Annotated in this window: 44 protein-coding genes and 1 pseudogene (1 of these 45 running past the window's edge); 32 read left to right on the forward strand and 13 right to left on the reverse strand. The window is 59.2% G+C overall.

What is annotated here, in order from left to right:
- A pseudogene (locus HMPREF2765_RS04635) lies at positions 1–849 on the forward strand (IS256 family transposase); the annotation flags it as partial.
- Positions 850–947: 98 nt separating this feature from the next.
- Positions 948–1,541, forward strand: coding sequence for a protoglobin domain-containing protein (locus tag HMPREF2765_RS04640; protein ID WP_005505324.1), 594 nt, complete (start codon positions 948–950; stop codon positions 1,539–1,541).
- A 1,925-nt stretch (positions 1,542–3,466) separates the two neighbouring features.
- Here the strand turns inward: HMPREF2765_RS04640 and HMPREF2765_RS04650 are convergent.
- Together HMPREF2765_RS04650 and HMPREF2765_RS09455 are read right to left on the reverse strand one after the other, a co-directional pair.
- Positions 3,467–4,069, reverse strand: coding sequence for an ABC transporter ATP-binding protein (locus tag HMPREF2765_RS04650; RefSeq protein WP_246824920.1), 603 nt, complete (start codon positions 4,067–4,069; stop codon positions 3,467–3,469).
- Between the two features lie 64 nt (positions 4,070–4,133).
- Positions 4,134–4,373 carry a gallidermin/nisin family lantibiotic gene (locus HMPREF2765_RS09455; protein WP_005505332.1) on the reverse strand — a complete coding sequence of 80 codons (240 nt, stop codon included), beginning with the start codon at positions 4,371–4,373 and terminating at the stop codon, positions 4,134–4,136.
- A gap of 1,435 nt (positions 4,374–5,808) precedes the next feature.
- Here HMPREF2765_RS09455 and HMPREF2765_RS04655 point away from each other — a divergent pair.
- Positions 5,809–8,292 (forward strand): S-layer homology domain-containing protein, encoded by a 2,484-nt coding sequence (locus tag HMPREF2765_RS04655; RefSeq protein WP_070604448.1) that lies wholly within the window; start codon positions 5,809–5,811, stop codon positions 8,290–8,292.
- A gap of 119 nt (positions 8,293–8,411) precedes the next feature.
- Here the strand turns inward: HMPREF2765_RS04655 and HMPREF2765_RS04660 are convergent, their stop codons facing one another.
- The 4 genes from HMPREF2765_RS04660 to HMPREF2765_RS09270 all read right to left on the reverse strand — a co-directional run bounded on the left by HMPREF2765_RS04660 (position 8,412) and on the right by HMPREF2765_RS09270 (position 14,757).
- Positions 8,412–9,176, reverse strand: a complete 765-nt coding sequence (locus tag HMPREF2765_RS04660) for a PspA/IM30 family protein (RefSeq protein ID WP_012903194.1) — start codon at positions 9,174–9,176, stop codon at positions 8,412–8,414.
- 264 nt (positions 9,177–9,440) lie between these two features.
- Positions 9,441–11,510 carry a TPM domain-containing protein gene (locus HMPREF2765_RS04665; RefSeq protein WP_070604450.1) on the reverse strand — a complete coding sequence of 690 codons (2,070 nt, stop codon included), beginning with the start codon at positions 11,508–11,510 and terminating at the stop codon, positions 9,441–9,443.
- 268 nt (positions 11,511–11,778) lie between these two features.
- Entirely contained in the window at positions 11,779–14,286 is a 2,508-nt protein-coding gene (locus HMPREF2765_RS04670; RefSeq protein ID WP_070604452.1) for an atrophin-1 family protein, read from the reverse strand.
- Positions 14,287–14,589: 303 nt separating this feature from the next.
- A complete protein-coding gene (locus HMPREF2765_RS09270) occupies positions 14,590–14,757 on the reverse strand; it encodes a hypothetical protein (RefSeq protein WP_168163560.1) in 168 nt (55 codons plus the stop codon).
- 381 nt (positions 14,758–15,138) lie between these two features.
- Here HMPREF2765_RS09270 and HMPREF2765_RS04675 point away from each other — a divergent pair, with 381 nt between their 5' ends.
- Positions 15,139–16,467: a S1C family serine protease gene (locus tag HMPREF2765_RS04675; RefSeq protein WP_070604454.1), complete on the forward strand. Its 1,329-nt coding sequence runs from the start codon at positions 15,139–15,141 to the stop codon at positions 16,465–16,467.
- A gap of 195 nt (positions 16,468–16,662) precedes the next feature.
- Here HMPREF2765_RS04675 and HMPREF2765_RS04680 read toward each other — a convergent pair whose 3' ends face one another.
- Positions 16,663–17,310 (reverse strand): uracil-DNA glycosylase family protein, encoded by a 648-nt coding sequence (locus tag HMPREF2765_RS04680; RefSeq protein ID WP_070604456.1) that lies wholly within the window; start codon positions 17,308–17,310, stop codon positions 16,663–16,665.
- 1 nt (position 17,311) lies between these two features.
- Positions 17,312–17,779 carry a tRNA (cytidine(34)-2'-O)-methyltransferase gene (locus tag HMPREF2765_RS04685; RefSeq protein WP_070507585.1) on the reverse strand — a complete coding sequence of 156 codons (468 nt, stop codon included), beginning with the start codon at positions 17,777–17,779 and terminating at the stop codon, positions 17,312–17,314.
- 179 nt (positions 17,780–17,958) lie between these two features.
- On the opposite strand from HMPREF2765_RS04685, the gene HMPREF2765_RS04690 reads away from it, so the two are divergent.
- From HMPREF2765_RS04690 to secA, 10 genes are all read left to right on the forward strand, one after another.
- Positions 17,959–19,206 (forward strand): cysteine desulfurase family protein, encoded by a 1,248-nt coding sequence (locus HMPREF2765_RS04690; protein ID WP_070604458.1) that lies wholly within the window; start codon positions 17,959–17,961, stop codon positions 19,204–19,206.
- A 190-nt stretch (positions 19,207–19,396) separates the two neighbouring features.
- Positions 19,397–20,620 carry a tRNA 2-thiouridine(34) synthase MnmA gene (gene mnmA, locus HMPREF2765_RS04695; protein WP_070507583.1) on the forward strand — a complete coding sequence of 408 codons (1,224 nt, stop codon included), beginning with the start codon at positions 19,397–19,399 and terminating at the stop codon, positions 20,618–20,620.
- Between the two features lie 101 nt (positions 20,621–20,721).
- The gene (locus tag HMPREF2765_RS04700) at positions 20,722–21,111 is read left to right on the forward strand and encodes a chorismate mutase (protein ID WP_049342203.1); all 390 of its coding nucleotides are present in this window, start codon (positions 20,722–20,724) and stop codon (positions 21,109–21,111) included.
- A gap of 150 nt (positions 21,112–21,261) precedes the next feature.
- Positions 21,262–22,569 carry a uroporphyrinogen decarboxylase/cobalamine-independent methonine synthase family protein gene (locus HMPREF2765_RS04705; protein ID WP_070604460.1) on the forward strand — a complete coding sequence of 436 codons (1,308 nt, stop codon included), beginning with the start codon at positions 21,262–21,264 and terminating at the stop codon, positions 22,567–22,569.
- Positions 22,570–22,624: 55 nt separating this feature from the next.
- Positions 22,625–23,326, forward strand: coding sequence for an MtrAB system response regulator MtrA (gene mtrA, locus HMPREF2765_RS04710; protein WP_005505360.1), 702 nt, complete (start codon positions 22,625–22,627; stop codon positions 23,324–23,326).
- Positions 23,327–23,360: 34 nt separating this feature from the next.
- The gene (gene mtrB, locus HMPREF2765_RS04715) at positions 23,361–25,112 is read left to right on the forward strand and encodes an MtrAB system histidine kinase MtrB (RefSeq protein ID WP_070604462.1); all 1,752 of its coding nucleotides are present in this window, start codon (positions 23,361–23,363) and stop codon (positions 25,110–25,112) included.
- 228 nt (positions 25,113–25,340) lie between these two features.
- The gene (locus HMPREF2765_RS04720) at positions 25,341–27,047 is read left to right on the forward strand and encodes an LpqB family beta-propeller domain-containing protein (protein WP_070604464.1); all 1,707 of its coding nucleotides are present in this window, start codon (positions 25,341–25,343) and stop codon (positions 27,045–27,047) included.
- Between the two features lie 222 nt (positions 27,048–27,269).
- A complete protein-coding gene (locus HMPREF2765_RS04725; RefSeq protein WP_246823926.1) occupies positions 27,270–28,010 on the forward strand; it encodes a ComF family protein in 741 nt (246 codons plus the stop codon).
- A gap of 209 nt (positions 28,011–28,219) precedes the next feature.
- Entirely contained in the window at positions 28,220–28,861 is a 642-nt protein-coding gene (gene hpf, locus HMPREF2765_RS04730; protein ID WP_239665130.1) for a ribosome hibernation-promoting factor, HPF/YfiA family, read from the forward strand.
- Positions 28,862–29,212: 351 nt separating this feature from the next.
- Positions 29,213–31,828, forward strand: a complete 2,616-nt coding sequence (gene secA, locus HMPREF2765_RS04735; protein ID WP_005508570.1) for a preprotein translocase subunit SecA — start codon at positions 29,213–29,215, stop codon at positions 31,826–31,828.
- Positions 31,829–31,941: 113 nt separating this feature from the next.
- Here the strand turns inward: secA and HMPREF2765_RS04740 are convergent, their stop codons facing one another.
- Both HMPREF2765_RS04740 and HMPREF2765_RS04745 read right to left on the reverse strand, forming a co-directional pair.
- Positions 31,942–32,619, reverse strand: coding sequence for an Rv3235 family protein (locus HMPREF2765_RS04740; RefSeq protein WP_049342198.1), 678 nt, complete (start codon positions 32,617–32,619; stop codon positions 31,942–31,944).
- A 93-nt stretch (positions 32,620–32,712) separates the two neighbouring features.
- Positions 32,713–33,711 carry a LysM peptidoglycan-binding domain-containing protein gene (locus HMPREF2765_RS04745; protein WP_083303620.1) on the reverse strand — a complete coding sequence of 333 codons (999 nt, stop codon included), beginning with the start codon at positions 33,709–33,711 and terminating at the stop codon, positions 32,713–32,715.
- Between the two features lie 209 nt (positions 33,712–33,920).
- On the opposite strand from HMPREF2765_RS04745, the gene HMPREF2765_RS04750 reads away from it, so the two are divergent.
- On the forward strand, positions 33,921–34,604 hold the full coding sequence (locus HMPREF2765_RS04750) for a histidine kinase (protein WP_070604468.1): 684 nt from the start codon (positions 33,921–33,923) through the stop codon (positions 34,602–34,604).
- Between the two features lie 191 nt (positions 34,605–34,795).
- Here the strand turns inward: HMPREF2765_RS04750 and HMPREF2765_RS04755 are convergent, their stop codons facing one another.
- Complete coding sequence (locus tag HMPREF2765_RS04755; RefSeq protein ID WP_044150292.1) at positions 34,796–35,029, reverse strand: helix-turn-helix domain-containing protein; 234 nt, start codon at positions 35,027–35,029, stop codon at positions 34,796–34,798.
- Between the two features lie 363 nt (positions 35,030–35,392).
- Here HMPREF2765_RS04755 and HMPREF2765_RS04760 point away from each other — a divergent pair, with 363 nt between their 5' ends.
- The 3 genes from HMPREF2765_RS04760 to HMPREF2765_RS04770 all read left to right on the forward strand — a co-directional run bounded on the left by HMPREF2765_RS04760 (position 35,393) and on the right by HMPREF2765_RS04770 (position 39,654).
- Entirely contained in the window at positions 35,393–36,085 is a 693-nt protein-coding gene (locus tag HMPREF2765_RS04760; RefSeq protein ID WP_049345786.1) for an SAF domain-containing protein, read from the forward strand.
- A complete protein-coding gene (locus HMPREF2765_RS04765; RefSeq protein WP_049345785.1) occupies positions 36,082–37,773 on the forward strand; it encodes a CpaE/TadZ family protein in 1,692 nt (563 codons plus the stop codon). Before HMPREF2765_RS04760 ends, HMPREF2765_RS04765 begins: the two co-directional genes overlap by 4 nt.
- Before the next feature lie 306 nt (positions 37,774–38,079).
- On the forward strand, positions 38,080–39,654 hold the full coding sequence (locus HMPREF2765_RS04770; RefSeq protein WP_070604470.1) for a sensor histidine kinase: 1,575 nt from the start codon (positions 38,080–38,082) through the stop codon (positions 39,652–39,654).
- A gap of 155 nt (positions 39,655–39,809) precedes the next feature.
- Here HMPREF2765_RS04770 and HMPREF2765_RS04775 read toward each other — a convergent pair whose 3' ends face one another.
- Positions 39,810–40,058, reverse strand: a complete 249-nt coding sequence (locus HMPREF2765_RS04775) for a WhiB family transcriptional regulator (protein WP_005505386.1) — start codon at positions 40,056–40,058, stop codon at positions 39,810–39,812.
- A gap of 462 nt (positions 40,059–40,520) precedes the next feature.
- Here HMPREF2765_RS04775 and HMPREF2765_RS04780 point away from each other — a divergent pair, with 462 nt between their 5' ends.
- A complete protein-coding gene (locus tag HMPREF2765_RS04780) occupies positions 40,521–40,961 on the forward strand; it encodes a hypothetical protein (RefSeq protein ID WP_049349485.1) in 441 nt (146 codons plus the stop codon).
- A 65-nt stretch (positions 40,962–41,026) separates the two neighbouring features.
- On the opposite strand, the gene HMPREF2765_RS04785 is transcribed toward HMPREF2765_RS04780, so the two are convergent.
- Entirely contained in the window at positions 41,027–45,517 is a 4,491-nt protein-coding gene (locus tag HMPREF2765_RS04785) for an FtsK/SpoIIIE domain-containing protein (RefSeq protein ID WP_246824921.1), read from the reverse strand.
- Positions 45,518–45,576: 59 nt separating this feature from the next.
- Here HMPREF2765_RS04785 and HMPREF2765_RS09195 point away from each other — a divergent pair, with 59 nt between their 5' ends.
- The 13 genes from HMPREF2765_RS09195 to prfB all read left to right on the forward strand — a co-directional run.
- Positions 45,577–45,978, forward strand: a complete 402-nt coding sequence (locus tag HMPREF2765_RS09195) for a hypothetical protein (RefSeq protein WP_141749090.1) — start codon at positions 45,577–45,579, stop codon at positions 45,976–45,978.
- Between the two features lie 182 nt (positions 45,979–46,160).
- Positions 46,161–47,348, forward strand: a complete 1,188-nt coding sequence (glf, locus tag HMPREF2765_RS04790) for a UDP-galactopyranose mutase (RefSeq protein WP_005508581.1) — start codon at positions 46,161–46,163, stop codon at positions 47,346–47,348.
- 2 nt (positions 47,349–47,350) lie between these two features.
- Positions 47,351–49,357, forward strand: coding sequence for a glycosyltransferase (locus HMPREF2765_RS04795; RefSeq protein WP_070604474.1), 2,007 nt, complete (start codon positions 47,351–47,353; stop codon positions 49,355–49,357).
- On the forward strand, positions 49,354–50,235 hold the full coding sequence (locus HMPREF2765_RS04800; RefSeq protein WP_070604476.1) for an ABC transporter permease: 882 nt from the start codon (positions 49,354–49,356) through the stop codon (positions 50,233–50,235). The genes HMPREF2765_RS04795 and HMPREF2765_RS04800 overlap by 4 nt, the downstream gene beginning before the upstream one ends.
- A gap of 4 nt (positions 50,236–50,239) precedes the next feature.
- A complete protein-coding gene (locus tag HMPREF2765_RS04805) occupies positions 50,240–51,013 on the forward strand; it encodes an ABC transporter ATP-binding protein (protein ID WP_049337844.1) in 774 nt (257 codons plus the stop codon).
- Between the two features lie 506 nt (positions 51,014–51,519).
- The gene (locus tag HMPREF2765_RS04810; protein ID WP_070604478.1) at positions 51,520–52,782 is read left to right on the forward strand and encodes a TadA family conjugal transfer-associated ATPase; all 1,263 of its coding nucleotides are present in this window, start codon (positions 51,520–51,522) and stop codon (positions 52,780–52,782) included.
- On the forward strand, positions 52,782–53,636 hold the full coding sequence (locus HMPREF2765_RS04815; RefSeq protein ID WP_049345774.1) for a type II secretion system F family protein: 855 nt from the start codon (positions 52,782–52,784) through the stop codon (positions 53,634–53,636). The genes HMPREF2765_RS04810 and HMPREF2765_RS04815 overlap by 1 nt, the downstream gene beginning before the upstream one ends.
- Positions 53,633–54,565: a type II secretion system F family protein gene (locus tag HMPREF2765_RS04820; protein ID WP_049345773.1), complete on the forward strand. Its 933-nt coding sequence runs from the start codon at positions 53,633–53,635 to the stop codon at positions 54,563–54,565. The genes HMPREF2765_RS04815 and HMPREF2765_RS04820 overlap by 4 nt, the downstream gene beginning before the upstream one ends.
- 108 nt (positions 54,566–54,673) lie before the next feature.
- The gene (locus HMPREF2765_RS04825; RefSeq protein ID WP_005505403.1) at positions 54,674–54,901 is read left to right on the forward strand and encodes a hypothetical protein; all 228 of its coding nucleotides are present in this window, start codon (positions 54,674–54,676) and stop codon (positions 54,899–54,901) included.
- Complete coding sequence (locus HMPREF2765_RS04830) at positions 54,901–55,356, forward strand: TadE family protein (protein WP_049345771.1); 456 nt, start codon at positions 54,901–54,903, stop codon at positions 55,354–55,356. The genes HMPREF2765_RS04825 and HMPREF2765_RS04830 overlap by 1 nt, the downstream gene beginning before the upstream one ends.
- A 34-nt stretch (positions 55,357–55,390) precedes the next feature.
- A complete protein-coding gene (locus HMPREF2765_RS04835; RefSeq protein WP_080974867.1) occupies positions 55,391–55,858 on the forward strand; it encodes a pilus assembly protein TadE in 468 nt (155 codons plus the stop codon).
- Positions 55,845–56,372 (forward strand): pilus assembly protein TadG-related protein, encoded by a 528-nt coding sequence (locus HMPREF2765_RS04840; protein WP_080975024.1) that lies wholly within the window; start codon positions 55,845–55,847, stop codon positions 56,370–56,372. The genes HMPREF2765_RS04835 and HMPREF2765_RS04840 overlap by 14 nt, the downstream gene beginning before the upstream one ends.
- A gap of 218 nt (positions 56,373–56,590) precedes the next feature.
- Positions 56,591–57,671, forward strand: the 5' portion of a protein-coding gene (gene prfB, locus HMPREF2765_RS04845) for a peptide chain release factor 2 (RefSeq protein WP_049345769.1). Its footprint extends 47 nt past the window's final position; the window shows 1,081 of its 1,128 coding nt (coding positions 1–1,081); its start codon is at positions 56,591–56,593; its stop codon lies beyond the right edge, outside the window.

The following is a 57,671-nucleotide window of genomic DNA, read 5'->3' on the forward strand; positions in this document are numbered from 1 at the left end:
CACAGGACTGTCCAAGTCCCAGGTCTCACGTATGGCAGCCGACCTGGACGAGCACGTGGATCAGTTCCGCAACCGGCCCCTCCACGATGCCGGGCCTTTCACCTTCGTCGCCGCTGACGCGCTCACCATGAAAGTACGCGAAGGAGGACGCGTCGTCTCGTGCGCGGTTCTGGTTGCCACCGGAGTCAACAATGACGGACACCGCGAAGTGCTGGGGTGCGCGTATCTACCAGTGAGACCGCTCCAGCCTGGAAGGAGTTCTTCGCCGACCTGGTCGCCCGAGGCCTGACCGGCGTGCGCCTGGTCACCAGTGATGCCCATCTGGGCCTGGTTGAGGCCATCGCCGCCAACCTACCCGGAGCCACCTGGCAACGATGCCGTACCCACTACGCCGCTAATCTCATGTCCATCACCCCCAAAGCACTATGGCCCGCTGTCAAAGCGATGCTGCACTCGGTGTATGACCAGCCCGACGCGGCATCGGTCAACGCTCAATACGACCGGCTCTTGGACTACGTCCACGACAAGCTCCCCGCCGTGTGTGATCACCTCGATCAAGCCAGGGCAGACGTCCTCGCGTTCGCGTCCTTCCCCACCGGGGTGTGGACCCAGATCTGGTCCAACAACCCCAATGAGCGCCTCAACCGCGAAATCCGCCGACGCACCGACTCCGTGGGGATCTTCCCCAACCGCCAGGCCATCATCCGCCTGGTCGGAGCCGTCCTCGCCGAACAAAACGACGAATGGGCCGAAGGCCGACGCTACCTCAGCCTCGACATCCTCACCAAATCACGACTCACACCCCAACCCACCGGGCAGGAGGACACCCCACTCCAACTCAGCGCATAACCCACTCCGAAGGACACAAAACGATTACACCACTCCACAGGACTTGAGCTGAGCAAGAGCACGTTCTACAATTGACGCATAAGTTCAAGGAGGTTCGCATGACCGCTTACGACCACTCGTCGGGGTACACCTACGGCACCGATGCCGTCCCCACGTCTCCGCTCACACTCGAGGATCTACGCCAGATTGAGGCCGCCGCGCACGTCCAGCCCGGTGACGCAGAGCTGCTCGCGCGAGCAGAACCCATCCTGGCGCCGCATGCCATGGAAATGGTCGACACGTGGCGCGGGATTTTGGCTCAAAAGACCTACCTGGCAGCACATTCCGCGCATCCGGATGGACAGCCGAACCCCGAGTACGCGCAGGCGTCAAAGCCCCGATTCGCCCAGTGGATCATCGACATGTGCACGCGCGAGCGGGATCAGGCGTGGTTGGACTACCAGTACCTGATTGGAGCTCGACACATGACCGCGGCGAAGAACGCGGCGGATGGGGCGGACTCGACGCCATTCGTGCCTCTGCGCTACGTGCTCGCCTTCATCGCGCCGACTGTGGAGGTCGGGCACCGTCTCCTGGCGGAGGGCTTCGAGGGCGCAGAACTGGACGCTGTCCGTGACGCGTGGACTCGCGCTGTGACTGTCGCCGTGACAGTGTGGGCGTATGCCTACCGCGATCACCCCGAGCAATTCTGATCCGGCGCTCGCCACCTACGACTCCCCCATCGGCCGCCTCACGCTTGATAGCGGTGTATTCGTCTTTCGCACTCTCTGACTGCTCTCCCTGGAAGCCTCAGTGGCTTCCAGGGAGAGCTTTCTTTCTGGGTTATAGGACACTACGTGTTGCTGGTTGGGTGACTTTTCGGCTTTCTGGTGCGGGAAAGTCACTCTTTCAGTTGGTCGTGTTTGCCTCGTTCCTGTGAATACTGCATCGTGCTCTGTGTGTGGCTGCCCCATGATCCGTCACGGTAAGAAGTCAACAGGAGGTCCTTTGAAGATCGCGGTGGTAGAAGTCCGCTCATCATCAAGGACCTCGACCTCTACCCACAACCCCCGACCAATACCTGGTCACCCACACTCAACTCGGAAGAGCCGGAAATAGCCTTCGTGATAGCGGAATAAAACGAAGGTGTGGAACTTGCAAGGACCGATCTCAAACTGGGATTCGATAGAACAGTTTAGCAAACGCTGACTTCGCTTTGCCGTCACTTGGAAACCTATCCGTTGGAAGTGCAGCTATCCTCACATACGCTTTTCCAAGTGAAGTATAGCTATGCACGTTTCACCGACGTTAGTAAAAACCCCGAACTTATCGCAGCCAACAGAAACCCGGTAGAAAATATATAGGAGCCAAAGGTGGCGCCTTTTAAAATCCAAGTCGTGGGAACGACAGCAAACAAGATCGGTGAGTTCGCAAAATCACCTGTGCTAATCGGAAGACCTGCCACCACAAAAAAGATGATAACAATCCATGAAACTAATGAAGTAGTCCAAAGCCGAAGCGCAAAACAGGCCAGAGTTAGCACAACCGAAGAGAAAACAAGTACTAAAGCAGTATGACTCGACAGTCGCTCATTAACAAGCTCGCCAATGATAGAGACATAAAGCAGACTCAAACAAAGGTTAACTACTTATGCGAGAAGCAGCGATTTAGCAATGAACCGGAGCAGAACTTTATCGTGAATACTAAACGAGACGTACGAGGCAGGGACCTTAGCATGCGACAAAGCTAGACCTGCCGTGGCAATTGGGAGCATGATGAGTAACGCGGATTGCGCTACGGCAATGGTATTTCCATAACGGAGAAACAGCAGCGGAAGAACTAGTGCACCGAGATAAGCGATCGTGACCCAACGAATGATTGCAATTCGCTCGATAGAACACAAAGACTTCATTTTCTTACTGCTCCTTTACTTCGAAACCTAGCCACAAGAACATAGGTAATAATTAGGATTGGTACCGGGATAAGCGCAGAGAAACCGAAATTTGATTGCTCCTGGATATCTACGAACGAGATTGCGGTACCATTGAGATTCAGCCCTACGGAGTGGAGGGCGTTTGATATGTATGGGGTAGCATTGTCAGCTAGGTTACCGGGTAGCACTATCCAGAAGTACAGAAGAACACCTGAAATTACCGCGGCAGTCGGAGGTTTTGAGAGACTTTCTAATGTCGAGTAGATCAGAGCAATTAGTATACTTTGGAAGGTAAGAAAGCAAAGCAGGGTTGCTAGCCCAGAGTGCATTTTCGAACCAGACAAAACCATTGTTAGATCGAATAGCAGCACACTAAGTAGGTTTACAAGAACTATTGAAAGTGTTCGACAGATGGTGCGTAGGACGCTAGGCAACCAGGCAATGTATACCTGCTGAGGCAAACCCCCGTAGTGGACCTTGGAAACCCTAGCATCAAGTATAAAGAGTAATGCGAGGGAAATTAGTGGCTGCGTTCCAGTAAAGAAGAAGCTGTATCCCCCTGTTATTGGAGTTCCGCTTGCCTCACTTGAAATCCATGCACCGAGGAATAGTGACGCCATTGAGCCCAAGATAGCCGCGAGAAAATACCAGATGTTCCAATAGTAAGTAAGCAAAGCACGGATAGCTGAAGTAATTCGCATGGTCCTACCCCCGGTGATATAGGTCCGCGAGATTCACGCCGTTGAGGTCGGGGATATGCAAAGCTTTGCCGTTACGAACTACGACACACTCATCCGGGACGCCTTGAATCTCATGGAGGAGGTGCGTTGATATTACAACGCAGTTCCCTTCGTCCCGATAACGACGAAGCGTCGCAGACAAGGAGATCATGCCATCTGGATCCAAACCATTCTGTGGCTCATCAAGGAACAAAAATCTTGGTCTAGATAATAAAGCAAGACAAAGCTCCAGCCGTTCCTTCATGCCGGTCGAGTAGTCCTTGGCTTTCCGCCCGTGGGCAGCGCGGACGATGCCCACACTATCCAAGGCCGACTCAGGATCAACATCCAGACCCCAGAATGCCGCGACGACCTGTACATTTTGTTTACCGCTCAGATACGGAAAGTAGCTTGGATGGTCGATTGCAGCTGACATTTCGCTAATGTCTGTCTGATCGTATCTAATGTGGCCACTTATTGGTTTTATCCGACCAAGGAGCGTTTTCATTAAGGTGGTTTTACCTGCCCCATTTGCTCCAAGGAGGCAGATTATCCTGCCAGTATTTAGCTGCAAGTTAATGCCGCTCACTACTGGGGAATTCTTGTACCCAACCGACAAATCAGTTACCGATATAGCTGGCATGGCCTACCTTTCAAAGAAAACGGCCCTGGAGGTAAGGCCTAGGATGCCTTCCCTCCAGGGCCGACTGCTGCGACAAAGCTACTAACCACTTGCAGCCAACAGAGATGCCGCAGCCGTTAGCACACTGGGCAGTGAAGCATGCAATGCCACCCGTCGGGCACCCAGGGGCGCACAGGAACTTCGAGGTGATGTGAGGACAAACAGCTTCCTCAACCTCTTCAACACGGGTGTCAAGGTCAACGGTGACCACGACTTCTCCAAGCTCTCAGAATCTGAACATATTCAGGTAACAGAAAGTTACCCGCACTGCTATGATACAACGATGCAAGATTAGTAGGGGCAACTTTCAGAATGTTCAGGTCGCAGGTTCAAATCCTGTCCCCGCAACGGATAACTCCCGATAGCTTAGCTATCGGGAGTTTTTTTATTCCCTAAAACCCGTACTCCCGCCGACCTGTCTCCTTCTGCTGTCCTCCCGTCACCTTCCGACCGCCGGTCTGCCTTCTTTCGCCACCTTCCTGCACCTTTCCTGTCGGCGACCTGTCTTCATTTGCCGCCTACTTTTCTTCTTCTTGTGCTACCTTTCTGCCGCCTGCTGGGCGGCTTTCTTTATATCTCCTGCCTCTCCGTATCTCCTGCCTTCTGTAATCTGCGGAGGGGGTCTTCTGAACCTTGTCGGGGCGGTGCTTCGGGGAGACTGATGGGGGGGGGCAGCCTGCTGCCCCTTCCGGGGTGCTTGAGGTGGATCTTTCGGCCTCTCGAAACCCCTCTTGAAACCTCCTCACGGAATTTCATAGAACCGTCGTGAAAGTACCCTGGACTGGTTTCGGAACGTCTCCCGATGCGTCTTTCGAGGTATTCCTCAGTCCGTCTATCGGGGCTTCAAGCGGGTGTGCCCATGGGGGTGGTGGAGTCACTTCCGAGCGGTTGCTGGAGGGTGGTTACGCCTTCTTGAGACGCTGCTTTTGAGCTCCTTGAAAGGGGATCTGAAAGGGGTCCTGAAGGGGGCTCTGGGGCGGGTCTCAAGAGCGTGATGAGGGGTCCGATAGGATGCCTGGGTGGGGGAGTGGCGAGGGGGCTGTTTTTGCCTCAAAGTGCATTCTCAAAGTGGAATATGCGAAAGGTGCCTATATTCCGGGCTTGGAAATCACCCGTTTTGCCCCGGAATTCCGCGGTTTTTGGCAAAAATTGGGCTTCGAGTGCAACAATTCACTCTGAAAGTGATTGTAATCACATACGAAACATTCAAGTTAATTGTAGAGTTTTTTGAAACTCTTTCAAAAAACGCTCAAAAACCCCGGAAAATCAAGGAAAAATAGCCCATTCAACCTCTACTTGAGGGTGATTCAAGTTAAACTAGAAGCTTAGAAAAAGCTCTTGTTAAGATTGAATCTTGTTCGATACCCAAAAATAGCCCCAAAAAACCGCTGGAAAAGGCTTTTTGACCTGGTAGCTTTGAGTACGTGGTCACCGCGGTCCGCCGCGTAGCTCTCCGAAATGAATACTGCACCCCTCCATCACACGAGGAAACCCCCGCAACACACACGGGACGGTTACTGGACTTGCTCCATGCGGCATCACATTCGCAGGCCGACCGCCTATAGGCTTCTCACCTATAGACCACCTATCACTCAACCACTCTCGGGCGTCCGCGCCCCACGAAACACCAACAACGAGGACAACCCATGGCACTTCGCCCCCGCACCGTTAAGGCTGGCTCTCTCGCAGCCATCGCCGTACCCTCCGTGCTCGGTAGCACCCTGGTAGCACCCGCTTCCGCATTCGCACCCGTCGTTCAGGACATCCCCGGCGCAGCTACCCAGGCTCCGAAGTCCCTGTTCACCTCCACCGTGCAGCCCACCCTCTCGCAGGTTGCTGTGCAGATCCGCCAGCAGGCAGAACAGGCAAAGCAGACTCAGCAGGCTCCCGCAACGACCGCGGTTCAGCCCATCCAGAAGACCTACACTGCCCAGGCAACTCAGCAGACAACCCCCTCGGCTACCTTCCAGTCCGCACAGGCGGCTCAGCCTTCCGCTCAGCCCACCCTGGCACAGGTTGCACAGACCCCCGCAGCTACCCAGGCTCCCGCAGCTACCCAGGCTCCCGCAGCTACCCAGAGCGCTGCAACCCCTGCCGCGCAGCCCGCGCAGACCGCACAGGCTACTCAGGCGGCATCCGGTGTGGCAGCAACCCGCACCAACCAGACTTTCCTGTCCTACACCTCCCCGGCTGGTACCACCTCGCAGTACCACGTCTACGCTGAGGGCGTGGACTTCTCCAAGCCCGTTGGCGTGGTCTTCTACTTCGACGGCGACTACTGGCGCAACGACCAGTCCAAGGTCTACGACCCCTCCGGTGAGCTGGCTCAGATGGCTGCATCCGCAGCGGCACAGAACATGCTGTTCGTGCCCGTCATCTCCCCGGACGCCAACCGTTACGACGCTGGCGTGACCTGGTGGGAAGACATGGAGCGTAACGGCGAGTTCTTCCGCTCCTTCGCTTCCTCCTTCATCGCGGCTAACGGTGTGGACTCCTCCAACGTGTGGACCATGGGCTACTCCGGTGGCGCTGAGTTCATCACCTACGAGCTGAACACCAAGCCCCAGACCTGGCGTAACGGCGGCGGATCCATCATGGTCGCTGGTGGTGGCCTGGACGAGGGTACCCCCTCGGCTGCGCTGAAGTCCCAGCCCATGTTCTGGTACGCAAACTCGAACGACGGCTCCGGCGAGACCTACCCGCAGACCTGGAGCGCACGAGGCGCCGTTGAGGGCGGCTACAACGCCTACCGCAACGCCGGCTACACCAACGCTTCCGCGACCGTTCTGAACGGTTCGGGCCACTTCGACTACAACTTCTCGCAGATTCTGAGCAACTCGCTCTCCAAGGGCAAGGCAACCGCCGCTCCCAGGGTCGAGCAGAAGACCGAACAGAAGGCTGAGCAGAAGCAGCAGAACACTCAGCGTGCCCGCACCATGAGCTCCGCAACCTACCAGAGCTACACCTCCCCGGCGGGCACCACCTCCCAGTACCACGTGTACGCGAACAACCTGGACTACTCCAAGCCCGTTGGCGTGGTCTTCTACTTCGACGGTGACTACTGGCAGCGTGACGAGTCCAAGGTCTACACCCCCGACGAGGGCATGCTCGCGGCGATGGGCAAGATTGCTAACGCCCGCAACATGGTCTTCGTACCGATTATCTCCCCGGACACCAACGCATCCGGCAACGGCATCACCTGGTGGGAAGACATGGACGCTAATGGCGAGTTCTTCCGCTCCTTCGCGAAGTCCTTCGTTAGCCAGAACAACCTGGACGCTTCCCAGGTGTGGACCATGGGCTACTCCGGCGGCGCTGAGTTCATCACCTACGAGCTGACCGACCACAACACCGCATGGCGTAACGGTGGCGGCTCCATCATGGTTGCAGGCGGCGACTCGGACGGCTCCGTGGACGCTGATGCAACCACTAAGGGCTTGCCTATGTACTGGTGGGTTGGCGCGAACGACACCTCCGGTAACACCTACCCCGTCACCTGGAGCGCACGTGGCGCAGTCGAGTCCGGCTACAACGCATACCTGGGCGCTGGCTTCTCCGACGCCCGCGTGAAGCTGATTGACGGCTTCAGCCACCACGACTACGACCTGCCGCACATCCTGGCGTCCTCCCTGGACTTCGCGGGTAAGACTCCGGCGCTGGGCTACAGCGACCTGTCCGACTCGAACCCGAACTACAACGAGATCAGCTGGAACTCTGATCACCGCATCATGCTCGGCTTCGCGGACGGTACCTTCCGCCCGAACGCATCGGTCAACCGTGCACAGCTGGCAACCTACCTGTACCGCGTGGCTGGTCGCCCCGCAGTGAATGCACCGGCTGTTTCGCCGTTCAGCGATGTTCCGGTCAACCACCCCGCGTACAAGGAGATTTTCTGGCTGAGCCAGCAGGGCATCAGCGGTAGCGACTTCCGCCCCCTGGAGGCCGTCACCGAGTCCACCATGGCTGAATTCATGTACCGTGCGGCTGGATCCCCGGCACAGGCTCAGGGCGGCTACGCATCCCAGGCTCTGGCATGGGCTGCCTCCAACGGCATCGGTACCGGCTCCACCTCTTCGGATGCGATCACCCGCGCCGCTATGGCAGGCTACCTGTACATCTACGCGAACTAAAGCTCGCACCCCATAACGCATAAAGATCCGCCCCGTTCCTGAACTCATCAGGAACGGGGCGGATCTTTATAGGTTTAGCTCAAGAAGCTATGCGCTAGACCAGGCTTACTGGACCAGGCTTAGAGAGTCTGGGTGGGGGATTCCACAGCCAGGGGAGCCGGAGCAGCCGGAGCGTTCTTTGCCTTCAGAGCGGCCAGGCGAGCGTCCAGCTCAGTCTCGCGCTCCATCTGGTCCAGGGTGTTGAACTGAGCGTCCAGGGAGGAAGCTGCCAGCTCCTGCTGACCGATGACGCGTGCCTCTTCGCGGCGAACCTTCTCTTCGAAGCGGCTCATCTCGCTGGTCGGGTCCAGAACGTCGAACGCCTTCAGAGCGTCGTTCACCTGGGTCTGAGCTGCTGCAGTCTTCTGACGTGCGGTCAGCTCATCGCGCTTGTACTTGACCTCTTCAAGCTTGGAGCGCATCTTCTCCAGGCCGTCCTTGAGCTGGTTGACAACCTGAGTCTGGGAAGCCAGCTGAGGCTCAACAGCCTGTGCAGCCTTCTCAGCCAGCAGCTGCTTGTTCAGAGCAATCTTCGCGAGGTTATCGAACTTGTCAGCGTTGGCAACATCGCCAGCTGCGCGGAACTCATCAGCCTTGTTAGAAGCTGCCAGAGCCTTGGTGCCCCACTCCTGAGCGGCCTTGACGTCCTCAGCGTGGTCCTTTTCGAGCAGTCGCAGGTTGCCGATGGTCTGTGCTACTGCAGCCTCCGCCTCGCGGATGTTGTTGGTGTAGTCACGAACCATCTGGTCCAGCATCTTCTCCGGGTCCTCAGCTGCATCAATCAGAGCGTTGATGTTTGCCTTAGTGAGCTGTGCAATACGGCCGAAGATGGTCTGCTTAGCCATAATCTCCTACTTTCTGTTCACGGGCTGCGGGGGAGCACTACGCTCCTCGTGAGCCGTGCCCGTATAACTAATTATGTGGCAGATTTCTGGGTGCATGCTGTGAAAATGATGCACGCCTGATTTCTGCAACCTAAACTTTTGGTAAATTACCTCAGGTGTTTTCCGACTGGGGAAGAAAGCGGTGAGGTAAGCTATGCACCCCGCCGGTCAGACTGTAGAAAAACCTACAGAAACCGACCGGCAGGATTTGTAGCGTGGAGGCGGTTAGAAGCTGCCGCCGTCACCGCCGCCGCTACCCCAATCGCCGCCACCGCCGCTGAAGCCGCCGCCCCAGCTACCGCCGCTACTACCGCCACTGCTGTGGCCGCCGCTGCTACCCCAGCTACTGGTGCCGGAGTTAATAGCGGTCATCAGGGCGCCCAGCAGCAGGCCCTTCGCCAGGTCGCCGCCGAAGCCGCTACCGCCGCGGTTGTTCTGGTTGTTGTAGTAGTTGCCGACCTCGCTCTGAGCGCGGTTCTGCGCGTCGGTTGCCTTCTGGATAGCCATATTGGCTTCCTTCATGGCGTTCAGCGGATCCGAAGAAGCCAGGCGCTGTGCCTGACCCAGGTGACGCTCCGCCTCAGAAACAGCGGTCAGGGTCATCGGGCCCACCGCAGCGCGGCGGTTATTGATGTAGCTACGCGCACCGTTCACGGCAGCGTAGGCAGAACGCATCGTACGGTCCAGGTTCTGCGACGCCGCACGAGAACGCTCGCGGGTAGCACGCATATTCGTCATGGCCTTATCCAGCTCAGCGGAGAGCTGATGTAGCTGGTTCGCCAGAGTCAGCGGGTCATTCGGGCGAGCCGAAGCACTCTGGTTGACCTGGTTGAGCACCGCCTCCATACCGGCGGCGACCGCACCCAAATCATCGCGACGCTGAGAAGCAGCGAGGCTCTTCGCCTCAGCCACGTCACGCTGAATGCTCAGCAGGTCGGTGCTCAGACCCAACTGAGCCTGCTCCAGCTCCTGTGAGCGGGTATTCACAGCCGCACCCAGCGCCTGAATTTGCGAGGCGGCTTCCTCCGCGGTGCGCAGGTGAGCAACCGCCTCCGAACGTGCCGTAGCAATGGTCGCCTGAGCCTTCTCAACCTCAGCAGCGCACAGCACCATGTTCGACTCCAACAGGGCAGGAGTCTTCGAAATGGGCTCCAGTGCGCTGGGCAGGTAACGTTCCCTCATCGCGTGGTACTGGGCGGTAATCTCTTCCACCGAAGCACGCAGCTGCGGCAGACGCTGAGCCAGAGCCTCAATAGCTTGGGGTGCCTCCTGCTCCAAGTTGCGCAACTGAGCCAGCTTAGCGTCCTGTTCCTGAGCGATACGGGTAACTTCCTGAGAGTTATCAATAATCTCAGTCAACCAGGCACGCTGCTCGGCCTCAGTGTCGGGAATGCTATCGGTCAGAAGCTGCTGACGCTGGAAGGACTTACGCATCAGATCCTCAGCGCGTGCAATCTCCTGAGCAAACTCGGCGACCTGCTGATCGCTGTACTGTGCACGCGCAAAATCCAGTTCCTGCTTCGCATGGCTCATCGTCGTATCAGCCTGCAACAGGGCGCTACCGGCGCGAGTGCGCAGCTCCTCCAGCGGAACCTCCGGGATGGGGGAGTAGTTACGAGGCGCACCGTAGGAACGCTGAGGCTGCTGCTGAGCGTTCTTCTTCTTGCGGCGACGGTACATCGCGTAACCACCAGCACCAACAGCTGCCGCCGCACCCACACCGAGCACACCGGTCACCACACCAGAAGAGCTACCGCCCTTCTGAGCCTCAATACCCTCAACCGCAGCAAGAGCTGCACCCGCATAGTCGCTGTTCTGCAGCTTCGGCTTAATGTAGTTCTGGTACACCTTCGTCTGCTGATCGCTCGAAAGAGTCTTGGTGCTACCTGCCAAGAAATACGCCTGGCGGGACTCGGTCGCAATTACCAGCACCACATCGGCAGAACCCCAATTGTTCTTCGTGGCAAGCGCCTTCGTCCAGCTCGAAGAAGTAGACGGGTTCTCGAACTTATCAATGGTCACCACGTGCAAATCCACGTTGTACTTCTTCGACAGATTCGAAATCTTAGATTTCAGGGTAGCGGTATCACCCAAAGAGTTCGTGGAATCGTACACGGTGGTGCCCGTAATCTGCATCGGGTCAGCAGCCTGTGCCGACGTGCTCAAAAATGCAGAACCAGCCGGCAGAACCGCCGGGGCACAAGAAAGACCTGCCGCCAGCACTGTGGCACCCAGAATAGTGCGCAGGCGAGGGCGTGCGGGACGAATCTGACGCGCAAAGGCGTGCTCGGTCATGGTCTTTCCTCCGTTGTCGTGAAGTATGAACGGACCTGTACTTCACGGCGTGCTTGAACATCGCACGCCTTAGTGCTGGTCACATTATTAGTGTAGCGGTGGCTCAGCCACGCAAACACACAGATACGAGAATGTTGCGCCGCTGTTTGCCACCCGTTTACCGACTTCCCAGGCTTTATACAGGAAAGCCGGTATATAGGAAGCCGGTATACAGGAAAGCCGGGGTCTAGCCTCACGCCAGACCCCGGCCCACCGGCTATTCAGTTAGTTAGCGCCGACGCGCAATCTTTAGATTGCTCATCAGGTGCTCCACTACCTCCGCGGCATCAACATCGTGGATGCTCTGTGCCATGCCGTTCACCACCTGAACCCGCGAAGACGAGGCGAACATCCAACCCAAGAACTGCACAGTATTCAGCAGCCTAGAACTGCGTTCTGCCTGCTTTCGCATCTGTGACCACAAAAAGGGCGTAGTCGGCACACCACGGCCCTTATACACCTGGGAGTTAGAACGGGCGTCCAGAAGCTCAGCGAGGGCCTCAATATTTTCGGTCAGCTCCTTCAAGTCCTCATCCCCGGCAGAGGGGCCGACGTAATACCGCTCGACCAGGCTCAAAGGCATGTAGCCGCTACAGCTGCTCACCCACGCCAGCTTCAACCGCAGATTCTGCAGGCGAAGCACCTGCCGCAGAAGCCGTGAATGAGTGCGCAACACCGACAGCGGCATGGAAGATAACCTCTTCTCCTCCGAAAGCAGACCCTCGGCGCCCTCCCCGGAAAACGCCTTATACGGATCCGAGACGCCCACCAGAAGCACCGGTCCCTCGTAGTGCACGAACGCCAGAACCTCGGGAACACTCGAGAGGGAACGGATGCGCTCGCCAATGGTCGGAAGATCCTCCCCATCCGGGGCGTACTGTTCGCGGCTGAACATCAACGTCTGGATAGGCTGCTCGGCAAGGTCGGGCGAGTCATGAGCAAGCGCCCGCAAATCGGTCACAACCTCCGCCAGAACGCCGTCCTGCTCAACCTGCAGAAGCTCCTCCAGAAGCTCAATGACAGAGCGCGCCTGCAAGCTCAAGACCGCAGCGCAGAACTCCGCATCCTGAAGCTCAAGACGCACCTTCTCCAGGCGCTCTTCCAGCGTGGACTGCACGCCCTTGAGCTCAAACTCGCTCAGCTGCTCCGGGCGGAGCATACGGTGCGTACCATCCTCGCCGGGACGGTAGAAAAGCTCGCTAAACTCCAACGTAGACTGAACGCCCTTCAACGCCTGCTCTCGCAACTCGGGCAGAACGTCAAAGGCGACTTCGGTCATCTCATTCCAGACCTTGACCTCATCGAGATTTGAGTCCTTACGAACAGTCTTCTTCCAGGTCTCGGCAAGTTGCATAGCGCGATCAAAATCGCTCAGCTCCACAAAAGCCGCCAGCTTCTGCGCGCTCTCACGCAGATAACGCACCGCGTAGAGGCGGTCGCTCAAAGAGTCCGGGAGAGTATCCTCCAGCAGGCGCCAACGGAAGGTACGCTCAAAGCACTCCTCGGTCAGGCTAATGACGGCGGCGCTCAGGGAGAGCGCGTGATCACGGGCAAAAGCGAAAGAGCCCGGGGTATCCGCCAGACGAGGCAGGGACGTATAAAACTCCAACGCCCCGCTCAGCTTCAGCCGAGATACCCGGATGGTTTCTTCCAGCTCGGCGGCAAGCACCGTGCGGTCAGCCTGGGCAGTCTCCTTGAAACTGTGCAACGGAGAAACCTGCGCACGTTCGAGCGTCTGCAGGTTCATGACCGCACGCATGAGGTAGTTCTCAAGAATATTGATCTGCTGTAGGCGCGGACGCTGATTCAGCGGAACATGATTCTCCTGCGTGCCCACCAGCAGATGCTGCGGCACACCGCTAATCGACGGTAGTGCAAAGACCTCATCCTCTGATGTACTGACAGAAAGCACCATGGGGTAGCGGCTGCGCTGTGCGTTCTCTAGAGGGGGAATGAGCTTGAAGTTGGTGCTCAAAGAGAAATGGTCGGAGGGCGCCGGGTTACTCTTGGGAGCTTGCTGGGCGGTCTCCTGCTGCGGGCGCTCTTCAGGCTGCGCCGGGGTGTTCTGGGGCATGCTCTGCTGCTCCTGGCTTTCTGCTGATTGGCTTTCTGCTGAATGGTTCTGCGCCGAAGAACCGGAGATACCACCGGCCTGCATCGGCTCCAGCGGGGACGGCGCTGCCACCGGCTGAGGAGGCTGAGGTGAGGCAGGGTGAGGCGAGGGTGCCTGAGCCTGCTGTGCCTGAGCCTGTTGAGCTTCGACAGCCTGATCCTGCTGGGGGAGCGGGGACTGTGCCTGGGGCGTCGCAGATATCGGGGCCTGCGTGGGGTTCGGTACCTGGTTCTGAACAGGACCCTGCGCCGGCTGCTGATTGTTGCTGCCGGGCTGTGCCGGCTTCGGCTGGTAGTGCATCGGGTAGCTCACCGCGCCCTGTACTTGCTGATTGGGCACCTGCTGAGGAGGCACAGACTGCGAAGGCGACTGCTGAGCGGGTGCCTGCTGAGGCGGTACCTGCTGATTCATCGCCTGGTTCTGCTGTTGCTGCAATACCTGCCGCCTAATCTCACGCGCGCGACGGCGCGACGGGCTCAACGACGCAAACAATGCCACCACCGCGCAGATCAGTACAAACAAAAGTAGCGCGTACAGGCGGGTTGCGCCATCCAGCGAAGACGCCACCGCCGGTAGGGTCGGCAGCGCGCCAAGAAGAGCGAAAACAGCAGAAATAATCCTCATAACTTCACCATAACCCAGCTGTCCCCTGAACGCCCGCGGTACCGTTGCCTTACCGCATACTAAAAGGGAAGTAGGCGGGGTACCGGGCGCTCTCCGCTAGTGCCTCCCGCATCCGCATCACAGTTAAAAGACGATGCGGCGCAAGCCCTCATGCAGGGGCTCACGCCGCATCGATCATCACTCAACTCATTATCACACCCGGGCCGGTCCTCACACCGACCCTTCGGGACATACTGGGGATTCTCGCCCCTCCCGGTGCAGGGCTCTCATCTCCCGCCCCGGAAAACTATCAAACTCTATACGCTACCTACCGGCGGTCAACGCCTGGGTAGCCATCGGCTGTGCCAACTCGGCAGTTTTCTCCGCACGATGACGGCGGTACACCATTCCCGAGCAACAAGCCACAATACCCGCACCGATACCGATGGAGCTTGCCAAGACCGCACAGAAAATCAGGGTTCCGATCATCATGGGTTTCTCCTTTGCCTTTGTCCTTTGCCTTTGTTCTCGGCTCTATGTGCCTTCAACATTACGGAGCAACCCTGTGTTCAAGCTGTGTACCAAGAAGCGTCATGCTGTGTAAACCATGGAGAAAAACCTAGTGCTTTAAAAGAGAAGCCTGGGAGCGACGAAAAATAGCGAACAAAGCCCCAAAATAAACTAGCCGCCGGGTAAATCGCCGGGTGCCTCAAGACCGGCTAATCTACCCCAAATGAAAGGGCGAGAGAAAAATTCCCAGGGAACTCCCCGATAACCAACAGCAAAAAAATATAGAACGCCATAAAACACCCTCTACAGTAGAAAGATAGCGTGCGCCCAGGGTGAGGCACACGCGCGACTCTAGGAGAACTTATGACTCAGAACAACGGATGGTCCTACGGCGGCAATGACGGCGTCACGGATGCAACCCGTCCCCTGCAGAACGTGAACGGACAGGCAAGCTACCAGCCCGCAAACCAGCAGCAGGGTCAGAACGCATACCCGCAAGCATATGCTTCTCCCGGCTACACCTACCCCCAGGCAGCCGCTGCTCAGGTCGCATCGGCACAGTCTGCACCCCAGAACACCGATAACAACAAGCGTTACGGTGCCGGCGTTGTGCTCACCGCGGCTCTGCTTGCAGCCCTCGTTGGCGGTGGCGTTGGCGCGGGTGTCGGAGGCGGCATCGCAGCATCGAATAACAGCTCCACCAGCACCTCCTCCCGTGGTTCCGTCAGCTCCAATATCAGCAACTCTTCCACCGTGGCCGGCGTAGCAGAAACCGCGAAGAAGGTCCTGCCCTCTACCGTGACCATCGTTGCTTCGAACGGCTCCTCCTCCGGCGGCGGTAGTGGCGTTATCCTCGACAAGGAAGGCCACATCCTCACCAACCACCACGTGGTTACCCTCGAATCTTCCAGAGAAGCATCCACTATTGAGGTGCGCCTGAGCGACGGCACCGTACGCACCGCAACCGTGGTGGGCCTGGACTCTGCCGCTGACCTGGCGGTCCTGAAGATTAACCCCTCCGGCCTGGACCTGCAGCCCATCACCTGGGGTGACTCCTCCAAGCTGGTCTCCGGCGAGGTAGTGGTTGCCCTCGGCGCGCCGTATCGTCGTAGCGAATCGGTAACCTCCGGCGTGGTCTCGAACGCAAACCGCGTGCAGCCTGCCGATGCGAAGGGCCAGAACTACATCCCCATGGTTCAGGTTGACGCTCCCATCAACCACGGTAACTCCGGTGGCCCGCTGGTGAACCTCAAGGGCGAACTGGTCGGCATTAACGCGCAGGGCCAGGCAAGCCAGGATGGCGGCACCGCCGACGGTATGGCGTTCTCCATTACCTCCAACTACGCCAAGCGCATCTCCTCCGAGATCATCGCCAAGGGTAAGGCAACCCACGGCTACCTGGGCGCGAGCGTGAAGAACAGCCCCGCGGACACCGGCTCGGGCTCGTCCAAGCTCATCCCCGGTGGCGTTGAAATTGCCTCGGTAGAATCTAACAGCCCCGCCGCGAAAGCAGGCCTGCGATCCGGCGACGTCGTGATTGAAGCCGACGGTCACGCCGTGACCAAGAGCGACGAGCTTAACGGTACCGTGCGTGCCGCGGCAGCAGGCTCTGATCTGAAGCTGAAGATTAAGCGCGGCTCCTCCACCCAGGACATCACCGTGACCCTGGGCGACGCCGACAGCCAGAAGTAAAACACGTCTTGCCTCTGAGCGCTGAAGGGCACGGCTGAGAAACACCCGCTCAGCCGACTCTACCGTTCAGCAGGACTAACCGCTCAGCAAGAGTGCCACCTGGCGTAACGAAGAAGCTCCTACCCCAAACGCTGGGGTGGGAGCTTCTTGCGTTAGTACAGCAAAATGCATTGGTGCCGCAGAGCGGGGGGTGGGTCAGGCGCCCTCGAGAACCTCGCCCACGCGCTTCTGCAAAGCCGGGACAACCTCCTGCTCGAACCACGGGTTCTTCGCCTGCCACCTAAAATTCAGCGGCGAAGGATGCACCAGCGGCAGGAACTTCGGAAGGTAAGACTCCCACGCGCGAACCGTCTCCGTCAGGTTCTTCTGCGCCTTCGGGGCGTGCACACCATCCAGGTAATGCTTCTGAGAGTACGCGCCCACCAGCAGAATCAGCTGAACATCTGGCATGAGCTCCAGTAGCTGCGGATGCCACTTCGGCGCGAAATCCTTACGCGGCGGGTTATCGCCGTGCGCGCCCTTACCGGGGTAGTAGAAATCCATCGGCAGTAGCGAAATCAGCTCGGGGTCGTAGAACTGCTCGTCCGTTACGCCCATCCACTCGCGCAACTTCACACCGCTCGGGTCATTCCACGGGATACGGCTCTCCTGCGCGGCGCGCCCGGGCGCCTGACCAATTACCACGATGCGTGCCTTCGGGGACGCCGAATAGACCGGCTCCCAACCCTGCTCCGTGAACTCCCTATTCTGCGGATCCAGGCGAATCTGTTCAGCCAGGGGAGGGGCTGTCTCCAGAATCTGCTGAACCAGATGCTCCGGCAGATTATGGTGTGTTGCAGCCATGCTAGATGGCGCCTCCCTCAAAACCGTTCTGGCGCCACGCCTCAAAAATCGCAATGGACGCAGAATTAGCCAGGTTCAGCGAACGGCGGCCCGGCTTCATCGGAATCTTCACCCGCTCGCTCACGTGCGGGTCCTGCTGAACCTCAGCGGGCAGACCCACCGACTCCGGACCAAACATGAACACATCACCGGGACGGTACTCAATATCCGCATACGAAGTCGAAGCAGTCGTCGTGAACGCAAAAACACGCTCCGGAGCCAGAGCCTCCCACGCATCCTCAAGGGTCTCATGCACCGTCACCACCGCCAGGTCGTGATAGTCCAGACCCGCGCGGCGCAGATGCGCATCATCAAAGTTAAAGCCCAGCGGTTTCACCAGGTGCAACTCAGCGCCAGTAATCGCCGCCAAACGGATAGCGTTGCCGGTATTGCCGGGAATCTCAGGGGTATAGAAAAGAATCTTGAACACGTTCCTAAGTGTACCGCGCAGCCCCCGACCAGCCCGGAACAGCCCCCGACCAGCATTGAGCGTCCCGGGGCAGTAGCGCTCGCCGACCCAGCCGCAGATGAACACACCTAGAAGAGTGCGGATAGAGCGCGATAAAATAAGTGAGGCGAAAAACTGCCGACAACCCAGCAGGAGGAACCATGAGTGCAGAAACCAACCGTCAGAACGGCCGCGTCTACCTCGACCATGCCGCCACCACCGACGTACTGCCCGCCGCCATCGACGCTATGGTCGAACAGATGCGCAACGGTGGCAACCCCTCCTCCCTGCACGCCGTAGGCCGCGACGCCCGCGCCACCGTCGAATACGCCCGCGAACGCATCGCCCGCGCCGTCGGAGCCGACCCCGCCGAAATTATTTTCACCTCCGGCGGCACCGAAGCAGACAACCTCGCCGTCAAGGGCATCTACTGGAAACGCCGCGAAGAAAACCCGCAGCGCACCCGAATTCTCGTCTCCTCCATTGAACACCACGCCGTGGAAGAAACCTGCGAATGGCTCGAAAAGGCAGAAGGCGCGCAGCTCGAATGGATCCCCGTAGACGAGCACGGTAGCGTCAACCCGCAAACCGTCCGCGAACTCATCGAAAAGAACCCCGAAGACGTCGCGCTCGTGACCGTCATGTGGGCGAACAATGAGGTCGGTACCGTACAGCCCATCCCCGAGATCGCCGCTATCGCCGCCGAATACGGTATTCCCGTGCACTCGGACGCGGTGCAGGCATTCGGCGCAATCCCCATTGACTTCCACGCCAGCGGGGTAGCGACCCTCGCAATCTCCGGCCACAAAATCGGTGGTCCCATGGGCATCGGCGCGCTGGTTGCAACCCGTGCCGTGCAGATGACCCCCGTCCTCCACGGAGGCGGCCAGGAACGCTCCGTACGCTCCGGCACCATCGACGCACCCGCCATCGCAGGTTTCGCAGAGGCCGCCGTGCACTCGGTACAGCACCTCGACAAAGAATCCGCCCGCATCGCCGCGCTACGCAACGAACTCGTTGCGGCAATTAGCGCGCTCATCCCTCAGGCGCACCTGAGCGGCGAAAACCCGCTCACCGAAGAATACCCCGGCCAGAAGCGACTGCCCGGCAACGCCCACTTCACCTTCGAAAACGCAGAAGGTGACACCCTGCTCTTCCTGCTGGATATGCAGGGCATCAGCAGCTCCACCGGCTCCGCCTGCAACGCCGGGGTGACCCGCCCCTCCCACGTGCTCATGGCAATGGGAATGGACGAAGACACCGCCCGCAGCGCCCAGCGATTCACCCTCGGCCACTCCACCACCGGAGCCGATATTGCACGTCTCATCGCGGCACTACCCGCCGCCTACGAACAGGCTGCAAAGGCGGGACTGTCCTCGCAGCAGCCGGACGCCTCCCGCTGGCACTAGAAAGCCAGAAGAAAAGATACCGAACCGCCCTCAGCCTGCAATCTCAGCGTTCGCTGAGGGCGGGCTGAGGGTGCACTGCCCAATATCCCGCCGAGCCCCTGCGTACAATGGGTAGCTACAGTAACGAAAAGTCCGCCCACACAAATAAGGCGTACCTTTCTAAAGGCTCAACACAACAGAAGGATAGGCAGTGAAAATTCTTGCAGCTATGAGTGGCGGCGTTGACTCCGCAGTCGCCGCAGCCCGCGCCGTAGAAGCAGGACACGAAGTAGTCGGCGTTCACCTCGCCCTATCCCGCATGCCCGGCACCCTGCGCACCGGCTCCCGCGGCTGCTGCACCCTCGAAGACTCCATGGACGCCCGCCGCGTCTGCTCCCAGCTGGGCATCCCCTTCTTCGTCTGGGACTTCTCCGAACGCTTCAAGGAAGACGTCGTCGACGACTTCATCTCCGAATACGAAGCCGGACGAACCCCCAACCCCTGCATGCGCTGCAACGAAAAGATCAAGTTCGCCGCGCTCCTCGAACGCGCCCTCGCACTCGGCTTCGACGCCGTGGTGACCGGCCACTACGCCCGCGTCATCACCACCGAAGACGGCAACCGCGAACTGCACCGCGCCGCCGACTGGGCCAAGGACCAGTCCTACGTGCTCGGTGTGCTCACCCACGAACAGCTCAAGCACGCCTGGTTCCCCCTGGCGGACACCCCCTCCAAGGCACAGGTACGCGCGGAGGCGGCAGAGCGCGGCTTCTCCGTGGCGAAGAAGCCGGACTCCTACGACATCTGCTTCATCCCCGAAGGCGATACCCGCGCCTGGCTGGGCGACCACATCAGGATGCGCCCCGGCCTCATCAAGGACACCCACGGCGAGGTGCTCGGCGAGCACCCCGGCGCGCAGGCATACACCGTAGGCCAGCGCAAGGGCCTGGCACTGGGCCGCCCCGCCGCCGACGGCAAGCCCCGCTTCGTGCTGGAGGTGCGCCCCAAGGAAAACGAAGTTATCGTCGGCTCCCGCGAGCTGCTTGCCGTGCACGAAATCCGCGGTATCCGCGCCACCTGGGCGGGCGTACCCGTAGAACAGGCGGCACGCTTCCTGGAAGAGCCCGCACAGCTGGGCGCTCGTAGCGAAGAGTTCGAGGTGACCGCACAGGTGCGCGCGCACGCTGACCCGGTCCGCGCCAAGGCGTACATGACCTGGGCACCCGACCCCGAAGCTGAAGAAGAAGGCACGCTGCGCCTGGAAACCGTAGTGCGCCTACTGGACCCGCTCTCCGGCGTGGCACCGGGACAGACCATGGTGCTCTACCAAGGCACTCGCGTACTGGGCCAGTCCACCATCGCCCGCGCCTACTCGCTGGACCGCGAAGACATTCAAGAAACCCTGTCTGCTGGCGCCTCCACCAGCGCCGACTAGCCGCACAGAATAGCCGCGTACCCCGCTATTCGCAGCTGTTGCCGCAACAGCCTGCTCGAGCGCAACGCACAGAAGACCACAACCGGACTGAGGAGAGACCGATGACTGCCGAACACACTTCCTGCGAATTTGACCCCCACGCCACCTCCATGGGCGATGAAGTCGCGCCGGAGGTTTACGAGGAGCTCTTCGCCATGCGCCGCTCCATCGATAACTTCGATGCAGCGTTGGTGCACATCCTCGCGGAGCGTTTTCAGGCAACTAAGCGCGTGGGCGTCCTGAAGGCTAAGCACAACCTGCCCGCTGGCGACCCCGGTCGTGAAGAGGCGCAGATTGCTCGCCTGCGTGCCATGGCGAAGGAATCCAGCCTGGACCCGGAATTCGCGGAGAAGTTCCTGAACTTCATCATCTCTGAGGTGATTCGCCACCACGTGCGCATCGCGAACGAGCACGCTGACCAGGACGAAGAGACTGAAAAGTCTGAAAGCTAAGACTTTCTAAGATTTCACCCTCTTCGAGATCTCAGCCTCTCCGAAAAGCCCCGCTCTTATCCCTGCTGAGCATCCATCGTGCTGAGCGTCCAGCGGCAGAGCATCGACCCGCCCGCACTTTTCCCTAACCTGTCTTAACCTCACTCGTTTATGCCCCCTCAATCTTCCTCCCGCCAGAATGCCCGCACCGAGCCGGTGCCGGAGCGCCTGCTACTGCCCGGTGAGTACCGCGCCCCCGAAGGCGACGAACTGACCGAGCAGGACCTTGCTGCGCTCGCTACTGAGCGTCCGCTGGTGCGCGCTAGCGGTCGGGGTGATTTTCCCGGCGATGATTTGGGCGAAGCAATGTCTCGAGTGGAAGGGGAGCTGGGTGCCCCGCACCTGCCGTTCTTGCCGCATCTGCCGACGCTGGGTTGGCGGAGTACTCCTCTGGCACGCACCCTGGCGGTGTGCGAGGGACTTGCTTTTGACGGTGCCTCGTTTGGCTGGCGCATGGTGCATAGCGGCGGCAGGGGAGCACGCGAGTCTGCCTTGGCGCAGGACCGTCTGCTTTCGGATATCAATCTTCTCGCTGACCGTGTGGGTGCGCAGAAGAAGAGGTTCACTTCCAGTGCTGAGGGTTCCGCTGCGGTGTATAAGATTCAGCTGGTCGGTCCGCTGACTCTTGCCGCCAGTATCTATCTGCCCGGCGGCGAGCGTGCCATTAGTGATGCAGGGGCGAGCCGTGACCTGCTGGAGTCGTTCCTGGAAGGCCTGGAACGCTGGATGGGTTCTCTGCGCGAGGCTCTGCAAGCTCCGCGGGCGCTGATTGCCGTGCAGCTGGATGAATCCGAATTTCAGCGTCTGCTGGAGGGGGCCATCCCTACGGTGAGTGGCTTCCGCTCCCTGTCGGCGTTGCAACCTCACTACTATCAGCAGGTGTACCGCCGTATCTCGGAGCGTTTCGCCGAGCTGAATCTGCAGCTCATCCTGGACGTGGATGGCACCGCGCTCAAGCCTGTGCAGGAGCTGAAGCTGCTGAGCCAGTCCCGCCCCGCCCTTGACGCGTTGGCTCTTGTGAAGGCGATGCGTGTTGAGGACGGCGCTCCCTGCGCTTTGCTGTTGCATCCTGATCGCGCCCGCCTCAAAGGGCCCGGCACGCTGCAGGTTCCGCCGCTGAGCGACCCTCGTTCCTGGGAGCCCGTCGCGCAGCTTCTGGAGGCGCAGACCCAGCTGTGGCTGCCGGTGGTGACTTCTGCACGGGTTCCTGATCAGGTGCGCCGCCTGTACAGCCTGTGGCGTGAGGTTGGTCTTGAGCCGACGCAGTTGAGTGCGGTGGGTTTGATGCCTGATGAGCGTATTCAGAGCGGTTCCGTGCCTGCTGGGATGACTTCAGCCGCGGTAAGTATGCTGGATGCCACGGCTTCGCTGGCTCGGGTGACAGAGTGTGCCCGTGCATTGGCTGAGTGCGCGGTATGATTAGATAATCAGCATTTTTATGTAAGTATTTACGACAATTCTTTAGGGAGGTACTGTGAGCGCAAGCGACGCACACACCATTTTGGTGGTTGATGACGATGATGCTCTGGCGGAAATGATTGGCCTCGTGCTCGCGCAAGAGGGCTTTAACGCTGTTTTCTGCGAAAATGGCAGCCGCGCTTTTGAAACTTTTATGCGCTCCACTCCCGATTTGGTGCTTTTGGATTTGATGCTTCCTGGCATGAACGGTATTGAAGTGTGCCAGCAAATTCGCCGTTCTTCTAATGTGCCGATTATTATGTTGACCGCTAAAAGCGACACTGAAGATGTTGTTAAGGGTCTTGAAGCTGGCGCTGATGATTACATTGCTAAGCCTTTTAAGCACGCTGAATTGTTGGCGCGTATTCGTACCCGTTTGCGTCCGCGTGAGAGCCGTCAGCTGGTGGTGTCCATTGGCGATATTGTCATGGATATGGACGGTCGTACCGTCAAGTACCACAGCACTGAGGTTCCGATGACTCCTCTGGAGTTTGACCTGTTGGCCGCGCTGGTTCGTCACCCGGGTCAGGCGTTGAGCCGCCAGGAACTGCTGGACATGGTCTGGGGTTACACTGATGTGAGCGATTCGCTGGTAAACGTGCACGTCCAGCGTTTGCGCGCTAAGTTTGATGAGCTGGGTGCGGATCGTTTTATCCAGACGGTCCGTGGCGTTGGCTATAAGATTCCGACCGAGCTGGTGGGATCTTCCGGTAGCTAATCGGAACCTATTCATAGGCGAAGGGATAACCTGATTGTCTGTTGCGAAGTCGAGCCATGAGCACGGCGCTTTGACGGCGGAGGCGGTAGCCTCCGCCTCTTCGCGTACCCGCGCTTCCAAGCCGCGTAAGGCACAGAAGCAGCGTAGGAACCTGATGCAGCGCGCTCAGCGTCTGTGGAAGGAATCTCTGCAGTTCCGTGCTCTGGGAACCGCGGGCATCATGATGTTCCTGAGCTTCTTGATGGTGGGTTGGTCCTTGTCGAGCCAGATTGCATCGAGTCTTTTTGAGAATCAGAAGAGCCAGGCGTTGGCGGAATCAGAGAGTGGTTTCCGCAACGTTCAGAGCGTGCTGGACTCCTCTGAAGCCCGTAGTGACAGCGAGATTCGTCGTAATGTGAGCCGTACCCTGACCGTCTTGGACGCGGGTAGCTCGGGTAAGCGCAATTGGATTCTTGTGCCTTTGGAAGGTCAAGGTAAGCAGGGTTTTATTCCTGAGCAGAGCAGTAATAATTCTTTGAATTCTTCGAGTATTCCGAATGATTTTAAAAAAACTGTTCGTGATAAGGACGGTATTTTCTGGCAGACGTCTACGGTGACTACTGTCGAAAATAATCGTGAGCGCACCTATCCGGTGCTTATCGTTGGTACACATATTTCTATTTCTCAGAACCCTAATTACGGTTTGTTCCTTGTGTACGATATGACGGATTCTTCCGCCACGATTGCGCATATTAACTTTGTTCTTTTTGGTGGTTTCTGTGCACTGCTTACTGTGGTGCTTTCTGTGGTGTGGATTGTGACTCGTTTTGTGGTCCGCCCGATTACGCAGACCGCTATTACGGCGGAGAAGCTGGCTGCTGGCGACCTGGATCAGCGTGTGTCTGTACACGGTGAGCATCAGGCGGCGCGTCTGGGCTATTCCTTCAACCTGATGGCTGACTCGCTGCAGGAGAAAATTGTTCAGCTGGAGCGCCTGTCGACTTTGCAGCAGCGCTTCGTATCTGACGTTTCTCATGAGTTGCGCACTCCGCTGTCGACGGTGCGTTTGGGTACTGAGCTGCTGTACGATTCGCGTGAGAATATGAACCCGATGCAGGTCCGTAGCGTGGAGCTTCTGCATGAGCAGGTGGACCGTTTCCAGTCAATGCTTTCTGATCTGCTCGAGATTTCGCGCTTCGATGCCGGTAGCGCAATGCTGACCATTGACACGGAAGACTTCATCCGTGTTCTCTCGAATATTTTGCAGGAGGCTCTGCCTCATCTGGAACGTACGCATACGAAGCTGAACGTGCATACGAGCCATGAGAGCATCATGGTGGATATGGACCGTATACGTATTGAGCGTGTGCTCCGTAACCTGCTGTACAACGCGATTGAGCACGGCGAATCCCGACCGATTGACGTGTACGTGGATGCAAACGCCACGAATCTGGGTATTGCGGTGCGCGACCACGGTATCGGCTTGTCTGAGGATGAAGCCGTTCAGGTGTTCAACCGTTTCTGGCGTGCTGATACTTCGCGTAAGCGTACCCTGGGCGGTACGGGTCTGGGTCTGTCGATTGCTGCTGAGGATGTGCGTCTGCACGGTGGCACGATTGAGGCGTGGGGCGAGAAGGGCCGCGGTGCTTGCTTCACGGTGAACCTGCCCCTGGTTCATGGCGCTCCGTTGGGTGAGTCGCCGGTTTTGGTGACGGGTGAGCCTGAGTCAAGCTCGCATCGTTCGGCGCCGGCTAAGGATACGCTGCCCAATATCGCTCCTCGTACGGCTGCTGGGGGCGACCTCTAGAAGAGGCGCGGGGCCCTGGTCCCTGTCATGAAACGGGGGATTGGGGTCGGTGCGGTTGTATTTGCACTTATCCTTGCGTATTTGCACTGTTTACCCAGTACAATCAATGCAGATATATTTTCACGGTGTTGCTATTTCGCTGTGTTGATTCTTTCGCCGCGCTGCGATGGCCTGCAGTGGTAGCTGGTGATTGTTTGTCTTTGTTCGTAGAGGAAGGTTAAGACCTCCATGTCTCACAGGGGTATTGTTTCTCGACGCGCCGCGCTGTCTTGGTGCGCGGTGTCTTTGGCGACGCTGATGAGCTCTTGCGCGGGTCTTCCTTCGAACGACCGAGTGACTCAGCACAGCAGTGGTCTGGACGTGAAGAGCGTTAATACTTCTCCGGCGCGTGCGCCGGGACCGCTGGCGGGCGCTACCCCCGAGGCGATTATTGAGGGCTTCGTGCGTGCTGGCGTGGATAGTATCGAAAATTATGCTGTGGCGCGCCAGTATTTGAGCTCTTCTTTTGCGGGCCGTTGGAATCCCTACGGTACAACTCGTGTGTACCGTAATACGGTGCAGCCGCGTAGTGATGATAGCGGAAACGCTGAGGGTACGTACCATGTGCGTTTTCAGCAGACTGCGACCGTGAATAGTCAGGGTATTACGAGTACCTTCCCTGAGGCTCAGACTGAGACTCAGGATTTCACCGTGGTCATGGAAGATAACCAGTGGCGTATTAGCTCCTGCCCGGATGGCTTGTGGCTGGATGGCACTGAGTTTGAGCGTGTGTTTAGCCCGTGTCGCCTGTATTTCTACGATCGTGCGTTCCGTTATGCTGTGCCGGATATCCGTTGGTTCCCGCATACGGATCGCTATTTTGAGTTGCTGGTGCGTACTCTGATGATTGGTCCGGCGTCCTATTTGAAGGATGTCGCGTTTTCGGCGTTGAATGAGTCGATGAGCCTTGAGACCGCTAACATGAGCGATAACCAGGATGTGCTGGTTCGCCTCTCGGGTGAGCACCTGGACGATAACCGTTTGGCGCGTGTGCGTGAGCAGATTATGCACGGCTTGGAGAACTTCTCGGGTCTGGGCAAGACTGAGGTTTTCTATAACGGCACTCTGATTCCTGAGAACGCGCCGAGCGGATTTTCTGCGGTGAAGCTGAACCCGGGTGTTCCTGCCCGCACGGTTGCTATTAACTCGAACGGCCAGATGGTGGCACGTGATGACTATATGAGCAATGCGGGTGAGCAGCTGCTTCTGCGTGGCGTGACCCAGTTGAGTTCCCCGGCGATGGGCTATTCTGCAGACGTTTATGCCTGCTTGGCGAATGATGCTGCGAGCCTGTACACGGTGTATCAGGGCACTGCCCGCCGCGTGTGGCAGAGTACCGCGCTGACTGCCCCCAGTTTTGATGCGTACGGCTGGGTGTGGGCTGCCGATGGTGAGGGTACTGTTCGTGCCTTCAAGCCGGATTCTGAGGATGCAACCGAGCGTGAGCGCGGTGTGGATATTGGTTTGTCCTGGCAGCGTAATTTGAGCTTTACGAGCGTGAATGTTTCTCACGATGGTGCCCGCATGGCGATTGTGGCGTCTACTGAGGGTGCGTCGGCTGTGATTATTTCCGGTATTGTGCGTGATGATGCCGGTAAGCCTCTGCGTCTGACGGAGATGGTGCGTCTGAGCTCTTCTGTGACTCCGCGTAATGCCCGTTGGGCTGGCGACCAGAGCGTCGTGGTGGTGAACGTGAAGAATGGTGAGTCTGAGGTGATTTCCCTCAGCGGTGAAGAGACGAAGCTGGACCGTTTGGATGGTGTGATGACCATTTCGACGGCGGATAATACGTCGAATATTATTGCTCACCGTTCTGACGGTTCGTGCTACCTGATGGAGGAGCGCGGCTGGATCCGTCTGGACACGACCCTGCACGAGATTAGTTACGCCGGTTAGCCTCGGGTAGGCGCGAGCGAGGAAAGGGTGCTTTCGGTGAGTTCAGTACAGCGTGGTTTGAACGATTCCGTGAATGGGTCCTGGAGCAAGTCTCTGACCGGGCTTGCGGGCGCTCTCAAGAGTGCCGGCGGGTCTTTGGGGGAGGTGCTGATGCCGCGTACTTGCCCGTGCTGTGCGGTGCCGGTCGCCTATGGGGCAGGCTCGCCACTGTGTGAGGCTTGCTTGCCGCAGTTGCGTTCGGCGTTGGCTAAGGTGGAGCGAGTATATGCTCTGCAACCTCTTGATGGCGCGGCTGCTCCCGAGGTGCGTGCGGCATCCCGTTATGAGGGGATCATGCCGCGTGCCCTGTTGGCGTTGAAGAATGCGGGCCGTACCGACCTGCTGCCCCTGTTGGGAGAGGGTTTGGCGCGTAGCGTGTACGAGCTTCTTCGGGCGCATCGGGTTGAGCTTCAGAGCGTACCGGGGTCTTCTATCTCTTCTGTGGGCACCTCCGCCGCACCGGTTGAGGTTCTGCTGATTCCGGCGCCGTCCTCTGCCCAGAGCGTGCGCCGCCGCGGCTATGCGCCGGCGAATCTTTTGGTGCAGGAGGCGGCGCGTCAGCTTAATAAGCGTCTGCCTGCCTCGGTGCGGGTGCGCGCTGTGGACGTTATCGGGTACGTTCCTCGCGGTCGGCGGGGGAGCGGCGCCTCCCTATCTTCTCGTGTGGGTGCTTTTCTCCTTAGCGCCTCTGAGACAAAGAATGAGCAGAAGAGCCTGGGCGCTGTGGGGCGTGCCGAGCGGATGCACGGTGCCTTGCGCGTCATGGAGCCTGCCCTGTGCACGGGTCGGGTGAGCGTTATTTGTGATGATGTGGTGACCACCGGTGCGACCGCCTCTGAGATGGTGCGTGTGCTACAGGAATCCGGTTCGCGGGTGCTGGGCGTGTGTGCTGTGGCGGCGGTACCGAAAAAGGCTCAGACATAGCGTTTCTTGTAGTTAGTTGCAAGAGATACACGATTTTTGGCGAATAAAGTTCGCAGACGGACGAATAGCTATTATTTAGGCTAAATATTTGTCATATCTAGTGATATGAAACATGTTTCGTACTAGAATATAGACAAGGGAACGGCATTGGAGTCGAACCCCCGTACCGGGTCCAGCCGGACGCGGTATAAGCCCCCAACCTGGAGGGAATGATCGTGGAAGTCAACATCTACGGCCGCAATATCAAGGTCACCGAACGCCTGGAAGAGTACGTGAGCGAGAAGGTTCAGAAGTTCGCTCAGCTCGGCGATAACGTGAAGGACATCGACGTCAAGTTCAGCAAGGACGGTCACCTGGGTGGCGAGTCCATCCGCGTTGAGATTACCGTTGTTGGTACTGGTCCTGTCCTCCGTTCCGAAGCCCAGGGTCACGACAAGTTCGCGGTCTTCGATGAAACCTACGGCAAGCTCCTGGAGCGTCTGCGCCGTGCACGTGACCGCCGCAAGCTGCACAAGCGCGGTGGCAAGCACCCCGTCTCCGTGGCGGACGCTACCGGATCGATTCCCGTGGTTACCGAAGCAATTACCGAGATTCTGCTGCCGGATGTTCCGGTTGAAGAAGCAGCATTCGACAACAGCGAGGTCACCCTCGCCGACGAGGCCGCATCTCCCATCGAGATTCGCCACAAGAGCTTCAAGGGCGAGCGTCTGACTCCCGCAGAAGCTGTTGACCGTATGGAACTGGTCGGCCACGACTTCTACCTGTACATTGACAGCGAGACCGGCGCACCGGCTGCGGCATACCGCCGTAAGGGCTGGAGCTACGGCATCATTACTCTGGACAACGAGTAAAACTAACGTACCTGCTGGCTGCTGAGGCGTAAGGCTCTTTAGGGGTCGTACTCAGCGAGCAGGCTCAAGACCCGGGCGGTCTGGGAATACACACCGTGTTTCTCCAGGCCCCCGGGTTTTTCTTTGCCCTCCACACATCTGTTCCTTTAGACGGATGGATCGGCTCTGCCTCAACCGGAGGGTGAAAGATTCGAGTGTTACCAAATGTCACCTCGTGGGCGTACAGCGTAAAAAATAGCTCGGACGGGCGAATTAGGCGGCTCTGCCATACAATATGTAGGAAGGCCTCACCGCGCGCACTCTCGCGCGCCCTTGGTGAGGGTACCGAAACAAGCAAGGAGTAGAAGCTCAGTGGCATCTTTCTTGGAGAAAATCCTCCGAACCGGCGATAAGAGGGTTCTGCGACAGCTCGAAGCGTACACCAAGGCGGTGAACTCGCTCGAGGACAGCTTCGCATCTATGACCGATGAGGAACTGCGAGCAGAGACCGACAAGTTCCGCGAGCGCGTCAAGGACGGCGAATCCCTCGACATTATGCTGCCGGAGGCCTTTGCGGTGGTCCGTGAAGCATCCAAGCGCACCCTGGGCAAGCGCCACTACGACGTCCAGCTGATGGGTGGCGCTGCACTGCACCTGGGCAACATTGCCGAAATGAAGACCGGTGAGGGTAAGACCCTCGTCGCGACCCTGCCCGCGTACCTGAACGCGCTCAGCGGCAAGGGCGTGCACATTGTGACCGTGAACGACTACCTGGCTGAGTACCAGGCGAACCTCATGGGTCGCGTGTTCCGCTTCCTCGGCATGGAGTGCGGCGTGATTCTGTCATCCATGGAGCCCGACGAACGTCGTAAGCAGTACGCCGCAGACATCACTTACGGTACGAACAACGAGTTCGGCTTCGACTACCTGCGTGACAACATGGCGTGGACCGTGGAGGAGCAGGTTCAGCGCGGCCACAACTTCGCCATTATCGATGAGGTGGACTCCATCCTGATTGATGAGGCGCGTACCCCTCTGATTATTTCCGGCCCCGCAGCCGGTGAGGCAAACCGCTGGTATGCAGAGTTCGCGCGCATTGCCGCGACCCTGCTCAAGCGCGGTGAAGACTACGAAGTAGACGAGAAGAAGCGCACCGTCGGTATCCTCGAATCCGGTATTGATAAGGTTGAAGACCACCTGGGTGTGAAGAACCTCTACGAATCCAAGAACACCCCGCTCATTGGCTTCCTGAACAACTCCATCAAGGCGAAGGAGCTGTTCACCAACAACAAGGACTACGTGGTCATTGACGGCGAGGTCCTGATTGTTGACGAGCACACCGGTCGTATTCTGCCGGGCCGCCGCTACAACGACGGCATCCACCAGGCGATTGAGGCGAAGGAAGGCGTCGAAATCAAGCCTGAGAACCAGACCATGGCGACCGTGACCCTGCAGAACTACTTCCGCATGTACGACAAGCTGTCCGGTATGACCGGTACCGCGGAAACCGAAGCGGCAGAGTTCATGAACACTTATGAGCTCGGCGTGGTGCCCATCCCCACCAACAAGGGTGTGCAGCGTATCGACAACCCCGATAAGGTGTACCGCGACGAAATCGCCAAGTTCAAGGCGGTCGTCAAGGACATTAAGGAACGCCACGAGAAGGGCCAGCCGATTCTGGTTGGTACCGCAAGCGTGGAGAACTCCGAGTACCTTTCCCGCCAGCTGGCGAAGGCAGGCGTGCGCCACGAGGTGCTGAACGCAAAGAACAACGAGCGCGAGGCAGCTATCGTCGCGCAGGCGGGCCGTAAGGGCGCCGTCACCGTGGCAACCAACATGGCTGGTCGCGGTACCGACATTATGCTCGGCGGTAACCCCGAATTTGAGGCCGTCGAGAAGATGCGTGAGCTCGGCCTGGACCCGAACACCAACTCTGAGGCGTACGAGGCACGCTGGCCCGAGGTCCTGAAGGCCTGCGAAGATGCCGCAGCTGAAGAGCATGAGGAAGTCACCAAGCTCGGTGGCCTGTACGTGCTCGGCACTGAGCGTCACGAGTCCCGCCGTATCGACAACCAGCTGCGCGGTCGTTCCGGCCGTCAGGGTGACCCGGGTGAGTCCCGCTTCTACCTGTCGCTGACCGACGAACTGATGCGCCTGTTCAACACCGGCATGGCAACCCGCCTCATGGCGGCAGCCCCCGAGGACTCCGCACTGGACTCCAAGATCGTCAGCCGCGCTATTGCTACCGCCCAGTCAAACGTTGAAGGCCGTAACGCTGAACAGCGTAAGAACGTGCTCAAGTATGACGACGTGCTCAACCGCCAGCGTGAAGCGATCTACAAGGACCGCGGCCGCATCCTGCACGGTGACGACCTGAAGGAACAGATTTCCGGCTTCGTGGACGAGGTGCTGACCACCATCATCGACGCCCGCGTCTCTGAAGGCCACGCCGAGGACTGGGACTTCGACGAACTCTGGAGCGCCCTTAAGCAGGTGTACCCCATCTCCATCACCGTGGACGACCTCGCAGAAGACGCTGGCGACCGCACCAAGATCACTCGCGACCAGATCGTGAAGGAAGTCCTGGCGGACGCACACCTCATCTACGATGAGCGTGAAAAGAGCGTCGGCGAAGAGAGCATGCGCGAAATTGAACGCCGCGTCATGCTGTCCGTCATCGGCGAGCGCTGGCCCGAGCACCTGTACGAGATGGAATACCTCAAGGAAGGTATCGGTCTGCGTGCGATGGCTCAGCGTGACCCGCTGGTCGAGTACCAGCGTGAAGGCTACGACATGTACCAGTCGATGCTCGGCGCGATCCGTGAAGAGACCGTGACCTACCTGTTCAACCTGGACCTGTCCAAGCAGCGCACTCAGGCTTCTGCCGTGCGCCTGGCTGAGCCTTCGCGCCCGAAGTTCCTGCAGTACTCCGCCCCGGATGAGGACGGCCACGAGCAGGTTCACGTGGAACGCTCGAAGGACAAGTAGCCTCAGCGTAAAAGCTGAAATGCTATAGACCTAGCAGAGAGGGTGCGAATCCAATACCGGATTCGCACCCTCTCTGTTTGTCTGTGTGTTTTGTAGGGGAAGCCGGGGAAGCCTTAGTCTTCGTCCAAGCGGCTCTGCGGCTGCTCGATGGAGGTAATCAGCCACATGCCGTGAATCAGCCGCATCTGCATGGTCACCACGCGAACCTTATCCGCACAACGCAATAGCGCCACCGCCTCGTAAAGCTCCTCGTGCACCTTCTGCGCTCGCACCCGCAGCAGAACCGGCGGAAGAGTCAACAGCATCTCCTTGCGCACCTGACGCGGGTTCTTCGGGAAGAACGGCAGTAGACGGTGGAAACAATCCGCTGACACCCACTGCGCCAGCTGCTGACGCGAACGACGAGCCGACATGATCTCCAGGTAAGCAATCGCCACACCCGCGCAACGACCCTCCAACTGGCGAGCCAATGCATCCGCAGGACGCAGCGGGCGGCCCCTCTTCACTACCTTCGGGCGCTGCGCCGAATGCTGCTCATAACGCGGCAGCGGCAACAGCGAATAGACCGACGCGCTGTTCCGCCTCTGCACCAGAGCCATCGTGCCCTGCCCCTGCTCCGGTAGCGGAGCGACCTGCTCGGCACTCGCGGGCTGGGGCACCGACTGAGCCACCGGCTGGGAGGTGCGAGCCGCCTGACGCTTTGAATACGGGCTGGCAGGCTGGTTGTCGCGGGAGGCAGGCTGATGCGGCGGGGTCCACGGGGAACGGGGGAGAAGGTTGGAGAAGCTCATGACGGCTCCTTTCGGTGCAGGGTATGTGAGGTGAGTTGAGCGAACGAAAGACTGTTAGGATGAGGTGGAATGGGGTGGAAGACGCGGGTGAGGTTAGTGAACGGGCTGTTCGGGAATCTGCAGAACCTGCCCCGCGTAGAGCAGTTCGGCGTTCTGACCCAGAGCGTCCTTATTCGCCTCGTAAATATCGAGAGTGTAGTTGTAAATGGTGGAGGCGTCGGTGCCTTCACCCAGCTGCTCGGCGGCAATGGACCAGAGCGTATCGCCCGCCTGGACCGTGTAGGAGTAGGTGCCCGCCTCAGCGCGGGGTGGGGAGAAGAACGGGCTGCGATCCTGCAGCGAGCCTGCCGCCTCCGTGGGTTGAGGAGCCAGGGGGATATCGGGAACCTCGGCGGAGAGCGGCAGGAGAGCGGCGGACTGTGCCGGGTCGGTAGCGGAGAAAACCGTATCTGAGCTGGTGTCTGCCCCCACAGTACTCGTTGACTCTGCGGTCATGACCGCAGAGATAGTCGTCTGCGGCATGCCTTCCGTACTGGTCAGCCCGGCGTTGCTGGGCGTAACCACCGTAGCCTGTGCGGGAGCCAGAACCGCACCCACTCCAAGAGCCGTGCCACCGAGCGTCAGAACGATGCGGCGCATAAAGCGCGGACGGAAAATCGCCGGGACCTTCAGCACCGCGCGGTCAGCGTTGTGGCTCGAAACGCGCAAAGACCAAGCGTAGAAGAGAGCGTAGATAAAACTGATGAACCACCAGGCGGTAATGAGGGCTGCTACCGCACCAGCGCAGAGCAGCGAAGCATCTGTCAGCGGGTGTGCCGAGGGGATGCGGTGCAGGTTCACGCTCAACGCGCCCAAGACCGCCGCGGAAAGCAGAGGAGGGGCGATGAAGAGCAACGCGTCCTGGTAGCTTGCCTTAGCGCCGGGCCCGATTGCAGAGCCGGTGCCGGACGCAGAGCCGCCGCCAGCGGCTACCTCTGCACTGACAGTACGAGGCGCGGCTACGGAGTGTGAGACTGCGGAGTGTGAGGCGAAGGTGGCAGGGCGTGAAGCGAAGGCTGCGGGGGCTGATCCCGGGGTGGAAAATTGGTCCACGATGACCTCCAAATGGTATGTTTGATAGCTTTTGGTGTTGTTTCATTTATACAGGAAGACGTGCCAAAAATGAAGCAAAACGTATCAAAATGCATAAAAAACATATAATTTGGTGGAATTTGCTTCAAAAATTAAGCTCAAGAAGCATCATTCGGCCAGAAAAACGCCCCGGTTCGTATCCGCACCCGCTACTCGGGTAGGGTCATAGTATGAGCATGGAAAAGTTCCTACGAGACATTGAGGCGCGCCTCGCCTCCGAACGTGCCTGGGATATGGAACAGGATGCCCGCCAAGTCGCCCGCGTCCAGTACTCCACCATTACCCTCGACGACCGCCTCCTCGCGCAGGTTGGCGGCCCGATCCGCATCTGCGCCACCGACATGCAAACCTACGAAGGTAAGCTCGAAATGGTCGGCGAAGAATGGGTCAGCATCGAAGCGCGCGGCGAAAACATCATCATCCCCCTGCGCGGAATGCTCTGGTGGGAAGGTGGCATCGCTCCCGGGCGAGCCGATATTCGCCCCGAACGCTACCGCATGAAAATTCAGCTCGCCCTCCGCTCCCTCGCCATGGCACGTGAACCCGTTCGCCTCTCCCTCGAAGGTGGCACCGTCAGCTATGACGGCGTGATCGAGCGAGTCGGTGCCGACTTCCTTGAGCTGCGCCTGCTCAATGGCGGCCAGTACCCGCGTATCTACGAACGCGACCAGTACGCGCGTGCAGCCTACGGCGCGCAGGGAACCTACGGGCAGGGTGGTTACAGCCAGGGCGGTTATGGGCAAGCTGGTTATGGTCAGGGCGCCTCCGGCTACTCCCGTGCACCTCGCGGCGCTGGCGTGCGCACCATTCCGCTGGCTCGTATTAGCGCAGTTATCGCCCGTATCTCACGCTAAAAGCACGGGGTAAATAGTGGGCAGTTCAATTTGTGGGAACGCCCATAAAAACGCCTCGACAAGTATAAATTCCCTTATAAAAGCAACAATAAACACAAAAAGGTCCGCCCCTCTCCATTGAAATCTCAATGAGAGGAGCGGACCTTTCTAAAACCACTCGAGCGTTGCGCCCGCGAGGTGCATGTCGAATGCTACTCAGCCTTAGCCTTTGCAGTGAGCTTGCCGGAAGCAATCGCCTCCAGAGTCTGCTCGTGGCGCTCAGTAATGTACTCTTCAAAACGAGAGCGTTCAATGCGCCACTGGTTACGTCCACCAATCTGAATGGCGGGAAGTTCGCCGCTACGCACCAGAGCACGCACCTGCGAAAGCGAAACCTGCAGCTCCTCGGCAACGTCGCTCAGAGTGAGGAAACGAGGTGCAGTCATCGAATTATTCCTTTCCGTGAGTGAAATCCTGGGCCCCTTAGCCACCGTTAGCGGCCTTATACATAGAGTCCATACGGAACATCTATTGAGTACTTTCAGTATATGTCATCACCATGAAATTTGCGCACAAAAAGCCTTATATGAGCTGAAAAGTTATCTAATTACCCATTCAAAAGGGGCAAGACTCAAAAATATTTCATAAACGCGACTCTTGTTGAGAGAGAGTACTAAATGAAATATGCTGTTAGGGTTAGTGCCAGAATCCAGTCAAAGCACTATCGAAAACACACCACTCGCTCATCGGTCAGTTGAACAACACCCGGAATCACCGCCGGCTTCCGCACCGAAAGGCACAACCACATCATGCGCATACGACAGAACGCGACGAAGCGTTCCACCCTCACCGAGCCCCACGCCAGGCGCCTCAAAAGGCCCACCGTCAAGGACTGGCGATTCATCCTCGGTGTACTTCTCGTGCTCGTCTCCATCACCGGCGTGCAGCTCTACGTGCAAGCCAACAACAGCAAAACCGAGTACTACACCGCCAAAAGCGAAATCCGCCTCGGCGAGAAAATCACCGAAGACAAACTAGCCCGAGTCGAAGCGAACATCGACTCCGCCAAAGACAAGTACTTCACCCGCGCCGAAGCCGCACAGATGAACGGCAAAATCGCTACCCAGCGCATCCCCGCCGGCAACTTCATCAGCAAAGAATCGGTAGGCACTGAAACCTCCCCGGGGCGCCGCCTCGCCACTGTCAGCATTGACCGCACCGCTGCCTCCGCGCTGAAGGCAGGCGAGCGCGTGGACGTGTGGACTTCCGGCCCGCGCAACCCCGACACTAAGAGCGATAACCGCGTTGAAAACGGTGCCCGCGCCATCGTCACCAATGCCGAAATCGTTGCCGTAACGGTCGATGAAGGCGTGCTTGGCGCCAACGGCAAGGCAACCGTGCAGCTGTGGGTCAAGGAAGAAGCCCTCGCCGCCCTCGTCAAGGAAAGCAATAGCGACTCCAAGATCAGCCTCATCCCCGGCACCTATGGGGAGGGTCAGTGAACATCCCCGTCATCCTCTACGGCGATGACGGCTCGCTCCTGAACCGCATCGAATCCCAACGCGGCCGCGTCTCCGTGGCGCGCACCGTGCAGGACTTCAGCGAAGCCGTCGGAATGGCGCACACCGGCATTGCCCGCGTGCTGCTCTGTGCCCACGTGCCCGCCGAAATAAGCGCCTCCACCGTGGATGCGCTCGCCGCCTCCGAGGTGCTCCTGGCGGTCATCGCCCCGGACAACCTGCATCTGCCCACGCAGGCTCACCGTATCCGCCCCGAAGCTGCCCTCGACGAGATTCTGGGCTCGCTCGAACAAGCTGTGGATGCGGCGCTCGCCCGACCCAACGCAGGCTACGGCGTGCCCGCACAGACCCCGAATCAGGCTCCCGCGCAGGCGGTGCATCAGCCGGAGGCGCACGCCGCCTACGGTCAGGACGCAGGCTACGGATACGATGCAGGGTACGGCTACGACAGCGCGTACGGTGGCTACGGTTACGATAACGGAGCTGCTGGCCATGGGGCGGGCGGCTACGGCTACGACCCCGCCGCGGGCGCTGCTATAAACGCCGGCGCGCCCTACGGTGCTGACTACGGAAGCTACGGGATCGACCCCGCGGTGCCCGCCGGAAACGCGCCCGGTGCACCCGGCACACCCAGCGCGCATGACCCGGCGGAAGCCTCCTCCGTCGTGCCCAGCAACGAGGAATCCGTGCTCAGCCAGGCCGCCGCCATCGTCGACTCTTTCGCACCCGGCAACGACTACGCCCTGCATGTGCAGAACGAGAACAACGACGGCACTCTGCCGCAACACCCCGACATTAACCAGGACCCCGCCGCGCCCTCCCGCTATCAGCCCGGCCACCGCCTCGGCAAGATCGTGACTGTCTGGGGCACTCACGGCGCGCCCGGCCGAAGCACCATCGCATTCAACCTTGCCGCCCTCGCGGCGCAGCAGGGTCAGCAGGTCTGCCTCATCGACGCAGACACCTACGCACCCAGCCTGGACGCGCTCATGGCGCTCGAGGATACCGGCTCCGGCCTGGCAATTCTCTGCTCGGACGCCGACCGTGCCCAGCTCGACGAGAAGAAAGCCGGCGCCATCATGGAGCGCGTGCCCCTCAAAAACGGCACCTTCGACTTCTTGAGCGGCATCACCTCCTCCTCACGTTGGCCCGAGGTGCGCGCCCGCGCTTTCGCCGAGGTGCTCGAATGGCTCAAGCACCGCTACGACCTGGTCATCTGCGATGTCGCCGCACCCATCGAGGTGGACGAGGAACTGACCTTTGATGGTCCGGCACCGCGCCGTAACGCCGCGACCCTCACCGCGCTCGCCTGCTCCGACCGCGTGATTGCGCTCGGCGAAGCGGACGTCATCGGCCTGCCGCGCCTGATCAACCTCGCCCGCGAGGTGCAGGCACGCCCGGATCTGTTCGCACCCGAAACGGATGTGCAGTACTGGCTTAACCGCAGCCGCCGCGAAGCCGCCGGGTTCAATCCCGAGGCGAAGATGCGCGATAACTGGGCACGCTACTTGTCCATCCCGCTCGCCGGCGTGATTCCGTACGAACGGAAGGTCATGGACCGTTTGCGCCGCAACGGTGAGGCACTGCTGGAGGTGGCGCCCCGCCACGCGGTCGTACAGTCCTTCGAAGCGATGCTTGCGGGCATGTACGCGGTACGCCCCGGCGCGTAGGCCCGTCAGCTATAACTAGCGTTTGCTAAAAAGCCCGGCTTATCGGTATTCCTCCCAGAACATGGGAGCGCCGATACGCCGGGTTTTTGCGCCTTCACACGGGGGTCGAAACGGGGGAGTAGTGCGAATGCCTCACTGTACAACTGAGGGGTGCATCTCATTGCGCTGCGTCATATATGCGATTAAAAAGCGCGCTCCAAGAAATGCTCTGTAAACTATTCCACGTATTGTCGTTTGAATGGGATTTGCGGCGAACAAACCGTAAAATGGTTGAATACACCCGAACTTAGGGAAGCACACAAACATATGTCTTTTGCAGAAGGAATTATGAGCGCCTGCGACTTCGGTCCCGGCGACACTGAACGCGTTCACCTCATCATGGGCGAATGGCAGGTCATCTCTGACATCGCCCAGAGTGACCTGGTTCTATGGTTCCCCACCGACTACGTTGTTGCCGACGGCAGCTCCCCGGACGCCGTATCCGGTCCCAGCGAAACCAGTACTTTCCGTGCCTTCGCGCACGTGCGCCCCTCCAATGTCCGAACCCTCTTCCACCACGACATCATCGATCACGACATGGAAGACGGAATCCGCGACGAAGCATACCGCGTCTGGATTGACCAGAACATCAGCACCTACACCGACGAAGGAAGCGGTGAGGGTGTTGGTGCCCGCCCGCGCGTACACGTAACCTTCGTGCCTATCGTGCGCAACAACCGCACCATTGCGTTGCTGACCAGCCACAAGATTGCCACACCCAGTGGCTACCCCTCCATCAGCGACGAGGTCTACGAATATACTGCCGACACCATGCTCTCCATGGTGCACTCCGGCTTGTGGCCCGACCCCCTCGCCCAGGGAAATAACACCCAGGGCAACCCCCGCGTGATCGACGGCATTATTGTGCTTGACCCCTCCGGTCGTGTGGTCGTCGCTTCCCCGAACGCGAACTCCATGTACAACCGCATGGGCATGACCGGCTACCTCGAAAAGCAAAACCTTGCCGACGTCACCCGTGCGATGCTTCCTGCCGGTGAACAGGCAGACGAAACCCTGCAGCTGGTCCTTGCCGGTCGTAGCGACCTGCGCACCGAATTGGTTATTGCCCGTGCTCGCGTGACCATGCGATCCATCCCGCTGCTGGTGCAGAGGCGCGCCCGCATCGAGCGTGAGGGCGCCGTGATTCTCTGCCGTGACGTGACCGAGTTGCGCCGCCGCGAACTGGAACTTATGACCAAGGACGCGACTATCCGCGAAATCCACCACCGCGTGAAGAACAACCTGCAGACCGTGTCCGCTCTGCTACGCCTGCAGTCGCGCCGTATGACCACTGATGAGGCACGTCAGGGCCTGGAGCAGGCGATGCGCCGCGTGGCAACGATTGCTACCGTGCACGAGGCGCTTTCGCAGGGCCTGACTCAGAACGTCGACTTTGATGAGCTGATTGAGCGTCAGTTCCACCTTGCCGCTGAGCTTGCTTCCCCCGGTCAGCACGTGTCTACCAAGCTGATTGGTTCCTTTGGATCTTTGCCGAGCCAGTTCGCCACCCCTCTGGCACTGGTTATCAACGAGGTTGTCGCGAACGCTGTGGAGCACGGCCTGGACGGCGAGACCGGCACCGTGACCCTTGAGGGTATTCGCGGCATCAACGATGAGGGTGAGAACATCCTCACCGTCGTGATTACTGATGACGGTAAGGGCATGGGCGATAAGAAGATTGAAGAGTCCGGCCCGAACGCCTACCGCCCGGTGACCGGTAAGGAAGGCCTGGGCATGCAGATTGTGCGTACCCTGGTGGCAAGCGAGCTGAACGGCTCAATCCGCTGGGAGGCTAACGAACCGACCGGTACCCGCGTGGTCATCACCGCGGTGCTCGTCTAAGCCCCTTCTCGTATGACATATAGAACTGCCGCCGCCCCGAGTACGGGGTGGTGGCAGTTTGCTGTCTAGATAGGTTCTGTATATGACAAAAGCGTGGTGCAGTGACTTTATATCACTGCACCACGCTTTTGATGCCCTATTGAATACTCCGGAAGTTAGGATGCACGGCGGGCACGAGCTGCGCGACGCTTCATCGCACGACGCTCGTCTTCACTGGTGCCACCCCATACGCCGGAGTCCTGGCCGGTCTCGATGGCCCACTTCAGGCAGACGTCTACAACCTCGCAAGAGCGGCAGACAGTCTTAGCCTCTTCAATTTGCAACAGGGCAGGTCCGGTGTTTCCTACGGGGAAGAACAGCTCCGGATCCTTGTCCAAACAAGCTGCACGACTACGCCAATCCACGGTGGACCTCCTTCATGATTTACGGTCTCACGCGGTGGCAAGACACATCTATTTTCCTGTGCGCGTGTCAAATACATCCGCTGACGGGATGCTCACCCAGCGTTAGGGTGAAAATTGACTTATCAACTTTCGCACGTTGGAGCGGATGTGACAAGTACTTTTCTCTAAAAACTTTCAGTATTACACTGAGGCATCTATCACTTAGGTAAACCTTTGTCTAATTGAGGGGGTGGGGAATCGCATGCTGACACGCATATTCTGCGCCGCGTCTCATAGATGAGATGCGGGCGGCCGGGTGAGCGGCGCCTCAGGCATAATATAAAGCGGTACCTACCCCTGAAATACCGCACCGATGACGAGGCGGTGAACCCGAGACAGGGGAGCGCCCACCCGCTAACGCACCAGCGCATCAGGCCGAATACACCCCGGTCTGCCGCCGACACTACCCATGAGGAGCCCACCGTGACGTCACGCCCGTTCAACGTCATCTACGCATTCGTTCTGACCGAAACCTTCGCGGCATACATTCTGATTCGCGGTATCCTTTACCCCTTTATCGTCAGCGGAATGTCCACCGCTCAGGCGATTGTGGGCGGTGTGCTCCAGATGCTCATTGCCGCGGGCATGACCTACTTTGGCCTGCGTTTCTACCGCGGCCGCTTCGGTTCGCGCCTGCCCATGATCCTGATTACTCTCTGCACCCTGTGGGTCACCGCAAGCACCCTCATTATGAACGTGAGTGCTTACGGCCTGAATATCGGCCAGCTCATCACGATTGCGGGTGTTATTGGCGCGGCGGCTGCCTTCATCTTCGTGCTCATGCCCAGTAGCCGCCGCTATATTGAGGCGGTCACTGAGGAGTCGGGCGAAGAAGCGGAGAAGTACAGCCGCCGACGCCGCTAAACCCCTAGAGCGTAAACCCCTAACGCCGCTAAACCCTAGATAGCTCGGCGCTAGAGTGCTCAGCTTTAGACCGCTACCGGCACCTTCTGCGTAGCTGTTACAGCCTGTGCAGCCGTGGTCAGTGCCAGGGGAACCTGCGCCGCACACACGGAAGCACCATCCACCACCACAAGACGACCGGCGGGCTGCTCGCCCTGCGTGAATCGATCCAGCGGCAGCGCGGTCACCGTGCACATGTCAGCATCCGCCAAGGATGCGGGTGCGAGCAGAAGCGCACGCGAGCATCCCATGAGCGCAGCCAGCAGCGGTGAGGAGGCGCGCCTCGGCCACGGCGTGTAGGCGACCAGCATGGCACGGAACTCACCGCGACGCTCCAGAAGTAGCTGCTGAACGGCGGGTTGCAGGTACTGCAGGTCGTCAATGAGCACGAGCGTCTGCGCGGGGTTCTTCACCGAGTCCAGGAGCGCACGGGTACGCTCCACGCTCGGCGGCTCACCCGACGCTCCGCCATCACCCGAGGTGCCGCCAGAACCCTCAAGGATGAGGGTTTCGAGCTGCGGGTTGAGCTGAGCAATACTCTCCAGCAGGGTGCTTTTACCCGCCGACCGGGAACCCTGCACCGGAACTACCGCGCCAGCCGGGGCGCTCAACCACACCGGCATCTGCCGGCGATCAAACGCGACCAAGAGCTTAGCGCCCTGCGGATTGCACGCGGCGTGGGCGGCGGTCACGTACTCGGTCGAGGGCATGCGATAGTACTCGGGGAACTGCCGCAGAAGAGTGCCGGGGTGAGTGCCTGACCCGTTAGAAGCGCTCGTGGCGTTACCCTGCAGAACCTGAACCAGCTCCTGGAAACCCGCAACGCAGGGCGAAAGAATCGACGCGCTCAGCGGCTGATCCCCAATCAACTCCTCGTTAATGGCACCCTCCACGCAGTAGTGGCTCTGTGCCGGGGTCGGGTAGTCCTTGCTCGTTGAACGCATCAGGTCAGCGTCCAGGAAGCGGCGGCTCAACAGCGTGGAATGCGCCGCAGCGGCGAAACGACCGCGCGGGTTCAACGCGGAGGTGAACACCACCGAATAGCCGCGACGGCACCCCTGCGAGAGTAGATCGTAGAGCAGGTTCTCCGTATCGGGTTGGCGGACCAGCGCCTCCAGCCAACTGTCCAGACCGTCCACGACAATGAGCGGGCGGGTGGTAGCCTCGGTGCCCCACAGGTTCGGGACGCGCAGCTCCTCCAGGCAGAAACGCAGATGCGAAAGCTCCTGCGCACCCACGAGCGTCTCAAAGGCACCGGCGTAGGGTTCCAGGTCGCGGTAGAGTGCACCGTCAGAGGTCAGCAGAACAACCGGCGTGCGGGTGGCGAACGCCTGCATCAGAAGCCCGTAAAGCATCGGGGCTCGTTCGGCGCTCTGCGCCAGCAGCGCCAGCGCTTGCTGACCCGACCAGCTGATCGGGCGGCGCACGCCGTATCGGGCAATCTCCAGCTCGCCCAGTAGGTACCCTGCGGAAGCGGTGCCAGAATTGGCGGGTTCCTTAGAATCTACAACCTGAGAGGTAGCCGCCGGATCAATACCGTAGGCTACAGGTTCGCCCACCTGCGCCTCCAGCACGGGCAGCGGGGTGCTCTCGGGAAGCTCCGGCGGAATCGGGCAGTACTCATCCTGAACCGCCGCATTCTTCTGAAGATTCTTTGGTGCGTACTCGAGTTCATAGAGCGCACGAATCTGCTGCGCTGAACGAATCAGCAGCTCATCCTCATGACCGCCGCCCTTCTGAACGGCAGAAGCGGCAGTCAGCTCACGCCAGCCGCCATCCTCAAGACCCAGCACCTGCACCGGACGGGCATCGCTACTTGAGGGGACCGCATCCACTAGCGGGGCGCGGAACGGCAGGGAACGGCCATCCGGCAGGCGCACATACCCGGCACCCGGATGCGCCGCCGAAATATACGCCGCAGACTCATGCTCCAGCAGGTTATAGGAATCCTGCGCGCTCGCCACACGCAAGCAGATACTCGTGGCAATATTGGCGCGAATATCCTGTGAAATAGCGCCCTGCGGACGCTGAGTCGCCAACACCAGGTGCAGGCCCAGCGAGCGGCCAATCGTGGCGATGCGCATCAGCTCAGCCATGGCGTCCGGCATGGAATCGATGAGCATGCGGAACTCATCCACCACGATCAGCAGCTCGGGGTAGCGCGGAGTCGTACCCGCCGCCTGGCAGGATGCCAGGTAGTCGCGGTAGGAGTTTACGCCGAGCGCCTGCAGATCCACCTCACGTCGGTGAATATCGGCGCGCAAAAATTCGAGTGCACGCTCCACGGCGGACACATCAAAATTGCTCAACACGCTGAGCGCATGCGGTAGCTGAGCCAGAGGACCCAAACCAGCCGAGCCCTTGAAGTCCACCAGAATCAGGCCGAGGCGCTCGGGCGGGTAACGTAGCGCAGCGCTGAGCACCAGCGAACGCAGCAGCTGCGATTTGCCGGCACCGGTCGTGCCACCGAGCAGCCAGTGTGGGCCGTGCTCAGACAGACCAATATTCAGCGAGCCACCCGAAGAAACACCCAGGTAGCAGCGAATATCGGAGGCGTAACGCTGAGCGGACCAGCGCTGCAGAACGGACTCCACCGCCATGTCATCGGTGCGGTTCTTCTGCCGCGCGCTCTGCGCCTGCAGGGAAGAGAATAGATGCGCCGACTGGTGCACCTGAGCCTCACCGAGCGCGCCCTGCTCCTGCTCGCGTCCGGTGCGGTACAGGTTCTCAAGAGCGGCACAGAACGCCTCAACGCTGAGCCCGTCGGCGTGCTGGCACAGACCCTCACATGCCAGCGGGTGCACCTGGTAGACACCCTCGGTGGGCTGCACCGGCGGCGCCGCGTAACCCTGTGTACGGTAACGGATGCTCTGACGGTGGCTACCCTCACTCGCACACTCAACCCAGGCGGCACCAAAAAGCGCACCGGGTGCATGGGCGGAACTATCACCCTCAGCACTGCCCAGCACGCAGAGCGCCGGGGCGTTCATCTTCTGCTCACGCGGGGAGGCGAACGCGCGGGACGGCGAAGAGTCAGCAACCGCCCCAGAGTTCAGCGCGGTCAGCAGGGGAGCGTAGATAGCGCTCGCCTGCAGGGGCATGAGAATCAGTGGCGGAACAGATGCGGAAAGCTCCGACTGCAAGCTACTCTGCAGAGCCTGCAGATACTTCTCATGCTGCACGCCCGGCAGGCAATGCACGCTCACGCCCGGCACCACAGCCAGAGTCTGCAAGAGACTATTGGTGCGCTGCTGATCAGCGCTTTCAGCACCCGCCAGCAGAACGTGCACCGCACCCGGATAGCCCGCCACCAGCTGCACCAGGTAGGCGCGCAGATGTGCCTCCTCCAGCTTCAGGTAGTGCCCGAGAGTCGGGGTGGGTAGCGGCAGATAGTGGGGTGCATCCTGTTTCTCCAGAGTGCCCAGCGGGAGGTTGCGGCCGCGCAGGTAGGGCTGGCGGGGACCGCACCCGAGCACAATAGCCGGGTAGGCGGCATCATGCAGGGCAGAGGTGCCCGAAATCGCCAGGTCGCCTGCGGTCGGCAGGGCGAGGGCACGTTCCTTTTCCTGCTCAGCCGCCTGATGAGTTTGCTGCGATGCGGCACGGTTCTCCGCCCGACCACCAAAGAAATGCAGAAGCATCAGCAGCGAAGACGCCGCAGACATCAGCAGAAGGAACCACATACCGGTCACCAGCGCAATAATCAGACCCACCACAATCGGCAGGCACACGCTCAACAGAATCTGCTTGAGCTTACGCGGCGCGGGAGGATTTACGACTACTGGCTCGAAGGGGTTGCCGGCGTCGCCCAGGGGAGCAAGCGTCTGCGCGAGCTCGCCAGAGGTCGTGGCAGGCGTGCTCGCCTTTTCTACGGTGCGTTCGCCGTCTGCGCTGGGGGAGGTGAGCATGCAGAGCGAGGAGCCGAGGCAGAAAGGTTCGTCCCAGCGCAGGATGCGCGGCTCGGCGCCCTGCGCCTTCATACTGCCATGTGCCTTCTCGCTGCCCTCGCTTGCGGCGGGGCGTTTCTCGATCCAGCGGATGCCGGAGCTATCGGCGTAGAAGCTGCCGTGCACCGGCTTGAGGAAGGGGTCCAGCAGGTGAATGTGGTGCGGCTGTTCTCCTCCACGGGCAGGTAGTGTCGCCCTGCCGAGGCTGGTGCGGCCGCGGCTGATGGGGAAGGTTGCGCCCGCTTCGGGTCCGCGCAGAATGCGCAGGAGGCTGACGGCGGGCGCGCCCGGAGTTTGAGATTCGTTCGGAACGTGGCTGTTTGGCGCAATCGAGGCGCCGGCGGGGTCCTTATCGTGCGCGGGGCGTAGCTGGAACGTCGTTTCCTGTGCCTGAGCGTGCGCGCCGGGTGCAGGGTGCTGCAGGGTGTGGTTGAGTGCCTGCTCTAGAGCCTGCTGGTGTGCGCTACCGGGGCGCAGCTGTATCCCGTTGGGTGCCGCCTCGCCGTCGAGTCGGAGTACGCGGGGGTAGGGGAGGGTGGTGTTGTGGTGGTCGAGAAAGAAGAGAGTCATACCCTCAGAAAACATTAAAAAGTATTAAAGCTCAATAAATTATCTGTATATAAATTAAAATGTTCGTATTTTTTGAATTTTTTGCCCCGTTTTTCGAAAAACTGTGGATAACTCACCGAAATACTGCCCAGATTGCTGCTCGAAAGCCCGGCAGTGCACCCGCTGAAACATCCATGCTTGACCCTGCTTGCGCATCCTCATTGACGCCCCTAGAAGACTCCGGTATCCGAATTGGTTCATGGCTTATCCTGTCGATTGTTTGGTGGTTCAGCAAAATCGTGATCGCTATTCACAATGAATATTTACCCGTAAACCAACTTTTCTCGCCATTGGTGGAACGTCAAAATCTGCAGAAAAAGGAACTCGCTCAGACCCGCTTGACCGCGGGGTTCGTGAAGAATATTCACTTGGGGAAAGAGTGTGCGAACAATAGTCCAAAAGCCACTAAAAACACGTCATAAGTATGCGTGACGCATGATAAACGGGTATCTTAGATTATGACTATATCCATCACGGGAGGGGCTTTTTGTCCCTACCCGTGCGGATTGCGGCGCGACTGAGAACCCTCGGATGTGTCCAATCTGGTAGGTGAATACCGCCCTCGCAGAAGCGGCGGTGCGCCGTGATAATACAGGAGAAAACATTGACCGCTGACCTCGTAGTAGTCGGTTCGGGCCTCTTTGGTCTGACCATCGCAGAACAGGCTGCCACTGAGCTGGGCCTGAAGGTTGCCCTGCTGGACCGCCGTTCCCACATCGGTGGTAACGCATACAGCGAGAAGGAGAAGCAGACCGGTATTGAGGTGCACCGCTACGGTGCGCACCTGTTCCACACCTCCAACGAGCGTGTCTGGGAGTACGTGAACCGTTTCACCGAGTTCACCAACTACGTACACCGCGTGTACACCCGCCACAACGGCATCGTCTACCCCATGCCGATTAACCTGGGTACCATCAACCAGTTCTTCAATGCAGCTTACTCTCCCGCAGAGGCAAAGGCGCTCATCGCTGAGCAGGCTGGCGAGCTGGCTGGCACCGACCCGCAGAACCTGAACGATAAGGGTATCTCCCTGATTGGTCGCCCCCTGTACGAGGCGTTCATCAAGCACTACACCGCTAAGCAGTGGCAGACCCCGCCGGAAGAGCTGCCCGCATCCATCATTTCCCGCCTGCCGGTTCGCTACAACTACGACAACCGCTACTTCAACGACAAGTACGAGGGTCTGCCCGTTGACGGCTACGCAGCATGGCTGGAGCGCATGGCGGCGCACCCGAACATTGAGGTGCACCTGAACACTGACTTCTTCGAGCCCGGTCACCAGTACTCTCGCGAGAACGTTCTGGGTCAGATTCCCGTGGTCTACACCGGTCCGGTTGACCGCTACTTCGACTACGCTGAGGGCGACCTGTCCTGGCGTACCATCGACCTGGAAGAAGAAGTTCTGCCGATTGAGGACTTCCAGGGCTGCTCCGTGATGAACTACCCGGATGCTGATGTTCCCTTCACCCGCATCCACGAGTTCCGTCACTTCCACCCCGAGCGTGACTACACCAAGGACGCAACCGTCATCATGCGCGAGTACTCTCGCTTCGCGAACAAGGGCGACGAGCCGTACTACCCGGTCAACACCTCCGTGGACCGTGAGAAGCTGCTGGCGTACCGCGACCTGGCTAAGGGCGAGAACAACGTGCTGTTCGGTGGCCGCCTGGGTACCTACAAGTACCTGGATATGCACATGGCTATCGGTGCTGCACTGTCGATGTTCGACAACAAGATCCGCCCGCACTTCGCTAACGGTGCGAAGATCGAGTCCGGTGGTGTTGACGCATAACCATGGCTGATAAGACTTTGAAGAACCTGCAGCGGGTTATTTTCCCGAGCGCGGTTGAGACTGACGTCGTGCCCCTGTACGTGGACGCGAGTGTCGCAACCGGCGTTCAGCTGCCCACCCGTATTGACGGCGACGCTTCCACCTCCATTGCGGAGGCGATGAACACCTCCGGTCAGTCTGTATCGAACGCTAGCGCGAACCGTGATGCCGCTAACAGCCTGAACAGCCGCCGCTCCATCACCGTGAACGCGGGCCAGAGCCTGTCTTTCGGTACGTACTTCAACGCGTTCCCCGCGTCGTACTGGCGCCGTTGGACTGACCTGAAGAAGGTCGTGCTGAGCGTTCAGACTCGTGGCGAGGGCATGGTCATTGTGTACAAGTCCAATGGCCGTGGCGTGATTCAGCGCGTGGATGCGAAGCTGCTCTCCGGCGAGGAGACCAACACCTTCACCCTGCCCCTGGCACCGTTCGGTGACGGTGGCTGGTACTGGTTCGACCTGGCGGGCACTACTGACCTTGAGCTGGTTGAAGCGAACTGGCTGGGCGACATTGAGCCCCGCGCAGACGTGAAGGCTGGTCAGGCGACCGTGCAGATTACCACCATGAACAAGGTGGAGTACTGCATCAACAACATTCGTGCTCTGGGTGAGAGCCCCGAGATTTTCGATGCTGTGCACGAGTTCCTGATTGTGGATCAGGGCACCCAGAAGGTGCAGGACCACGAGGACTTTGAAGAGGTCGTGAAGCCTCTCTCCGGTAAGTTCCGCATCATTAACCAGGGTAACCTGGGCGGTTCCGGTGGCTTCTCGCGCGGCATGTTTGAGGCCGTCAACAACGGTTCTGACTACGTGCTGCTGCTCGATGATGACGTCATCGTGGAGCCCGAGTCGATTCTGCGTATGGTGACCTTCGCGAACTACTGCAAGGAACCCACCATCGTGGGTGCGCACATGTTCGACATGTTCGACCGCTCGGTCCTGCACGCATTCGGTGAGGTTGTTGACCCGTGGCGTAACTTCTACGCTAAGCCGCACGATGACATGGCGATGGGCCACAACCTGGGTCACCACAACCTGCGTAACACCCCGTGGCTGCACCGCCGCGTGGACGTGGACTACAACGGCTGGTGGATGTGCCTCATCCCGACCACCGTCATCAAGGAAATCGGTCTGTCCCTGCCTCTGTTCCTGAAGTGGGATGACGCTGAGTACGGTCTGCGCGCTAAGGCCGCGGGCTTCGCTACCGTGTCCTTCCCCGGTGCGGGCGTGTGGCACGTGTCCTGGACCGATAAGGATGACTCCGTCGGCTGGCAGGCGTACTACCACGAGCGCAACCGCCTCATTACGGCGCTGCTGCACTCGCCCTTCGATAAGGGTGGCCGCGTGCTGCTGGAGTCCCTGTTCTTGGACGTCAAGCACACCCTGTCCATGCAGTACTACACCGAGGCTGGCCGCCTGATGGCGCTGGAGGATCTGCTCTCCGGCCCCGAGCACCTGCACCCCTCGCTCTCGCAGCGTCTGCCGGTGATTCGTGCGATGGCTAAGGAGTACCCGGAGTCTCAGGTGAAGCCGAACGTGGATGATTTCCCGGCTATCCAGACGAAGAAGCCTCCGTTCCGTGGCCGCCGCGCCTTTGCGTCCCCCGGTTACAAGAAGCTTGCTTCCTGGACCGCGAAGACTGTTGCTCGTCAGCTGCTCAAGCCGGTGAGTGAAGAGGCGAAGGCTCACCCGCAGATTCAGCTGAACTACGGTGAGACCAACTGGTGGACCCTGTCGAAGTTCGATTCGGCTCTGGCGACTAACGCTGAGGGTACCGGTCTGTTCTGGTACCGCCGCGATCCCGAGCAGCTCAAGTCGAAGCTGGCTCAGGCCGCTAAGCTGCACGTTCAGCTGGTGACCGGTTGGGATAAGCTGCGTGAGCAGTACCGTTCGAAGGCTGCTGAGGTTGCCTCCTACGATGCGTGGGCTAAGACCTTCGCTGAGCATACGGATTCTGAGCTGACCCGATGAACGATCTGAAGTCTGTTCCCCTGAAGGCGCCCGGCCGTGGGCGCGGCATCCTGGATGCGGTGAAGAACCGCTACCTGCTTCGACTGCTGGTCGATAAGGAAATCCAGGTCCGCTACCGCGGCTCGGTGCTGGGCATTTTGTGGTCGTACATTAAGCCGGGTGTGCAGTTCCTGGTGTTCTACATTGCCATGGGTATGTTCCTTGGCTTGGAACGCGGTATGCACAACTATGCGGTGTACCTGTTCTCGGGCATGATTGCCATTAACTTCTTCTCGGAGGGTTTTGGTAATGGTGCTCGCGCCATGGTGGTTAACAGCGCGCTGATTCGTAAGATTTACCTGCCGCGTGAGCTGTTCTCGCTGTCGACGGTGTGGGTGGCTCTGGTGCATTTTGTGCCTCAGATTGCTGTGATGCTGCTGGCCTGCTTCTTGGTGGGTTGGTCCCCGACCTTCCTGGCGTTTGGGTCGATTCTGGCGGGCATGCTGATTGTGATGATGCTGTCCTATGGTCTGGGTTTGATTTTCGGTGTGGCGAACGTGTTCTTCCGCGATTCGGAGAACATTGTGGACATGCTGCTGATGGTGGCTACCTGGTTCTCGCCGGTGCTGTACTCCTGGACCATGGTGCGTGACACTCTCTATCCGTGGGTGTTCAACGTGTTCATGCTTAATCCGCTGACCGTTGCGGTGGAGCTGTTCCACTATGGCTTCTGGCATCCGACGCTCCGTCCTGAGGATTTGGCGCTTCCTGCTTCGCAGGTGGTTCCGCATCTTTTCAGCTTCTGGACTCCGATTGCCATTGGTATTTCTCTGCTGACCGTTTTGATTGGTGATTTGCTCTTCCGTAAATTTGAGGGCAACTTCGCCCAGGAGCTCTGATTCTGTGGATATTAAGAAGCTTGAGTTCCCTCCGGTGAGCCCGGACGCTCCCGTGGTGATTCACGTGGAGAACCTGGTGAAGCGCTTCGTTCTGCGCCACACCCGTTCGATGAAGGAAGCTTTTGTCTGGCTGATTAAGGGCCGCAAGGGCGATCTTTCGGAGAAGTTCAATGCGCTCAACGGCGTGAGCCTGGATATTCGTCAGGGTGAGCGTGTGGCTCTGCTGGGTCTGAACGGCTCGGGTAAGTCTACGCTGCTGAAGATGATTTCTGGCGTGATGCGCGCTGATGAGGGTGAGGTTCTTACTCGCGGCAATATTGCGGGTCTGATTGAGGTGGGCGCGGGTTTCCACCCGGATCTGACTGGCCGCGATAACGTGTACCTCAACGGCGCTATCTTGGGTATGACCAAGGAAGAGATTGAGGCTTCCTTCGATTCGATTGTGGATTTCGCTGAGATTCACGACTTTATCGATACTGAGGTGAAGTTCTACTCTTCGGGTATGTACCTGCGCCTGGCGTTCTCGGTTGCGGTTCATACGAACCCGGATATCTTCCTGGTGGATGAGATTCTTGCGGTGGGCGATGAGCCTTTCCAGAAGAAGTGTATTGCGAAGATTCAGGAGCTGTGCTCTGCCGGTAAGACTCTTGCCGTGGTGAGCCACGACCTGGATTTGGTTTCTAAGATTTGTGACCGCGGCGTGGTGCTGGAGCACGGTAACCTGCGTTTTGACGGTCCGATTAAGGAAGCTGTGAAGGTGATTCGCGGCGGTGACTAATCGCTAGATGATTGCTTGTGATGGGGCGTGTATTCCCGATGGGGGAGTGCACGCCCCTTTGCCATGCCTGAATACTGTGCCCGAATGCCCTACCCTAATGCCCCGCCCGAGAAGATGATCTGCTCGATGGGGTTCTGGCGTTTCAGCAGGGGAGGTAGGGGCAGCTGGGTGTGGCAGGGGCTGCTGCGGGGTATTTAAGACGAAATATTACGTGTGCACTAAGTGCAATATGGTGGTGCTCAACGGTGAGCGGTTCGGGAGGCGCACGTGCAATTGTTCTGCAAGTCACAGCTGACTAGGCACTTTGAATTTTGATGCACGTTAGGTAATGATATGTGCGATTCCATGCATCAAAAATACTCAAATACTATACTCGTAAATATTAAGGGGCGTTTTATTACATTTTGATAAATTTGATGCACTGAGGGTAGGGTGATGATGGCATTGATGTATCAATGCTTCACCGTATTCCACACAACCACACCACACAGCATCGGATCATTTCAATGGAGAACACCGTACTGGATACCCGGGCGGAGCATCTAACTCTGCTCGAGGAAAATATCCGTGAGGCAATGCGCCACCGCAGCCTGGACCCGCACGAGGACCAGCGCGCCGTTCGCGGGCTCATTGACGAGCACCTGAACGATTACGAACAGCGCCGCACCCGCATCTCCCTGCCCGATTTGGGCGACCGCGAATCCGTGATTCAGCGCCTGCACGATGAAATCTGCGGCTTCGGCGTGATCCAGCCGTTCCTCGATGATGAGAGCGTTGAAGAAATCTGGATCAACTCGCCCGACGAAATCTTTATCGCCCGCAACGGCGAAAGCGAATTGACCGGCCTGCACCTGAGCGCCGAGGCGATCAATAGCCTGCTGGAGCGCATGCTCAAGCCTTCGGGTCGCCGTGTGGATCTTTCCTCCCCGTTTGTTGATGCATCCCTGCCGGATGGATCCCGCTTGCACGCGGTGATTCCGGATATTACCCGCAGGCACACGAGCATCAACATCCGTAAGTTCGTGGTGCGTGCCCGCCGCCTGCCCGATCTGGTGCGCATGAACTCGCTGAGTGCTGGCGCGGCGTCCCTGCTGCATGCGGCAGTGGAGAGCGGCATGAACATCCTCGTTTCGGGTGCGACTCAGGCGGGTAAGACTACGATGCTGAACTGTCTGTCGGCATCTATTCCGCCGCGTGAGCGCGTGATTACGTGCGAAGAAATCTTTGAGCTCGCGGTTCCGCTGCGCGATGTGGTGGGTTTGCAGTGCCGCCAGCCGAACCTTGAGGGTACCGGTGCGATTGAGCTGCGCCGCCTGGTCAAGGAGGCTCTGCGTATGCGCCCGGACCGCATCCTCATTGGTGAGGTTCGTGAGGCGGAATCCCTGGATATGCTCATTGCGCTCAACGCGGGCCTGCCGGGCATGTGCACGATTCACGCGAACTCGGCGCGTGACGCGGTGACCAAGATTTGTACCCTGCCGCTGCTGGCGGGCGAGAATATTTCCTCGGCGTTCGTGGTGCCGACCGTGGCGTCCTGCTTTGACATTGTGGTGCATTGCGGCCGCGATTCGCGCGGTCAGCGTCAGGTCGAAGAGATCAGCATGCTGGGTGGCCGCGTTGAGGACGGCGTGATTGAGATGTCCCCGCTGTTTGTGCGCCGTGACGGTCAGATGGTGTGTGTGGCGTTGGAGCTGCCGAACCCGGACCGTTGGATTCGTGCCGGTCACCGTCCTGAGCAGGTGCTGGCCCTCGCGAAAGCGGGTCAGTAATGCCTCTGTTTCTGAGCCTGATTTTGGGGTTGGGCGTCTGCCTGATTTATCTTTCCTGCTTTCCTGATAACGGCAAGCCTCCGAAGCCCAGTAACGACCCGGCGCTGGTTGTGGCGTTGCGTAAGGCGGGTATGCATTCGCTGACTCCTCGCACGTTCATGTGGGTGAGCGTCGCCAGCGGTGTGAGCGCGTCGGTTCTGCTGCTGATGCTTACTCAGCTTTTGCCGCTAGGTCTGCTGGGCCTGATTGGTGGTTTTGCGGCGCCTCGCGTGATTGTGAATCATCGTGCCCGCGCGGCGGATGCCCGTATTTGGCAGTTGTGGCCGGATGCAGTGGACCACCTGCGTTCGGCGATTCGTGCCGGTTTGTCCTTGCCGGAGGCGCTGATTCAGCTCTCGTACCGCGGCCCGGAAGAGCTGCGTGATGCCTTCGCCCATTTCTCACGTGATTACCGTGCGTCGGGTGAGTTTGTGCCGTCGCTGAACCGTTTGAAGGAGTACCTTTCTGACCCGGTGGCGGACACCATCATTGAGGCTTTGAAGATTGCCCGCGAGGTGGGCGGTTCGGACCTGGGCAAGCTGCTGGGCACGCTCAGCGATTTTCTGCGCGATAATGCCCGCACCCGCTCGGAGCTTCTGGCCCGCCAATCCTGGACAGTGAATGCGGCTCGCCTTTCCTGTGTGGCGCCCTGGTTTGTGCTGTGTCTGATGGCGACTCAGCCTGCCGCGCGCATGGTTTATAACTCGTTTGCCGGTGCGATGCTGATGATTGCCGGTGCCGCTATTTCTTTGGCGGCGTACCGTCTGATGCTGCGTATTGGTGAGTTGCCGCGTGAACGGAGGGTTTTCGGGTGAATCTGCCTCTGATTTTTGGTCTGCTGTTGGCGACCGGCGTGGGTCTGATTCTTTCGTCGGTGCTGAATACTCGCAGTATTTCGTTTTCTGATCGTGTGGCGTCGCAGCTGCGCGGTGAGACTCTGCGTGAGTCGCTTTTGAAGGAGCAGGAGCGCCGTGAGCCGAGCCTGCTGGAGGCGATTTCGGCGTTCTGTGCGCCGCTTCTGCGTTCGCTGTCTTCGTCGTTGAGCGGCTCGTCGCTGAGTGATAGTTCGGTGCAGGAGCGTTTGCGCCGTGCTGGCTCTTCGCAGAGTGTGAGTGCGTTTCGTGCTGAGCAGCTGCTGTGGGCTCTTGCCGGTGTGACCGTTATGAGTGCCCTAACTGTCATCGGCGTGGTGCAGGAGCGTTTCTCCATCCTGGTGGCTCTTGTTCTGGTGCTGGTGAGCGGTTTGAGCGGCTTTCTGGCGCGTGACTGGTGGCTGGGCGAGGCGGTGACTAAGCGTGAAAAGCAGCTGGTTGCTGAGTTCCCGGCGCTGGCGGAGATGATGGCTCTGTCGGTGACGGCGGGCGAGTCAGCACTGGCGGCTTTGGAGCGTATCTGTTTGACTTCTCGCGGCGAGTTGGCTCGCGAGTTTTCGGAGATTTTGGCGCAGACCCGTACCGGCGTTTCTCTGCTGAGCGCGCTGCAGGAGTTTGCGGAGCGTACTCGCGTTCCGGCGCTGAGCCGCTTCGTTGAGGGTATTGCTGTTGCGATTGAGCGCGGCACCCCTCTGGCTGATGTGTTGCGTGCGCAGGCTCAGGATGTGCGCGATAACGCTAAGCGTGAGCTGATGGAAACAGCCGGCAAGAAGGAGATTGCGATGCTTGCCCCGGTGGTGTTTTTCATCCTGCCGCTGACCGTAATTTTTGCGGTCTTCCCGGGCCTGTCGCTCATGCGTTTGAACTTTTAGATTTTGCGGCGGGTACACGCTGTACCGGCCGCGCCGCGGTGGGCTGGGCTGATTGCCCGGTGCGCCGCACCAACCACACACTACACCCTTTGATAGAAGGAGAAAATCATGTTCCGTCGTTTCCGCACCACCCTCACCGTGCTGATCGCCCTGGCTATCGCATCCGTGCTGGCTCTGCGCCTGAAGAACAAGCAGGATGACCCCGAGCGCGGCGACGTGCCCGGCTGGGTCATGATTACCATGATGAGCGCCGTGCTGGTTGCCGCTATCCTGGCGATTGCTCAGCCCGCTCTGACCAAGATGTTCAACGACGCGATTGCTCTGGTTCACCAGTAATGCGTAAGCCCCGCATCGCTTCTGAGCTGACTGCCGCTGAGCTATTCTCCGCGGAATATTCTGTGGAGGATAGCGAGCGCGGTGACGCCAGCACGGAGTTCGTCATGGTTGGTGCGCTGTTGGTGTTGCTGACCATGGCGATTCTGCAGGTTTCTTTCGCCCTGTATGCACGAACTATGTTGGTGGATGCTGCGGCGGCTGGGGCACGTTACGGTACGATGCGTGACCGCACCCCGCAGGAGGGCATGGAGCGTACCCGTCAGATGATTGAGGGGGTTCTCCCGTCCTCGTACGCTGAGAACATTTCGTACCGTCAGAGTAGTGATTCTACGGGCGTGCGCACTTTGGAGGTGACGGTGAAGTCTCCGTTGCCGGTGCTGGGTCCGTGGGGTTTTCCGGATTCTATTGAGGTGAAGGGGCATGCGATTTATGCGGAGCATCGTTCCGGTGATTAGTGGCTTTTCGCTTCGGCAGCGGGTGAAGGCTCGCTTGAAGAATCGTTCTGATCGGTCTCTTGCTGACCTACCTCTTTCTGAACAACACGGCTCTGAAGAGGGTAGCGCCATTGTGGAGTTCCTGGGCTTGGGTATTACGCTGCTCATTCCGGTGCTCTACGGCATTCTGACGATTTTTAGCCTGCAGTCTTCGGTGATGGCGGCTCATGCGGCGAGCGCCCAGGTGGTGCTGTATGTGCAGGAGCAGCCGCAGGATTCGTCGGTGGGCCCGGATTTGGCTCAGCGTCTGGCGGCGCATGCCGCAGCGGATTACGGGGTAGACCCGTCCGATGTGAGCGTGTCGTTGAGCTGTTCGTCGGGGGAGTGCGTCTCGGGTACGAAGGCGTACGCCACGGTGACGGTTCAGGCGCGCCTGCCGCTGCTGCCTTCGTTTATGGGTGGCGGCGTGATTCCGGTGAGTTCTCACGCGACGAGTTGGGGGTCTGGTCATGCTGAATCCTAATGGTTCGCCCGCTCACCTGTTCTCGGCTGTACGGGAGCGCTACGCCCACGTTCGTGCCCGCGTGCAGAGCCGGGCGCTCGCCTCTGACCGCCTCGCCTCAGACCCGGAAGAGGGCAGTATTGCCCCGCTGATTGTGGGCATGCTGGCGTTGCTGCTGCTCATCGGTTCGGTGACGGTGGCGATCACGGGCGCGTATCTGCAGACTCAGCACCTGCAGGATATGGCTGACGCTCAGGCGAACTCGATTACCCGCACGATCCGCACCCCTGAAGAGGCAAACGGCTCGGCGGCGTGGGAGTATGCGAGCGCGTACCTGGCTGAGGTTCAGCCGGGGCAGGATTTTCAGGCGTTGCGTCTGGATAACGTGTCTGTGGATTCTGACCAGAGTGTGCACGTGTACCTGTCGGCGCGTATTCGTCCGCCGCTGCTGTCGATTGTGGTGCCTGATGGTATCGAGGTGACCGCTCACGGTTCGTCGCGTTTGAAGACGAGTCAGGGACCTTCCAACGACTAGCCCATCCAGCGACTAGGGGCGTTGTGAGCCCCCATTAGACTGCGAGGGTGCATCCGCAAGGTAGTGTAACGGCTAGCGGATGTGCCCTCGTTTTATGCTTTCTTTACGTCTCCATTGGGTGGCTTCTGCCCTCTAACCACCCTGTCCTTCTGCGCTGTGGGCTGTTTTGGGCTGTAACGGCGGGACTTTCTGGCCGTTTCGCGATAGTGTTAAAGGCTATGGCATCCTTCGACTTTTCTGCTGAGATTAAAGAGCTTCGCGCGATTTTCGCCTCTATTGCTGCTGTGAGCGATATTGAGGGGATTGAGCGCGCCATTGAGGACCTGTCTGCGCAGGCTGCCGCACCCGATTTGTGGGATGACGTGGAGAACGCGCAGAAGGTGACGAGCGCACTGTCGTATAAGCAGTCGGAGCTGAATCGTCTGCGTTCGCTGTCTTCTCGCATTGATGATGTTGAGGTGATGGTGGAGCTTGCCGAGGCTGAGGACGAGGAAACTGCCGCCGAGCTGCTTGCTGACGCTGAGCGTGAGTGCGCTGAGATTCGCGCCAAGCTGGAGGAGCTTGAGGTGCTGGTGCTGCTGTCGGGTGAGTACGATCAGCGTGAGGCTGTGGTGACGATCCGTTCGGGCGCCGGTGGCGTGGATGCTGCCGATTTCGCGGAGATGCTGCTGCGCATGTACCTGCGTTGGGCGGAGAAGAACGGCTACCCGACGAAGGTTCTGGACACCTCCTACGCTGAGGAGGCGGGCTTGAAGTCGGTGACCTTTGAGGTTAACGCGCCGTACGCTTTTGGTCGCCTGTCGGTGGAGGCGGGTACTCACCGCCTGGTGCGTATTTCGCCGTTCGATAATCAGGGCCGCCGCCAGACCTCGTTTGCGGCGGTTGAGGTGATTCCTCTGATTGAGCAGACGGATGCTATTGAGATTCCCGAGTCTGAGATTAAGGTGGATGTGTTCCGCTCCTCGGGCCCGGGTGGTCAGTCGGTGAACACAACGGACTCGGCGGTGCGTATGACTCACTTGCCGACCGGTATTGTGGTGTCGATGCAGAATGAGAAGTCGCAGTTGCAGAACCGTGCGGCGGCTTTGCGCGTGCTGCAGTCTCGCCTGTTGCTGTTGCGTAAGGAGCAGGAGGACGCGAAGAAGAAGGAGCTTGCCGGCGACATTAAGGCAAGCTGGGGTGATCAGATGCGTTCCTATGTTCTGCATCCGTACCAGATGGTGAAGGATCTGCGTACCGGCTACGAGGAAGGTAATACCTCTAATGTTTTGGATGGCGGTTTGAACGCCTTTATTGATG

Origin of the sequence: Rothia sp. HMSC062H08, from assembly GCF_001810775.1 — a bacterium.
Taxonomy (GTDB): domain Bacteria; phylum Actinomycetota; class Actinomycetes; order Actinomycetales; family Micrococcaceae; genus Rothia.

Bases quoted from the DNA above. Each gene is read 5' to 3' on its own strand.
- HMPREF2765_RS04830 (WP_049345771.1), top strand. From the start codon at position 54,901: ATGCGTAAGCCCCGCATCGCTTCTGAGCTGACTGCCGCTGAGCTATTC.
- HMPREF2765_RS04660 (WP_012903194.1), bottom strand. From the start codon at position 9,176: ATGGCTAAGCAGACCATCTTCGGCCGTATTGCACAGCTCACTAAGGCA.
- HMPREF2765_RS04675 (WP_070604454.1), top strand. From the start codon at position 15,139: ATGACTCAGAACAACGGATGGTCCTACGGCGGCAATGACGGCGTCACG.
- HMPREF2765_RS04800 (WP_070604476.1), top strand. From the start codon at position 49,354: ATGAACGATCTGAAGTCTGTTCCCCTGAAGGCGCCCGGCCGTGGGCGC.
- HMPREF2765_RS04810 (WP_070604478.1), top strand. From the start codon at position 51,520: ATGGAGAACACCGTACTGGATACCCGGGCGGAGCATCTAACTCTGCTC.
- HMPREF2765_RS04760 (WP_049345786.1), top strand. From the start codon at position 35,393: ATGCGCATACGACAGAACGCGACGAAGCGTTCCACCCTCACCGAGCCC.
- HMPREF2765_RS04825 (WP_005505403.1), top strand. From the start codon at position 54,674: ATGTTCCGTCGTTTCCGCACCACCCTCACCGTGCTGATCGCCCTGGCT.
- HMPREF2765_RS04720 (WP_070604464.1), top strand. From the start codon at position 25,341: ATGTCTCACAGGGGTATTGTTTCTCGACGCGCCGCGCTGTCTTGGTGC.
- HMPREF2765_RS04795 (WP_070604474.1), top strand. From the start codon at position 47,351: ATGGCTGATAAGACTTTGAAGAACCTGCAGCGGGTTATTTTCCCGAGC.
- HMPREF2765_RS04690 (WP_070604458.1), top strand. From the start codon at position 17,959: ATGAGTGCAGAAACCAACCGTCAGAACGGCCGCGTCTACCTCGACCAT.
- HMPREF2765_RS04840 (WP_080975024.1), top strand. From the start codon at position 55,845: ATGCTGAATCCTAATGGTTCGCCCGCTCACCTGTTCTCGGCTGTACGG.
- HMPREF2765_RS09195 (WP_141749090.1), top strand. From the start codon at position 45,577: ATGTTCGTATTTTTTGAATTTTTTGCCCCGTTTTTCGAAAAACTGTGG.
- HMPREF2765_RS04815 (WP_049345774.1), top strand. From the start codon at position 52,782: ATGCCTCTGTTTCTGAGCCTGATTTTGGGGTTGGGCGTCTGCCTGATT.
- HMPREF2765_RS04705 (WP_070604460.1), top strand. From the start codon at position 21,262: ATGCCCCCTCAATCTTCCTCCCGCCAGAATGCCCGCACCGAGCCGGTG.
- HMPREF2765_RS04665 (WP_070604450.1), bottom strand. From the start codon at position 11,510: ATGACCGAGCACGCCTTTGCGCGTCAGATTCGTCCCGCACGCCCTCGC.
- HMPREF2765_RS04785 (WP_246824921.1), bottom strand. From the start codon at position 45,517: ATGACTCTCTTCTTTCTCGACCACCACAACACCACCCTCCCCTACCCC.
- HMPREF2765_RS04670 (WP_070604452.1), bottom strand. From the start codon at position 14,286: ATGAGGATTATTTCTGCTGTTTTCGCTCTTCTTGGCGCGCTGCCGACC.
- HMPREF2765_RS04640 (WP_005505324.1), top strand. From the start codon at position 948: ATGACCGCTTACGACCACTCGTCGGGGTACACCTACGGCACCGATGCC.
- HMPREF2765_RS04740 (WP_049342198.1), bottom strand. From the start codon at position 32,619: ATGAGCTTCTCCAACCTTCTCCCCCGTTCCCCGTGGACCCCGCCGCAT.
- HMPREF2765_RS04700 (WP_049342203.1), top strand. From the start codon at position 20,722: ATGACTGCCGAACACACTTCCTGCGAATTTGACCCCCACGCCACCTCC.
- HMPREF2765_RS04655 (WP_070604448.1), top strand. From the start codon at position 5,809: ATGGCACTTCGCCCCCGCACCGTTAAGGCTGGCTCTCTCGCAGCCATC.
- HMPREF2765_RS04755 (WP_044150292.1), bottom strand. From the start codon at position 35,029: ATGACTGCACCTCGTTTCCTCACTCTGAGCGACGTTGCCGAGGAGCTG.
- hpf (WP_239665130.1), top strand. From the start codon at position 28,220: ATGATCGTGGAAGTCAACATCTACGGCCGCAATATCAAGGTCACCGAA.
- HMPREF2765_RS04680 (WP_070604456.1), bottom strand. From the start codon at position 17,310: ATGGCTGCAACACACCATAATCTGCCGGAGCATCTGGTTCAGCAGATT.
- HMPREF2765_RS04750 (WP_070604468.1), top strand. From the start codon at position 33,921: ATGAGCATGGAAAAGTTCCTACGAGACATTGAGGCGCGCCTCGCCTCC.
- HMPREF2765_RS04770 (WP_070604470.1), top strand. From the start codon at position 38,080: ATGTCTTTTGCAGAAGGAATTATGAGCGCCTGCGACTTCGGTCCCGGC.
- HMPREF2765_RS09270 (WP_168163560.1), bottom strand. From the start codon at position 14,757: ATGATGATCGGAACCCTGATTTTCTGTGCGGTCTTGGCAAGCTCCATC.